General features: G+C 27.6%; 49 protein-coding genes and 1 tRNA gene (1 of these 50 running past the window's edge). 9 read left to right on the top strand and 41 right to left on the bottom strand.

What is annotated here, in order from left to right; translation table 4 throughout:
- Window positions 1-129: 129 nt before the first annotated feature.
- The 7 genes from trmFO to T347_RS0100040 all read right to left on the bottom strand — a co-directional run bounded on the left by trmFO (window position 130) and on the right by T347_RS0100040 (window position 7875).
- Window positions 130-1440 carry a methylenetetrahydrofolate--tRNA-(uracil(54)-C(5))-methyltransferase (FADH(2)-oxidizing) TrmFO gene (trmFO, locus tag T347_RS0100010; protein WP_031541975.1) on the bottom strand — a complete coding sequence of 437 codons (1311 nt, stop codon included), beginning with the start codon at window positions 1438-1440 and terminating at the stop codon, window positions 130-132.
- A 336-nt stretch (window positions 1441-1776) separates the two neighbouring features.
- Window positions 1777-2916, bottom strand: coding sequence for a methionine adenosyltransferase (metK, locus tag T347_RS0100015; RefSeq protein WP_031541978.1), 1140 nt, complete (start codon window positions 2914-2916; stop codon window positions 1777-1779).
- A gap of 130 nt (window positions 2917-3046) precedes the next feature.
- Window positions 3047-3817 (bottom strand): TIGR00282 family metallophosphoesterase, encoded by a 771-nt coding sequence (locus T347_RS0100020; RefSeq protein ID WP_031541979.1) that lies wholly within the window; start codon window positions 3815-3817, stop codon window positions 3047-3049.
- A complete protein-coding gene (gene ylxM / locus T347_RS0100025; RefSeq protein WP_031541982.1) occupies window positions 3817-4140 on the bottom strand; it encodes a YlxM family DNA-binding protein in 324 nt (107 codons plus the stop codon). The genes T347_RS0100020 and ylxM overlap by 1 nt, the downstream gene beginning before the upstream one ends.
- 7 nt (window positions 4141-4147) lie before the next feature.
- Window positions 4148-5200: a signal recognition particle-docking protein FtsY gene (gene ftsY / locus T347_RS0100030; RefSeq protein WP_425411869.1), complete on the bottom strand. Its 1053-nt coding sequence runs from the start codon at window positions 5198-5200 to the stop codon at window positions 4148-4150.
- A 449-nt stretch (window positions 5201-5649) separates the two neighbouring features.
- A complete protein-coding gene (locus T347_RS0100035) occupies window positions 5650-7146 on the bottom strand; it encodes an MFS transporter (RefSeq protein WP_211246834.1) in 1497 nt (498 codons plus the stop codon).
- Between the two features lie 24 nt (window positions 7147-7170).
- Window positions 7171-7875, bottom strand: a complete 705-nt coding sequence (locus tag T347_RS0100040; protein ID WP_031541991.1) for a glycerophosphodiester phosphodiesterase — start codon at window positions 7873-7875, stop codon at window positions 7171-7173.
- 222 nt (window positions 7876-8097) lie between these two features.
- Between T347_RS0100040 and T347_RS0100045 the strand changes: the two genes are divergently transcribed.
- A complete protein-coding gene (locus T347_RS0100045) occupies window positions 8098-8472 on the top strand; it encodes a MerR family transcriptional regulator (protein WP_051635993.1) in 375 nt (124 codons plus the stop codon).
- 52 nt (window positions 8473-8524) lie between these two features.
- Here T347_RS0100045 and T347_RS0100050 read toward each other — a convergent pair whose 3' ends face one another.
- A complete protein-coding gene (locus T347_RS0100050; RefSeq protein WP_031541995.1) occupies window positions 8525-9109 on the bottom strand; it encodes a hypothetical protein in 585 nt (194 codons plus the stop codon).
- A 75-nt stretch (window positions 9110-9184) separates the two neighbouring features.
- Between T347_RS0100050 and T347_RS0100055 the strand changes: the two genes are divergently transcribed.
- Window positions 9185-9553, top strand: coding sequence for a hypothetical protein (locus T347_RS0100055; protein WP_031541997.1), 369 nt, complete (start codon window positions 9185-9187; stop codon window positions 9551-9553).
- Window positions 9554-9629: 76 nt separating this feature from the next.
- Here T347_RS0100055 and arcC read toward each other — a convergent pair whose 3' ends face one another.
- The 11 genes from arcC to T347_RS0100110 form a co-directional block, all read right to left on the bottom strand.
- The gene (gene arcC / locus T347_RS0100060) at window positions 9630-10562 is read right to left on the bottom strand and encodes a carbamate kinase (RefSeq protein WP_031541999.1); all 933 of its coding nucleotides are present in this window, start codon (window positions 10560-10562) and stop codon (window positions 9630-9632) included.
- Window positions 10563-10581: 19 nt separating this feature from the next.
- On the bottom strand, window positions 10582-12351 hold the full coding sequence (locus T347_RS0100065; RefSeq protein WP_051635994.1) for a YfcC family protein: 1770 nt from the start codon (window positions 12349-12351) through the stop codon (window positions 10582-10584).
- A gap of 40 nt (window positions 12352-12391) precedes the next feature.
- The gene (gene argF / locus T347_RS0100070) at window positions 12392-13387 is read right to left on the bottom strand and encodes an ornithine carbamoyltransferase (RefSeq protein WP_031542003.1); all 996 of its coding nucleotides are present in this window, start codon (window positions 13385-13387) and stop codon (window positions 12392-12394) included.
- 26 nt (window positions 13388-13413) lie between these two features.
- Window positions 13414-14598 (bottom strand): arginine deiminase, encoded by a 1185-nt coding sequence (locus T347_RS0100075; RefSeq protein ID WP_031542006.1) that lies wholly within the window; start codon window positions 14596-14598, stop codon window positions 13414-13416.
- 278 nt (window positions 14599-14876) lie between these two features.
- On the bottom strand, window positions 14877-15863 hold the full coding sequence (locus tag T347_RS0100080) for an aldo/keto reductase (protein ID WP_031542008.1): 987 nt from the start codon (window positions 15861-15863) through the stop codon (window positions 14877-14879).
- A gap of 23 nt (window positions 15864-15886) precedes the next feature.
- A complete protein-coding gene (locus tag T347_RS0100085; RefSeq protein WP_031542009.1) occupies window positions 15887-16531 on the bottom strand; it encodes an NAD(P)H-binding protein in 645 nt (214 codons plus the stop codon).
- A gap of 115 nt (window positions 16532-16646) precedes the next feature.
- Window positions 16647-17351, bottom strand: a complete 705-nt coding sequence (gene phoU / locus T347_RS0100090) for a phosphate signaling complex protein PhoU (RefSeq protein WP_031542011.1) — start codon at window positions 17349-17351, stop codon at window positions 16647-16649.
- Between the two features lie 11 nt (window positions 17352-17362).
- Window positions 17363-18202 (bottom strand): phosphate ABC transporter ATP-binding protein PstB, encoded by an 840-nt coding sequence (gene pstB / locus T347_RS0100095; RefSeq protein ID WP_031542013.1) that lies wholly within the window; start codon window positions 18200-18202, stop codon window positions 17363-17365.
- A 1-nt stretch (window position 18203) separates the two neighbouring features.
- Window positions 18204-20333: a phosphate ABC transporter permease PstA gene (pstA, locus tag T347_RS0100100; RefSeq protein ID WP_031542015.1), complete on the bottom strand. Its 2130-nt coding sequence runs from the start codon at window positions 20331-20333 to the stop codon at window positions 18204-18206.
- 20 nt (window positions 20334-20353) lie between these two features.
- Complete coding sequence (gene ptsS / locus T347_RS0100105) at window positions 20354-21529, bottom strand: phosphate ABC transporter substrate-binding protein (protein ID WP_051635995.1); 1176 nt, start codon at window positions 21527-21529, stop codon at window positions 20354-20356.
- A gap of 105 nt (window positions 21530-21634) precedes the next feature.
- Window positions 21635-24613, bottom strand: coding sequence for an AAA family ATPase (locus T347_RS0100110; RefSeq protein ID WP_031542019.1), 2979 nt, complete (start codon window positions 24611-24613; stop codon window positions 21635-21637).
- Window positions 24614-24764: 151 nt separating this feature from the next.
- On the opposite strand from T347_RS0100110, the gene T347_RS0100115 reads away from it, so the two are divergent.
- On the top strand, window positions 24765-27542 hold the full coding sequence (locus T347_RS0100115; RefSeq protein WP_031542021.1) for a P-type ATPase actuator domain-containing protein: 2778 nt from the start codon (window positions 24765-24767) through the stop codon (window positions 27540-27542).
- A gap of 67 nt (window positions 27543-27609) precedes the next feature.
- On the opposite strand, the gene T347_RS0100120 is transcribed toward T347_RS0100115, so the two are convergent.
- The 9 genes from T347_RS0100120 to T347_RS0100160 form a co-directional block, all read right to left on the bottom strand.
- A complete protein-coding gene (locus tag T347_RS0100120; protein ID WP_031542023.1) occupies window positions 27610-28518 on the bottom strand; it encodes an ABC transporter permease in 909 nt (302 codons plus the stop codon).
- Window positions 28518-29222, bottom strand: coding sequence for an ABC transporter ATP-binding protein (locus tag T347_RS0100125; RefSeq protein ID WP_031542025.1), 705 nt, complete (start codon window positions 29220-29222; stop codon window positions 28518-28520). The genes T347_RS0100120 and T347_RS0100125 overlap by 1 nt, the downstream gene beginning before the upstream one ends.
- A gap of 143 nt (window positions 29223-29365) precedes the next feature.
- Window positions 29366-30358: an NAD(P)-dependent oxidoreductase gene (locus T347_RS0100130; RefSeq protein ID WP_031542026.1), complete on the bottom strand. Its 993-nt coding sequence runs from the start codon at window positions 30356-30358 to the stop codon at window positions 29366-29368.
- A gap of 13 nt (window positions 30359-30371) precedes the next feature.
- Window positions 30372-31556: an AEC family transporter gene (locus tag T347_RS0100135; RefSeq protein WP_031542028.1), complete on the bottom strand. Its 1185-nt coding sequence runs from the start codon at window positions 31554-31556 to the stop codon at window positions 30372-30374.
- A 137-nt stretch (window positions 31557-31693) separates the two neighbouring features.
- Entirely contained in the window at window positions 31694-32731 is a 1038-nt protein-coding gene (locus T347_RS0100140) for an aminotransferase class V-fold PLP-dependent enzyme (RefSeq protein WP_156952759.1), read from the bottom strand.
- Window positions 32732-32856: 125 nt separating this feature from the next.
- Window positions 32857-33546: a ribonuclease III gene (rnc, locus tag T347_RS0100145; protein ID WP_031542032.1), complete on the bottom strand. Its 690-nt coding sequence runs from the start codon at window positions 33544-33546 to the stop codon at window positions 32857-32859.
- Window positions 33547-34545: a phosphate acyltransferase PlsX gene (gene plsX / locus T347_RS0100150; RefSeq protein ID WP_031542035.1), complete on the bottom strand. Its 999-nt coding sequence runs from the start codon at window positions 34543-34545 to the stop codon at window positions 33547-33549.
- Window positions 34546-34616: 71 nt separating this feature from the next.
- Window positions 34617-36269, bottom strand: coding sequence for a DAK2 domain-containing protein (locus T347_RS0100155; protein WP_031542038.1), 1653 nt, complete (start codon window positions 36267-36269; stop codon window positions 34617-34619).
- Between the two features lie 48 nt (window positions 36270-36317).
- On the bottom strand, window positions 36318-36629 hold the full coding sequence (locus T347_RS0100160; RefSeq protein WP_031542040.1) for an Asp23/Gls24 family envelope stress response protein: 312 nt from the start codon (window positions 36627-36629) through the stop codon (window positions 36318-36320).
- Window positions 36630-36830: 201 nt separating this feature from the next.
- Here T347_RS0100160 and rpmB point away from each other — a divergent pair, with 201 nt between their 5' ends.
- Window positions 36831-37031, top strand: coding sequence for a 50S ribosomal protein L28 (gene rpmB / locus T347_RS0100165; protein WP_031542042.1), 201 nt, complete (start codon window positions 36831-36833; stop codon window positions 37029-37031).
- Window positions 37032-37112: 81 nt separating this feature from the next.
- Here the strand turns inward: rpmB and T347_RS0100170 are convergent, their stop codons facing one another.
- Window positions 37113-37883 carry a hypothetical protein gene (locus tag T347_RS0100170; RefSeq protein ID WP_031542045.1) on the bottom strand — a complete coding sequence of 257 codons (771 nt, stop codon included), beginning with the start codon at window positions 37881-37883 and terminating at the stop codon, window positions 37113-37115.
- Window positions 37884-37958: 75 nt separating this feature from the next.
- Between T347_RS0100170 and T347_RS0100175 the strand changes: the two genes are divergently transcribed.
- Together T347_RS0100175 and T347_RS0100180 are read left to right on the top strand one after the other, a co-directional pair.
- Window positions 37959-38043 (top strand) — tRNA-Leu (locus T347_RS0100175).
- A gap of 76 nt (window positions 38044-38119) precedes the next feature.
- Window positions 38120-38560, top strand: coding sequence for a hypothetical protein (locus T347_RS0100180; protein WP_031542047.1), 441 nt, complete (start codon window positions 38120-38122; stop codon window positions 38558-38560).
- 23 nt (window positions 38561-38583) lie between these two features.
- Here the strand turns inward: T347_RS0100180 and T347_RS0100185 are convergent, their stop codons facing one another.
- The 10 genes from T347_RS0100185 to T347_RS0100230 all read right to left on the bottom strand — a co-directional run bounded on the left by T347_RS0100185 (window position 38584) and on the right by T347_RS0100230 (window position 47864).
- The gene (locus T347_RS0100185) at window positions 38584-39204 is read right to left on the bottom strand and encodes a thiamine diphosphokinase (RefSeq protein WP_031542050.1); all 621 of its coding nucleotides are present in this window, start codon (window positions 39202-39204) and stop codon (window positions 38584-38586) included.
- Window positions 39197-39868 carry a ribulose-phosphate 3-epimerase gene (locus tag T347_RS0100190; protein WP_031542052.1) on the bottom strand — a complete coding sequence of 224 codons (672 nt, stop codon included), beginning with the start codon at window positions 39866-39868 and terminating at the stop codon, window positions 39197-39199. The genes T347_RS0100185 and T347_RS0100190 overlap by 8 nt, the downstream gene beginning before the upstream one ends.
- Before the next feature lie 2 nt (window positions 39869-39870).
- Window positions 39871-40764, bottom strand: a complete 894-nt coding sequence (rsgA, locus tag T347_RS0100195) for a ribosome small subunit-dependent GTPase A (protein WP_031542054.1) — start codon at window positions 40762-40764, stop codon at window positions 39871-39873.
- 9 nt (window positions 40765-40773) lie between these two features.
- On the bottom strand, window positions 40774-41883 hold the full coding sequence (locus T347_RS0100200; protein WP_031542056.1) for a serine/threonine-protein kinase: 1110 nt from the start codon (window positions 41881-41883) through the stop codon (window positions 40774-40776).
- Window positions 41883-42641: a PP2C family protein-serine/threonine phosphatase gene (locus T347_RS0100205; protein ID WP_031542058.1), complete on the bottom strand. Its 759-nt coding sequence runs from the start codon at window positions 42639-42641 to the stop codon at window positions 41883-41885. Before T347_RS0100205 ends, T347_RS0100200 begins: the two co-directional genes overlap by 1 nt.
- A 43-nt stretch (window positions 42642-42684) precedes the next feature.
- Window positions 42685-43923, bottom strand: coding sequence for a hypothetical protein (locus tag T347_RS0100210; RefSeq protein WP_031542060.1), 1239 nt, complete (start codon window positions 43921-43923; stop codon window positions 42685-42687).
- 62 nt (window positions 43924-43985) lie between these two features.
- Window positions 43986-45041, bottom strand: a complete 1056-nt coding sequence (locus tag T347_RS0100215; RefSeq protein ID WP_031542062.1) for an alanine racemase — start codon at window positions 45039-45041, stop codon at window positions 43986-43988.
- Window positions 45042-45150: 109 nt separating this feature from the next.
- Complete coding sequence (rsmB, locus tag T347_RS0100220; protein WP_031542064.1) at window positions 45151-46413, bottom strand: 16S rRNA (cytosine(967)-C(5))-methyltransferase RsmB; 1263 nt, start codon at window positions 46411-46413, stop codon at window positions 45151-45153.
- Entirely contained in the window at window positions 46406-47302 is an 897-nt protein-coding gene (gene gmk, locus T347_RS0100225; protein WP_031542066.1) for a guanylate kinase, read from the bottom strand. Before gmk ends, rsmB begins: the two co-directional genes overlap by 8 nt.
- A 1-nt stretch (window position 47303) precedes the next feature.
- A complete protein-coding gene (locus T347_RS0100230; protein ID WP_031542069.1) occupies window positions 47304-47864 on the bottom strand; it encodes an RsmD family RNA methyltransferase in 561 nt (186 codons plus the stop codon).
- 107 nt (window positions 47865-47971) lie between these two features.
- Between T347_RS0100230 and T347_RS0100235 the strand changes: the two genes are divergently transcribed.
- Window positions 47972-48577, top strand: a complete 606-nt coding sequence (locus T347_RS0100235; protein WP_245594776.1) for a peptide deformylase — start codon at window positions 47972-47974, stop codon at window positions 48575-48577.
- A 43-nt stretch (window positions 48578-48620) separates the two neighbouring features.
- Here the strand turns inward: T347_RS0100235 and T347_RS0100240 are convergent, their stop codons facing one another.
- Window positions 48621-54101: an ABC transporter permease gene (locus T347_RS0100240; protein WP_084323914.1), complete on the bottom strand. Its 5481-nt coding sequence runs from the start codon at window positions 54099-54101 to the stop codon at window positions 48621-48623.
- A 229-nt stretch (window positions 54102-54330) separates the two neighbouring features.
- Here T347_RS0100240 and T347_RS0100245 point away from each other — a divergent pair, with 229 nt between their 5' ends.
- Together T347_RS0100245 and T347_RS0100250 are read left to right on the top strand one after the other, a co-directional pair.
- Window positions 54331-56112 (top strand): ribonuclease J, encoded by a 1782-nt coding sequence (locus T347_RS0100245; RefSeq protein ID WP_031542077.1) that lies wholly within the window; start codon window positions 54331-54333, stop codon window positions 56110-56112.
- A gap of 158 nt (window positions 56113-56270) precedes the next feature.
- Complete coding sequence (locus tag T347_RS0100250) at window positions 56271-57218, top strand: hypothetical protein (RefSeq protein WP_031542079.1); 948 nt, start codon at window positions 56271-56273, stop codon at window positions 57216-57218.
- Between the two features lie 20 nt (window positions 57219-57238).
- Here the strand turns inward: T347_RS0100250 and T347_RS0100255 are convergent, their stop codons facing one another.
- Window positions 57239-57671, bottom strand: partial view of an AAA family ATPase gene (locus T347_RS0100255; protein WP_031542082.1) — the 3' portion only. The gene runs 104 nt beyond the window's last position; only the last 433 of its 537 coding nucleotides appear in the window; its start codon lies beyond the right edge, outside the window; it ends in the stop codon at window positions 57239-57241.

Here is a 57671-nt window from a genome sequence, read left to right on the forward strand (position 1 = left end):
AAATGCTCATAAATAGTATAGATTACCCCCCCCCCCCCCCCCCCCCGTCAAGTGAAAATGGTTTTTATTAAAAAAACTAATTCAAGTAATTATTCAATAAAAATAAAAAAACACCAATAAATGGTGTTTTTAGATTTTATAAAATTTTGTTATTTCTGTTAAATATTTCTTTAGATCAAGCATGGCTTGATGATAAATTTGAAGTTCGTCTTCAGTTTTTATACCTTTTTCAACAATTCCCATATTAGCTTTCATAGGATTGAAATTTTTTAATTTTTCATTGGTTACATAATTCGTTAGTGCTCCAATAACAGTTGTTGAGGGCGGTTTAGGCAATTTTACATTGTTTAACATACTTGTGATTCCAATTGATGCCATAATACCAAGTGAAGTTGATTCCACATAACCTTCAACTCCAGTTATTTGTCCAGCAAAGAAAACATTTTTCTTTCTCATTACTTGTAGCTTATGATTTAAGATTTTAGGAGAATTAATATAGTAGTTTTTATGCATTACTCCATGTCGAACAATTTTCATATTTTGCATTCCTGGGAGAGTTGCTAAAATACGTTCTTGTTCTGGTCATTTCATATTAGTTTGAAATCCAACGAAATTATATAAAGTATCAATGGCATTATCTTGACGTAATTGTACAACAGCAAATGGAGTTTCTCCATTTGGCATTTCTAAATTATTTGGTGATAAAGGGCCATTTGTTAATACCTTCTTGCCTTGTTTAGCCATTTGTTCTATTGGTTGGCATCCGCGGAAGAAAATTTCTTTTTCAAATTCTTTTGGTTTAATTGTGTCAGCATTAACTAATTGTGAATGAAACTCATTAAATTGAGTTTCATTCAAAGGAATACAAATATAATCTCCGTCACCAGTTTTATGACGACTTGATAAATATACTTGATCAAAATCAATACTTTCTTTTTCAATAATTGGAGCTGATGCATCCATGAAGTAAAGTTTTTGATTTCCAATCAATCTCTTGATTTCATTTTTTAAATTATCTGTGGTTAATGGTCCACTAGTTATTAAAGTTATTTCATTTTCATCATCAATTGTAGTTACATCTTCATCTATTAATTCAATATTAGGATTATTATTAATTTCATTTGTAATATAAGCGCTAAATTGCTCTCTATCAACAGCTAAAGCGTCATCTCCAGGGATTTGTGAGTTGTAAGCAGCTTTTAGAATTAATGAGTCAAATTGTTCCATTTCTGCTTTTAAAATACCAACAGCATTTTTTAGAGATTTAGATCTTAAAGTATTAGAACAAACTAGTTCTGCCAAGTTAGAAGATTTTTGAACAGGGTTAGGATTAATATGTTTAGATTCGTAAAGTTTAACTTTAAATCCTTGTTTCGTTAATTGGTAAGCAGCTTCACTTCCTGCTAATCCTGCTCCAATAATATTAATTGTTTTATTCATATTATCCTCATCTCTTATATAAATTTAATTATAACAATAACTATCTAAATAAAAAATGAACCATAGTTCATTTAAGAGTTTTTAATTATTAAAATTTTAAAAAATCCCTTAATACATTATAGGAATTAAGGGGGACGTGCCGAATCGGCAATGAAAGGAAAAAGAAAAGGAAATTCTTCATATGATCGAAATAAATCGAGCCCTTCATAAATTAATAATAGCACCACTTTTTTTATAAAAACAATACATTTTTATGTCTCATATGCTTTTGTGTAATTAAAAAATATAAAAATAAATAAAAAACCACTTCTAAAATAATAAAATGGTTTTTATTAGTTATAAGTATTTTTTTAGAACATTTACTTTATCTAAATTTTCTCAAGTAAATCCTTCTTTTCCAAAATGACCATATGTGGCAGTTTTTTCAAAAACAGGTTTTCTTAGATCTAAAGTTTTAATCATGTTAGCAACTGAAAAACTAAAGTTTTCTTCAAGTGCTTTTAAGATTACATCCTTAGCCACTTTTTCAGTTCCGAAAGTTTCAACAAAAATTGAAACAGGTTCAGTTATACCGATAGCATAACTTACTTGGATTTCTAATTTATCAGCCATTCCTGCTGCAACTAAATTTTTAGCAGCATATCTAGCCATATAGGCAGCTGTACGGTCCACTTTAGTAGAGTCTTTTCCAGAAAAAGCTCCTCCTCCATGTCTTGCATAACCACCATAAGTATCAACAATAATTTTTCGACCTGTTAAACCAGTGTCCCCTTGTGGTCCACCAATTACAAATCTTCCAGTTGGGTTGATTAATACTTTAAAGTCGGTATTTAAACCAAATTCTTTTGCTACTTTTTGCATAATGTTTGTTTTGATGTAGTTTTTAAATTCAACTTCATTAAAATCTTCATCATGTTGTATAGACATTAAGATTGTATCGATTAACGGATTTTGAGGATCTGTATAATCAATAGTTACTTGTGATTTCATATCAGGACGAGCTGATTTGAAATCACCACTTTTTCTCAATTTAGTAGCTGTATAAACTAATTCGTGAGATAAAGTGATTGCTAATGGTAAAAATGTTTTAGATTCATTTGTTGCATATCCAAACATAATTCCTTGATCACCTGCTCCAATTAATTCATCATTCAAATCAATTCCTAGAGCAATATCATGAGATTGTTCTTCAATTCTTAAATCAATCTTACATGTATCAGCATTAATACCGTAAGCATCATTTATATAACCAATCTTTCTTAAAACATCACGAGCAATGTTTTCATAATCAACAACTGCTGTTGTTGATATTTGTCCACCAATTAATAAATAATTAGTTGTAGCAAAAGTTTCACACGCAACTTTTGCGTTTGGGTCTTGTTTTAAGACCGCATCTAGTATGGCATCTGATACCTGATCACAAACTTTATCAGGATGTCCTTCTGACACACTTTCGCTTGTAAATAAATTTCTCATATTTCTTTTCTTTCCTTTTTACATTTGCGTATTTTTCAATACTTTTTTATTATAGCATTTTCAGTTTTTAAACAGGTATAGCGTTTGCACTTTTATACGTAATTAAATAAAAAAATAACCAAAGGTTATTTTAATTAAATTCTTGAATTCTTTTAATTAATGTTGCTTTGTTATTATCGTTAATTTCGATAATAACACCATTTAGAACACTTGGACCATTTGCTGGTTCAAATCGCGTTGGTAATCCTGTTTTTTCTTTTTTAATAACAGATTTTGGAGATGCTCCAATAACTGAATTAATTGGTCCTGTCATTCCTAAATCAGTAATAAACGCTGTTCCTTTAGGTAAAATACGTTCATCAGCGGTTGGAACATGAGTATGAGTTCCAACAAAACCAGTAATAATTCCATCATAGTTTCATGCAAAAGCAATTTTTTCAGCAGTTGCTTCAGCGTGAAAATCTACAAGTAAAATATCATAATCTAATTCTAAATCTAAAAAATCATCCATTACTTCATACGGATTATTACAGTTATCCATATAAGTTCTTCCCATGAAATTGATTACACAAATTTTTTTATCATTCTTTTCAAAAATATAAAAACCACTTCCTGGTGTATAACTATCCATATTTACTGGTTTTAATAAATCAGGAGTTTCATCGATAAAATTTACAGTTTCTCTATGTTTAAAAATATGATTTCCCGAAGTGATAACATCAACGTTTAGATTTTTATAAAAATCATAATGTTCTTTACTTAAACCTTTTCCGTGAGTTGTATTTTCACCATTAACAATGACAACATCAATTTCATTTGATTTTACAATTGAGTTTATTTTGCTTTCAAAGATCTCACGACCAGCTCTTGCATAAACATCACCTATCATTAATACTTTCATTAAAGTACCTCTTGTAACTTTTCTATAATTTTATTTACATCAGTGTTTTCTGATTTTGCATGATTTTCAATAATTTTTTTGATCATTATATTTTTTTGATTAATTTTCAATTTATCTTCAAAATTAATCAAAATATTAGATGTTTTATTTAATGAATCATGAACTGCAGCTCTCGAAACACCAAGTTCATCTGAAATTTCTTGTAATGATAAATCTTCTTCAAAATAAAGTTCGAAATATTCTCTTTGTTTTTCAGTTAAAAGATCTTTATAAATTTCAAATAACATTGATAATTCAATTGTTTTTTCAATTTGACTTGTCATAAAACCCCTATTCTGATTCTTCTTCCATAAATCCAGCAACAAGACCATATACGTATTGTTCAACATCAAATTCGACAAGATCATCAACTTGCTCACCAACACCCATTAATTTAACTGGGATATCCAATTGATCTTTAATTGCTAAAGCAATTCCACCTTTTGATGTTCCATCCATTTTAGTTAATACAATTCCAGTAACTTTAGTAACTTCTCCAAACGATTCTGCTTGTATTACCCCATTTTGACCTGTTGTAGCGTCAATTACTAATAAAAGCTCATGTGGAGCTGATTTATCAAATTTACGCACGATTTGATGCATTTTTTCTAATTCGGCCATTAAGTTAACTTTATTTTGTAAACGGCCTGCTGTATCAATTAATAATAAATCATAATTTTCATTTTTAGCTTTAGTAATAGCATCAAAAACAACTGAAGCAGGGTCTTGATTAGCTTTAGCACCTTTAATTAGATCAACTTTTTCATCTAATCTTGTACTGATTCATTCTTGAAGTTGTTCAACTGCTCCAGCTCTAAAAGTATCTCCTGCTGCAATTAAAACTTTTTTACCTTGTGAAGCATAGAAGTTAGCAATTTTTGAAAGTGATGTTGTTTTACCAGTTCCATTAACTCCAACAACCATAAAAATATTTAATCTACCTTCTTCAAAATTTAAATGGTAACCTTTTTTATCTCTATCTATATAAAGCTCATGAATTTCATCAACTAAAGCTTCCTTAATGTCTTCAAAATTAGAATTACGTTTTAATTTTTTTTGCATGGCAGTTGAAATTTTAATAACCATCTTCATACCCATGTCAGTTTTAATTAAAATTTCTTCTAACTCCTCAAAAAATTCATCATCTGCTTCTTTATATTTTTTTGATAACTTTTTAATATCTTTTGAAAAATCCAAAGCTGATTTCATCATTACTTTTTCAGCTTTTTGTTTTTTGATAGCTTCTTTTTGTTTTCTTTTTAAATCTTTTTGAGCTTTTTTAATTTCGCTTTTTTTTGGTTTTTCAAAAAAAACTTCCTCATTTGAGGATTCGTTTCTTTCTAATGATTTATGTGAATCATCTGACAAATCAGGAAATTCTTCATTCGTAGGAAGAATAGTTAACCTTGAAGGCACTACATCTTCTATTATTTCTTCTACAGCTTCATCATTTTCTTCAATATCAGATTTTTCTTCATCAATTGTTGAATCTTCTTCAATTGTTGTGTCTTTTTCATTAATTATAATTTCAGTTTTTTCAATTTCTGATCGCTTAGGTTTTTGTTCTCTAATTATGTCTTCAATTTTAGAACCAACTTCATCATCATTTTCTTCAACAATATCATCAACCACGATTTCTTCTATTTCTTTTTTGTTTGATCCAAATTTATCTTTTAGCTTATTTCAAAATCCCATAAAGTACCTCGTTACTATAATTAAATTATATCAAAAATGCATAAATAATTTTAACCAATGAAAAAGAAGACTTTAATCTTCTTTTAAAAAATATTAATTTAAATATTTTGAACAAATTTTTGTTTTTTTCTAAAAATAAATTTGTCTGATTTTCTATATAAAAGTATATATAAAATTATTCCTGAAATTACACCAAATAAAGCAAATCCAATAACAACACCTAAGATAATCTGATTACCTTGTTGACTTGCTACTTTCGTATCTGTTAAAACTCCATTTTCATCTTTTAAATACATTCAGTATTTTGATTCGATCGCAGCTTTAATTTGTTTAAAAAACGCATCTGGTGTAAAGGCAATAACTGAAACAACATTAATGGCAGCAGCATAATTTTGATTTTGAACATTTAACTCAGCCCCTAGTGGTGATCAACGGATTGTTACTAATGCTCAAGTTACCCCACCTAATAATACCAAGTTTAAACATGCCACAACTTGAATAATAGTTCCAGCTGTTTTGTTTTTTGTTGGATCAAAGTCATTATTAAAACCAGGTAATAAAACTCCTAGTAAAATAAACAATAGACCAATAAATAAACCAATACAAATTCACAAAATATATGAATGTGATTTATCTGCTGCTTTTCCAAATCATCCAGAAATTAGAAAACGCATCACATATGTTCTAAATATACCAATTATCATAACAACAACGGCCGGTATTAAGAATATATTTGACATGTAATTTACATATGACCCTAAACCCATTTGTAACATATATACTCCCAACACTAAAAATGATAGTAATCAAATATGAACATTACCAAGAACTTGAATGATATTTTTAACTGAAAAACTAACCTCAGATGGACGATCGTCTTCTGATTTGATGTAGAAAATAGCAAGAATACCCGAAACTGCAGTTAAAGCAACATATGTCACTACAAGAATAAAAAATCCTGTGTTAACACTCTGACCATTAATAGAAATATCTGGAATAGCACCTACATAACCAGCTCCAAGTTGCATCAATAACGTTCCAAACAATGCAAGAGTTAATCCAATCAATCCATTGAACATTCCTTGATAACCATTGTTTCTACCGACTTTTTTCTCCTTATGATCACCTTCTAATTTTTCAGTTCCATGATTTTTAACGGTTTTTCATAATGGTCCTCAAAATAATGCACATGTAGCAAAAGCAAATCCTGCAAATATAATATAAAGTTGAATAGCTGTATATTGAGATTCTCCAGAATATGCAGCTGATATGGGTAAACTAATATATCAAATCCCCAAAAGGGTTGATAAAAAAATACTTATAATAATCAAATTTTTACTTTTAAATTTATCTCCGATATAAGAACCTAAGAAATAGCAAGGTAAAGATACAAAACCATATATTGCTCCCGCTTGAGAATATTCAGATGCATCAAGTCCTAAGTTTTTATAGATATTCGGAATATAATTTTCCATGTAAAAAGGAATTGCCATGATAACTACATCAGCTAATGCCAATATAATTAGTGGGAGATTACTTTTTAAACTTTGGAAAAATATTTTAAAGTTAAATTCTTTTAAATTAAACTTTTTCACAATTTTTCCTTTCTTATCAAGAAATTAAATTTTTAAATCCTCGATATCACTGATAAATGCATTAAGTCATTTATCTTCATATAGTTCTCTCACTTTTAAAACATCAGAATTTTTTTTAAATGTTCAAATATTCATTGGTAAATTAATTTTTTTAAATAATTCGAGATTATTTTTTAATTTAACAGTTCCTAAATAAGGATGAACATAATCAAAATTCTTAATTAAGTCTCAATTTATTTCATTTGGTTTTTCAAATAAATATCCTCTTTTAAAATCATTACGATTTAAAGTTGTAATTCACTCTAATACATTCATACCGAAAGAAGAAACAATTATTTCTGCATTTGTTTGATTTCTTAAAATATATAATGCATTTTTTAATTGATCTAATTCTGTTTTCGAGTATCTATCTGGTTTGATTTCGACATTAATCATTTCATATTCATTACTAATTTTCATTGTAAAATCTTCAATAAAAAGTGGTGGTAAATAATCAGGATTTTTTTTAAAAAAAGCTAATTGTTTAATATCATCATAATTTATTTTTCTGATTGTCACATTTTCTTTTCCGATTCTTCGTAAATGATGATCATGAAATATAATGATTTTTTTATCTTTTGTAAGTCGAATATCAAATTCTACAGCTTTGCAAGTTTTTAAAGCTTTTTTAAAATCTACCATCCGGTTCTCTCCATCAGCACTTCTGAAACCTCTATGTGCTACTAGCATTTATATCCTCCTTTTATTTTCTACATTGAAAAATCAAATGTATATTATTATCTTACAGTAATAATTTCCAAAAAAAACTATGTTTTTTGGAAATTATAGAAATTATACTGGATTTTGATTTTGTTTTAAACTTCTAATAGTATTTTAAAATATAAATAAATTCAAATACTTAATGTTTTTAATAGCATTATAATTAAAATAAGATTTAAGTAAGGAATAAATATGGAAAATAAATTTTATATAAAAGATATTGCAGATAAGTTTAACGTAAAAGAATCACTTTTAAGATATTATGATTCTAAGGGCCTTATTAAAAAATTCAAAAGAGACGAAAATGGTTATAGATATATGATCGAAGAAGACTTAAGTTTAATACATACAATTCTTTGTCTTAAAAAAACAGATATGCCCTTAAAAGAAATAATTAACTATGTTAATTTAGTTGAGATTGGTGATTCAACACTTGAAGAAAGATTACAAATGATTTCAAAACAAGAAAAGATTGTCTTGAAAAAACAAGAAGAAATAAATGAGCAGTTTGATTTTATTAATTTTAAAATGAAATTATATAAAGATTTATTAAATGAAAAAAAATAATAATTAAAAATCGACTAAATAAATTAGCCGATTATTTTTTAAATTATAAATTTTAATTTCAATTATAGGGTGAAGGAGAAACACCAGTAATAGCAACTCCCATTAAAAATCTAAATCTAACACCGTTACCCTTATTATTATTTGATATATCTGTTGTGCTGGCTCATATTATTAATTGAGCAATAGCTCCTATCAAAGGAATTAACAGACCCATTCCCGGTATTCCACCAAGCGCATCATTTAAAACATCAATTATGTCACTTATATTTGCGCCACCTTCAACAAAATCTACACAAAATTCATTATTTGCATCTAATCTTCATATAAAAACTATTCATTCATATCATGTAGCGGGAGCATTGGCTTTAAATTTTCAATTTTTGCTATTGAAAACACTTACCTCAGTTTCATTTTTCATTCATAAATCTATAATTTCCGCTTTGCTCTGATTAATAAAAATTTTATTTTCTATCAATCTTAACATTTCTTTACTCAAATTCTTATTTTTAAAATAAACAACATCAAATTTAACTCCTCGTTCGGTGTCTAATAAGTAACCGCAGGCCTCTTTATTTGAAATTTTATCAAGACTGACTTTATTTTCAACAATTATATCGTTTAATTTAGTAAATAACATTTTGCTCTTTTCTATCTCTCACCAGGTTCTTCATCTTTATTATAGTATACAATTTATTTAATTAAGGGAGTAAATATGCAATTAAGTAAAACTAGTAAAAATATATTGAAAATTTCATTAGCTTCTAATATTTTTTTTATTTTTAGTATGTTTGGTGTTTATTCAATTTGAATTTTCGGATATTCATTAGGAGACTTTGAATTGCCTTTATCAATGCTGATAATTTTTTCTATAGCATTTGTTTTAGATATATTTTCTTTGATAGTAACAATAATAATCATGGTTAATAAATATGAAATAAATGAAAAATATATAAAATATTGAAAGTGATTTTTAATAATAACTTCGATTCCTGTTTTAAATTTTATTTTAAATATTCCATTCAATATTTATTTTTTAGTAATTTTATACAAAGGAAATAAAAATCAAACTGATACATTCTAATAATATTAAAAAATATCTCAATTTTATGAACTAAAGAGTTCAAATTTTGAGATATTTTTAATATACTAAATATTTATTATTTAGTCACTTTTGTTCCTGATTTTCCCTCAAGAACTTCAGATATTTTTTCCAATGATCCAATAAATGCTGTTTTACCATTTGTATGTTCAACAAAGCGCATTGCTGCTTGAACTTTAGGTAACATTGATCCTGGGGCAAAATGTTTTTGCTCAATATATTTTTGAGCTTCATTTAAAGTCATTGATTCAAGTGATTTTTGTTCTGGTTTATTATAATTTATAAATATTCTATCAACTGCAGTTAGAATAATTAAAGCATCAGCTTTAATTATTTCTGCTAACTTGCTTGCTGCAAAATCTTTATCAATTACACCAGCCACACCAACTAAATTTTTATTGTCTTCGATAACAGGTACTCCACCTCCACCACAACAAATAGTAATGTAGTTTTGATCAATTGCGTTAATAATAGATTTCTTTTCAATAATGTCTAAAGGTTCTGGAGAAGCAACAACTCTTCTTCATCCACGACCAGCATCTTCACGAACTTCTCAGTTATTTTCTTTTGCCATAGTTTTAGCAGTTTTTTCATCTAAGAAGGTACCAACTGGTTTAGTTGGATTTTTAAATGCTGGATCATTTTTATCAACCAAAGTTTGAGTAACTATTGATAGACATTCAATATCCATCTTCCTTTTTCTTAACTCATTATTAATAGCTTGTTGTAAATGATAACCAATATATCCTTGACTCATCGCTCCACATTCTGGAAAATCAATTAATGGAAATGTTGCGTCAAATTTATTTGCATCTCCAAATCCATTATTGATCATTCCAACTTGTGGACCATTACCATGAACAATGACAATTTGATTACCCATCGCAACTGAATCAACTAATTTTTTTGCCGTTTCTTTGACAATTTCTTTTTGTTCATTTGGATTATTACCTAAGGCATTTCCTCCAATTGCAATTACAATTTTTGACATTTATTCTCCTTTATATTAATTAAGCAATTTGTCCACCAATTGCTCCACCAATTGCTAACATTACAAATGATGCAGCGGCTAAAATACCTACGATTGGCATCATACTTTTTATGTATTTACCATATTCCATTTTTGAAATAGCTACAGCTCCCATAACAACTCCTGAAGTTGGTGTTATTAAGTTAATTAATCCACTTGCTAGTGAAAAGGCTGTAACTGATCCTGAAGCTGCTGCTTCTTGGAATACGATAGTTCCATCTGGATTAGTTGTAGTAACTGTTGCTGCCAATAATGGGAACACAGCTGCTGCAAATCCAGAACTTGAAGGAATTAAGAATGATAATGGTAAGAAAATTAAGAATAATACCAAGATTTTTCCAACTTCGTTTTGGATTCCTCCAACACTATCTCCTAATCCTTTAACAAATAATTCTTGCATATGTGTTTGTTGTAGAATAACTCCAACTCCGGCTGCAGTTGCAATAACTAAACATACTCCGAAGATATCGTTAACTCCAGACATAAATTCTTTTAAGAATCCATCTTCTCCTAAGTTAAGTACTAGTCCTAAAATTATTGCTGCAATTAAGAAAATTGCTGCAACTACATCTAGTCCACCATTTCCTCAACCAGGAATCATTGATGTTAATCAAGGAATATTTTGATTAATTCATTCTCCATGATCAGCCATAATTGTTGTTCCAAAAACTGAATCTCATCCAACTAAATACACGATCATGATTAAGAAAGTTACACCAAATACTACTAAAGAAGTTTTTCTTCTTCATGTCATTTGGATTTTTTCTGCTGATTCTGATAAAAAGAATTTTTTATCACCTTCTAATGTTGCAAAAGTTACAGATTTAGAAGGATTTTTTTTAACTCTATTTGCATATCACATAACATATCCAATTGAAATAGATGTGATAACTGCTCAAATAACAAATCTTCAAACTAATCCATCACCAGCACTAATTGCTTCATTTGCGTTAGCTGAGTTTAAACCATCAATTGCAATAGAAATTACAAATGGGTTAACTGTTGAAGCAATAACTCCTGATCCAGCACCAATCATAACAATTAATAATCCGGTGAATTTATCAAATCCAGCTGCCATCATTAATGGTATACAAATCATATAGAATCCTAATGATTCTTCTGCCATACCTTCTGCTGTTCCACAGATTGAGAAGAATATCATCAATGGTATGATTGATCAGATTTCTTTACCTTTTAATTTACCAATAATTCCTTGTGAAAACCCTTCAAGAGCTTTTGAAGAAATCATAATTTGGATAAAAGCACCAAGAACTGCAATAAAGATGATTACATCAGCTTTACCCATAAATCCTTTGATTGGTGAGTATAGTACATCAACAATACCAGCAGCACCAATATCAGCTGTTTCTTTAAGTGATATTGTTCATGTATTGTAATCGAATGTAGCACCAGCTGGTAATAAATCTTTAACTATTCGATTAACCTCCGCTATATATTCTGCAGAACCAATCGGATAATTGGGATCAATTCCAGATACTGCATCAAAGAATGGTTTTCCTCATGTGTAATCACTATTAAACATTCATTGATCCATTGCTAATTGATTTGAAACTTCTGTTGTTACTCCTGCTCAATTTAGTATTCATGATAAAAGAGCAAGTACAGCAATAATAATTAATAAAATGGTAAATGCAGAAAACATTTTAAATTTTTTAGATTTTTTTGGTTTCCTATTTTTAATTTTTAATCCCTTGTCACTTTCGTGAGGGGAAATAATTTGATTTTCCATCTTCCCTCCTTCTTAAATATTAATTTTATCAATTTAAAAATTATTTACCAATAGTCGCAACCATTATCGCTTTAATTGAATGCATTCTGTTTTCTGCTTCTTCGAATGCTCAAGAATGTTTAGATAAAAATACTTCATCAGTAACTTCCATAGCGTCAATTTTAAATTTATCGTAAATGTCTTTTCCAACTTCAGTTTCTAAATCATGGAATGCAGGTAAGCAGTGCATGAAAATATAATCTTCTTTAGCAACTGAAACTGCTGCAGCGTTTACTTGGAAAGGTTTTAAATCTTTAATACGTTTTTCTCAAACCTCTTTTGGTTCACCCATTGAAACTCATACATCAGTATAAACAACATCAGCGTTAGTACATGCTTCTTTCATGTTTTCTGAAAATGAAATTGTAGCACCAGTTACAGCTGCTTCTTTTTTAGCAATTTCAATTAATTCTTTACTTGGTCAGTATTCTTTTGGTGCTGCACCAACAAAATGCATTCCAGTTTTAGCACAAGCCATCATTAATGAATTACCCATATTGTTTTTAGCATCTCCTGCAAAAACAAATTTTAATCCTTTCAATTCACCTTTTGCTTCTCTAATTGTCATTAAATCGGCAATCATTTGTGTTGGGTGTCATAAATCAGTTAGTCCATTATAAACTGGAACTCCAGCATTTGCTGCAAGATCTTCAACATCTTTTTGAGCAAATCCTCTAAACTCAATTGCATCATACATTCTTCCTAAAACTTTTGCTGTATCAGCCACTGATTCTTTAACACCAAATTGTGATCCATCAGTTCCAATGTAAGTTACATGAGCACCTTGATCATAAGCAGCTACTTCAAAGGCACACCTTGTACGTGTTGAAGCTTTTTGGAATAGTAAAGCAATATTTTTACCTTCCATCATTTTTTGTTCTGTTCCTGCATATTTAGCGCGTTTTAGATCACGTGCTAAATCTACTAAATAATTTAACTCTCTATTTGTAAAATCAATAATTTTTAAAAAGTTTCTTCCTTTTAAATTTACTCCCATATTTTTGGTCTCTTTTCTATTTTATTTTAAATATCATCTCTATCTAATGGCATTGACATACATCTTGGACCACCGCGTCCTCTAGATAATTCTGCTGAAGGCATTGTTAAAACTTTAATACCTGCTTTTTTCATTAAATCGATTGTTACTCAGTTTCTTTCATATGCAATTACAACACCTGGAGCAATTACTAAATGGTTTGTACCATCATTTCATTGTTCTCTACCAGCAGCAATCGGATCATCTCCACCACATTTAATGATTTGAACTGGTTTTTTAACTAATTCAGATAATAATTCGATTAATGGTTTTTTAATTTCTTTTTTACCATCTGGTGTAATTTCATAAATTTTAAATTTATCAACGTTATCAAAAATTAATGGGTGAGCTATAAATTTATCGTAATCAACATTTGTAAATACAGTGTCTAAATGCATAAATGCTCTTGATTTAGGTAAGTCTAAAACAATAATTCGTTTATAACTTCCTTCTGCAAAAATCTTTTTAGCAGCAATATTAATAGCTTCCATTGATGTTCTTTGTGAAACCCCAATGATTAATACCTCTTTGTTCAAGACCATAACGTCTCCACCTTCAATAGGGTATTTCTCATCGCGTTTGTAAAAGTATGGAACTTGTCCTTTATAGTCTTTATGATTTGAAAACATGAAATCAGGGAATAATGTTTCTCTGTTCCTTGTTTCACTTCACATATGATTCATTGTGATTCCATTACCAACTGATGCAAATGGATCTCTTTGGAATAATACATTTGGTAGTGGGTCAGCTATAAATGGATAATCATCATTATCTTTGATGCCTACTTCACTTTTTTTTGTTCCGGCAATCATTTTATTAACCATATCTAGGTTATTCATTGCCATTAAGAATTTTTTAAATTCATTTTTGTATTTTGGATTGTTAATTCCTTCTTCAATAAACTTATCAACAAATCCTTCTCTTAAATTTGGGTTTTGATCTAAAGCTTCTGCTGTCATTTCTTCAATGTACAGAACTTTAACCCCATTATCTCTTAATATCTTTGTAAAAGCATCGTGTTCTTTTATCGCTTCTCTTTCAAAAGGGATATCATCAAACAACAATCTTTCTAATAGGTCAGGTACTAAATTTTCAATTTCATCCCCTGGTCTATGAACTAATACAGTATTTAACTTACCAATTTCAGAAAATACTTTAATTTTACTCATAATTTACCTCTTTTCAGTTTTCGAAAGTCATATTTTATACGGCTTCCTCAATTTAATTATTTACCTATGAATACAAATTTCAAGATATTTTCTAAAAAATATTAACTTTTTTGGAAAAAATTCCAAAAAAGTTAATATGTGTTGAAATTAAAAATGAGAGTTTTATAATTATAGAAATAAGCAACTGTTTTTTAGTATCAGGGTGAGATATTTAGTATTTTTTTTATATATACGCAATAAAAATGATTAAGTAAACTTTTGCATTTACTTAATCATTTTTACTATTTATCTATTTGCTTTTCATTAACTTCAGAATATCTTTGACCAATTATTTTTATTTTGTCCAATTCAATTTTTATTGCTTTTAGTTCTTCTTGTGTAAACTTAACTTCACTAGCACCTAAATTTTGTTTTAGTCTATCTAATGATTTAGTTCCTGGAATTGGTACAATAAAATCTCCTTGAGCCATAACTCAACTGATTGCAATCGCAGCAGGTGTTGTTGATTTTTTAATAGCTAAGTTGTTAACGAAATCAACAAGTTTCATATTTGCTTCTAAATATTCAGGATTATTGAATCTTGGAATTGTATTTCTAAAATCACCCTCACCAAAAATAGCTCCAGGTTTAACTGTTCCGGTTAAAAAACCTTTTCCTAACGGACTAAATGGTACAAAACCAATTTTCAATTCTTTTAAAGTATCTAGTATTTTAGTTTCTGGTTCTCTTCAAAACATTGAGTATTCACTTTGAACAGCAGTTACTGGACAAATCTTATGAGCACGACGAATTGTTGATGCAGAAGCTTCACTTAATCCTCAATGTTTAATTTTTCCTTGTTCAATTAACTCTTTCATAACTTGAGCAACTTCTTCAATTGGTACATTAGGATCAACACGATGTTGATAGTAAAGATCAATATATGATGTTTGTAATCTCTTCAAACTTCCTTCTAAGGCATTCAAAATATTTTCTCTTGAACTATCTAAACCAACTGATTGTCCGTTTTCATATTTAAAACCAAATTTAGTAGCAATAATTACTTTTGAACGCATATCTTTAAATGCTTTACCTAGTAATATTTCATTTTTATATGGTCCATAAATTTCAGCTGTATCAAAAAATGTTACACCTTGATCATATGCATCTCTTAAAAACTTAATTGATACTTCATCAGGTGGAAAGGGAGGAAATGACATACTTAATCCCATACAACCTAATCCAATTTCAGACACTTCAAGACTATTACCTAAAACTCTATTTTTCATAAATTATTTTCCTTTCGATTTTACTAATAAAAACTTGGTTTATCAAATTCTGTATTTGGTTCTGATATACCAATACTTGTTCTTGAAAATTTATTATCTTTATTTTCAATAACATCTTCAATAAATTTAGCAACAGCTTCTCTAGTAATTTGAGTTCCTATGAAATCTTCACCTTTATTTGTTAAAATATATTCAAAATTATCTGCTTGATTATATAATCACGGTAACCTAATTATCGTATATTCTAATTCAGATTCTTCCACTAATTTAGCAGTTGCTTTATGCTTTAAAGCAAACTTATCTGTAACATGTGCATTGTTTCAAACAGCAAATTGTCCTTTAACTTCATCATGAATATCTAATACCGATGCAACGATAATTTTTTTAGTATTTGTTTTTTCCATTGCTGAAATAATTGATGACATAGATTTAGTTTCATTAGAATCATTTAAATAAATATAATCAATTCCTGTTTCCATAATTTTAATAAGCTTCTCAGTTTCAGTAAAATCCCCACTAATTATTTTTACGCGAGGATTATTAGCATAATCTAATCTTTCATCGGCTTCTCTAGCATATAGCACCAAATCGTGTTGTGTGTTTTTTAATAATCGGTCTATTAGTATTTTTGATACTTGACCTGCTGCTCCTAATATTAATATTTTCATAAATATTACCTCCATAATTTCATTATAAAAGATTAAACCTACTTTAAGGCAAGCACTTATTCAATAAAAATTAAATAAATTGAAAATAAAAAATAGAACCGTAGTTCTATTATGATTAATTTTTTTCTGAAGAAGAAACTGTTTCTTCTAAAATTTCTTGCATTTCAATAATTTCTTCAAATTTACCAGTACGGATGAATGTTACAATTTCTTGTACGTTAATTAAGTGATCACCGGCTTTTTCTAAGTTTTTAGCTTGTTTCATTGCTTCAGCAATTTCAACTGCTTCTTCGTCTGTTTCAGATTTTCTTAAATCTTTTATCAATCCAGCATATAAAGTGTGGAATTGTTTATCTAATTCAGCTTCTAAAGCAAATACATGTTCTCTACCATCTGTTTGATAATTTTCAAATAGGTGAGAAATAATATCTAACATATCGATAACAGTTTGAAACATTTTAACAATCGAGTTAATGTATTTTCTTGTTGGTTTATATTGAACAAAGAATTTTAAAACAATTTTTGAATAATCAGCAATTCTCTCAATCTCTCTTGAGATTAAAATACCACCAACAGCTAATCTTAAGTCTTTAGCAACTAATTGTTGTTTAGCAATTTTTCATAAAGCAGTTGAAGTAAATTCGTTTTGCATATTATTAATAATTTGATCATGTTGAATGATTAATAACGCATCATTTAATTCACCACTTCTAAGTGCGGTAAATGTTTCAGCATATTGAATTTTAGTTTCTTCAATCATTTCTTCAAGATTATTTTTTAACTCTTCTAAATCACGCTCTAATATTTTGTTGTATGACATTTTGAATCCTCCTATCCATATCTTCCTGAAATATAATCTTCTGTTCTTGGATCTTTAGGGCTAGTAAAGATTTTTTTAGTTCTACCATACTCAATTAATGAACCATCTAAGAAGTAACCAGTCATATCACTAATTCTTGTTGCTTGAGTTAGTGAGTGAGTAACCATTACAATTGTATACTCTTTTTTAAGTTCTAAAATCAATTCTTCAACTTTTAAAGTAGCAATTGGATCAAGAGCTGAAGTTGGTTCATCCATTAATAAAATTTTTGGATGCATTGCAACTGCTCGTGCGATACATAATCTTTGTTGTTGACCACCACTTAATCCAAGTGCTGGAGAATTAAGAATATCTTTAACTTCATCTCATAAAGCGGCTTTAGTTAATGAATCTTGTACGATTTGATTTAATACATTAACATTTTTAACACCTTGAGTTTTAGGGCCGTAAGCTACGTTTTCTCAAATTGATAATGGGAATGGGTTAGCTTTTTGGAAAACCATTCCAACTTCAGTTCTTAATTTTGCAACATCAACACCATTATCATAAACGTTTTGATCATAGATGAAAATATCGCCATCAACAACAGCACCATCAACTAAATCATTCATTCTATTAATTGATCTTAACAAAGTTGATTTACCACATCCTGAAGGACCAATGAAAGTTGTGATTGAGTTTTCTTTAATATTCATGTTGATGTTAAACAAAGCTTGTTTTTTACCTTTGTTGTAATAAAAATTTAAATTTTCAATTCTAATAATATCTTCACGTTTAGATAATGCAACAACTTTTTTCTTTTCTTCTTTTGTCGGAGTTTGTTCAGTTAAATCTTTTTCAATATTACTCATACTACTCTTCTCCTTTTTTAAGTTTTTTATACTCATTTTTTCTGATTACTCATAGTCTTCATTTTTCTTTAATTGATGATGGTTTTAATTTAGAAGTATTATGAGTAACTCATCTAATTATTTTTTTTCATCTTTTTGATCAAGATTTTTTAAGATCAAATTCTTTAACGAAAGTTTTTAAATTATTAACTAGTTTAAATTTAACTTTAGCACCACCAGTTGTTACTAATTTAGAAATTGAACCTGATGCAAAGTTTAGTGATAACACTAATACAATTGTCATTAATGACATTAGATAGGCAATTGATTCACCTTTACCAGGACCAGCTTCAGAAGCTAACATATAAATTCCTGTTGTTAATGTAGCCCCACTTGATAAGAATCCTTCACTCGGTAATCTAATCGCGGTTCCTAAAGTTAAGTAGATTGGTGCTGATTCACCAATAATTCTTGCCATCGCTAAAATTGTTCCAGTAATAATACCTTCCATAGCATTTGGTAATACGATTTTGAATAAACGTTTTGGTTTACTCATTCCAAGCGCAGCACCAGCTTCACGATATGATGGCGGTACTGATGTTAATGCATCTTCAAAGTTAGAAATTAACATCGGAAGAATTACAATCGTCATCGTTAAGGCTGCTGCTAGAATACTGAATGGCAGATTTAATAGAACAATGAACACACTCAGTCCGAAGATACCAAACACAATGGATGGTGTTGAAGCTAATAAGTTAATTCCAAATCTTAAAACTTTTCTAAATGGTGAAGATTGTCTTGCATATTCACTTAAATAAATTGCTGCTGCAAGTGCTAATGGTATTGCAAAAACTAATGTTGCAATAATTAATAGAACTGTTGTTGACAGAGCAGCAAATATTCCTGCTTGACCTTCAATTGAGATGAATGCTTCAGCATATTGCAATCCCATTAATCCTCTTACAGAAACAACACCGATAATTCAGAATGTAAATCCAATTACTAATGAAGTCGAAACAGCCATAAAGAATATTAAAGTATTTGAGTACATACTTTTGAAAAATTTATTTTCAGATCTGTTATTTACCATTGAAACCAGTTGATAGGGTTTATAAATTTTATCATTTGCTCCAATTAATGCTTTTTCAGTTCCTTTTTCTTTTCTTTTTTCATCTCTTTTTATAAGTTGAGTACGTTTTCAAGTTGAATAATTTGAAACCAATAAAATTGATAAGTTAATTATAAATACTAAAACGAATAAGATAAGACCAATTGCATATAGAGCAGATTCGTGTGCTGGTCCACCATTTTCCATCATTTCTAAACCGATAGTTGAAGCAAGTGTTCTAATTGATGAAAATAAGAATCCAGTGAATCCACCATCAGTGACAAATCCACCAGTTGCATTTCCAGCAATCATCATAATTGCCATTGTTTCCCCAATAACACGAGCCATACCCATGATTACTGCTGAAATAATTTTTGGTCCAGCAGTTTTTCTAATAATTGAAAAAGTTGTTTTCTCTTTTGAAATTCCTAAACTTAATGAACCTAATCTATATGATTCAGGCACAGCTTGAACAGCATTAAAACTTAAACTGATCATTGTAGGAACAGCCATAAACGCCATTGTAAATGAAGCTACCATTAAGTTGTCGTTTGATGGTGCACCAAATAATTGGAATAAAGCCCCAATTTGTTCTCTAGCAAATAAACCAAATACAACTGATGGAACTCCTGCTAGAAGTTTGATAATTGTAATTGCTATTTTTTGTCATTTTTTATTTAAATATTCACTAATAAATAATGTTGTAAATATTGTTAATGGTACAGCGATCGCCATCGATATTAACAATAACATTACTGTCATTAAAATAATTAAACCAATTCCAAATTGACCATTTTCTGGATCTCATACCGCACCAAACAAGAATTGTTTAATGAAACCACCTTCTATATTGAAAGTTGGTATTGATTTCATGATTACAAAACCAATTAACACTAACAAAATAATACCTATGAAAGCAGTTAATGCATATATAGTATATTTCAATGTTGTTCCAGTTAAAGTTGACTTAGCTCTAGCTTGTTTTAACTTAGTTGGATGAACTTTAAATTCACCAGCATCGTTTGTACTTTTTTTACTAAACATATGCAATATCTCCTTTCATATTATTCATCTCTTTTACGATTTTCCAAATCTGTTGTTAATAAAATTTGTCTAATACCTTCTTCTTTAAATATTTCTTCATAATTTTTTGAAGTTGCTAAATTAAATAAGAAATCAGCAACTTTATCAATATTTTTTTCTTTATATAAAGCCACAAATGGACGTACTAGAGGGTATGTGTTTTTAGTCTCTTCTAAATGTTCTAAGTCATTAATATCTCAGTTTGTATCTCCATCTTTAATAACTACTGCATTTAAATTGTCCATTGTTGCAACATTTTCAGCATATCCCATTGATAAGTAACCAAGTGATCCTGGTGATAAGTTAATTTGTGAAAATATTTGACCATTATTAGCATAAGTATTTACAGCTCTACCAATTTTTTCAATTCCACTAATTTTCATAAATGAACTACGTGTTCCTGAACCTGGAGTTGTAGTATATGGAACAACTTTCATGTTTGAAACTTCACCTAAATGTGATTGTAGCTCTTTTTTAGTTTCTTGATCATCTTCTTGTTCAATAATCATTTCAGCTAAATCATGTCAAGTGATCAGATCTGTTTGATCATCTTTTTCATAAATTGATTCTAAAATTTCTCTTGAATCTTCAACCAAAGATCTAGGTTTTTCATAATTAGGAGCTTGTCCTTCACCGTTTTTTGTAGTTTCCTCAGTTAAACTTTCAAGTTCGAAAGTAAAGTATGGAGCAAATGCTTCAAAACCAGTTCCTTTTAAATTATAGATAAATACGAAAGAGTCTAATCCAAATGTAACTTTATGAATAGCTTCATCTCCACCATACGGTTCAGAATCAAAAGCATTAACTTTTTCAATATACTCTTCAGATGATTTTGCATCATATATAAATTGATTATCATCAATGATGTTGTCTTCTTCTCCAGTAATTGCAACCGAATCAGCTTCTTTAGAGATAAAACCAATGTCATAAACACCATTTTTAACGTTGTTTATTCCTGATCCAGAACCTGTAGAACCGTAAATATAGCTTGTGCCTGTTTCTTTTTTATATTGATTTGTAATTCTTTGCATTAATGGATCAACTGAAGCTGATCCACCGATACTTATTGAATTATTGGGGGAAACAAAAGTTCACATTCATAATCCGATGATAGCAGCCAAAAAGATTGCTATCACTAAGAATATTTTTTTACTCATCGTATTTCTCCTAAAAGTAATTTTTATTAATATTATTATATCAAATATCATTAAAATTGTTCTTTTTTTTATAATTTTATAATGTTTCAAAAAGAAAAACCAAACCTATTGGTTTGGTCCATCTACTAATTCTTTGGCATCTTGTAATTTGACTTTAACTACTTTTGTAATACCTTTTGTTTGCATTGTAACTCCAAATAATACATCACAATTTTCCATTGTTCCCTCACGGTGAGTAACTATAATAAATTGAGAGTTTTGAGTAAAGTCTCTTACGTATCTTGCAAAACGTTCAACATTTGCGATATCTAATGGTGCTTCAACCTCATCAAGAATTACTAAAGGTAATGGTCTTACTTTTAAGATTGAGAATAGTACCGATAAGGCAACAAGTGATTTTTCTCCACCAGATAATAGATTTAAATTCATAATTTTTTTACCTGGAGGGTTAACTTGAATATCAATTCCAGTTTCTAAAATGTTTTCTGGATCTGTATAAATCAGTTTTGCAGTTCCACCACCAAATAATTTGATAAACGCTTCTGGTAACGCTGCATTAACATCATCAACAATTTTTTTGAATTGAGTTTCCATAGCTACATCAATATCAAAAATAATTTTTTCAAGTTGTTCAACTGATTCACGAATGTCACTAATTTGAGCTTCGTAGTAATCGTGTCGTTCTTTTTCTTGTTTATATTCTTCAATTGAATCCATGTTAATTGGACCAATGCTTTTTAATTCTTGAGAAATTTCGATGAATAATTTACGTGTTGCAACTTCATCTTCAATTGGTTTAATGTCTGCTGCTTTTAAATCATCAGCAGACATGTTATAACCTTCAGCTAAACGCATTGTCATAGCAATCAATTTTTGTTGAATAACTGATAATTCAGCTCTAATGTCAGCTGCTGAAGATTTAAATTCATCAAGTTGCGTATATTTTTCTTTATTAGCTTTTGAAATTTCTTGTTGACGATCAACATCACTATTTCTGTTTGCTTGTAAAGTAGCAATTTTGATTTGAATTTCATTACGCTCGTTTTCTAAACGAGCAATTTCTCTAGCTAATTTTAATGATTCACTTTCATTAGAATCATCAACTTGATTATTACCACCAATTAATGATTTACCTGTAACTACTTTGTAGTCATCATTTAATTCATTAATTGAAGCAGTTCAAAGATCAATGTTTGTTTCGCTTGAATTAATTTGTGAAGTTAGATCAGAAATTTGATCACGTGATTTATCTCTTGAATTTTTAAATTCATTTAGTTTTAAGGTTCTTTCTTTTTCTGCTGATTCAGTTGCTGCTATTCTACGATCAAGTTCTTCAATTGAGTTAACTGATTTTGATTGATCAGCAAAAATATTTTGGTTCTTCATATTACCAGCAACAATCGCACCTTTAGGTAAAATTCTTTGACCATCTAAAGTAACGATGTTAAAACGATAGTTAATGTTTCTAGATAATTTAATTGCCGAATCATAATTGTCAACAATAATAATTGTTCCTAAAACGTAATCTAATGCTTTTTGATATTCTGGATTAATTTCCACTACTTCTGAAGCAATACCAACAAAACCGGGTGCTGCTGCAATCGCATCTCTTTGAGCTCCTGTAATTGTTGATGGTTGTAAAGTATCCAATGGTAAAAATGTTGCTTTACCTGAGTTTTGCTGTTTTAAGAAATCAATAACTTTTTTAACATCTGAATTTTGCTTAATTACAACTGAATTAAATCCACCAGCCGCAACTGAAGAGATTGCGATGTGATATTGTGGATCAACTTTTGATAGTTGCATAATAGTTCCAATAACACCTGGTAGTTTACCTTTGTTTTGCACAACTAATTCTGGTGCACGCATGTTTGCATTTGCACCAAATCCTCTATGATTTTCTAACTGTTGTTTATCAAACTCTAATTTTTGTAAGTTTCTAGTAATAGTTGTTAATTCATCATAAGTTGTTTGATACTGATTTGTAATGTAATCATATCTTTCTTTCATTTCAACTAATGTAGTTTTATTAGCGTGAACTTTATCTTTTTCAGCATTAATTAAAATTCTTTTTTCATCGAATTGTTTTTTAATTTGACTTGCTTTAATTTGATCTAAGTTTGAAGTATCAATTTTTGATTCTTCTCTAGCTTCAATTTCAACTTTTTTATTTTTTAAATTAGCAATACGTTGAACAATTTCTTGAAACTTATTATTTAAGTTTGTAATTTCACGTTCACTTATTCTAGCTTCATTTAAAATAGAGTTTGCTTCATCTTGAGTTAAGTTAATTTCACTTGATAAAGATTTAATTTTTTTATCTAATTCAAATTTTTGATCTTCTAAAACTTTTGAACGTTCATCTAGTGTGATTAAATCTGTACGAATAATTGCTAATTCGATTTCTTGTAAAGTTTTAATTTTTGATTCATATGTTTGAGCACGACTAGCTTGTTTTTCTAATCCAGGTAGTCTTCTTGCAATTTCTTGAAAAATATCGTTTGTACGATCTAAATTTTCTTTTGCTTTTGTTAATTTGTTAACTGTTTCTTTTTTACGTTTTTTATATTTAGCAACTCCAGCTGCTTCATCAAAAATTTCTCTTCTAGCTTCAGGTTTAGCACTAGCAAATTCAGATACATTTCCTTGAGAAATAATTGCAATACTTGATTTTGTTAATCCGGTTTCTAAAGCGATATCTTGAATATCTCTTGTTTTAACTTTTTGACCGTTAATAAAGTATTCATTTTCATGTGTTTTTTTAACATATCTTCTACACACTTCAACAGTATCTGTATCATAAGTTGAAAACATATCTTTAACATTGTTGAAAACCAAAGTAACTTCAGCAAATTCAGCTGCTTTTTTTTCAACACTTCCTGAGAAAATCATATCTTCACCATTTGATCCACGTAAAGATTTATTTGATTGCTCAGCAAGTGTTCATCTAATCGCGTCAGTAATATTAGATTTACCTGATCCGTTTGGTCCAACCACTCCTGTCATATCATGATTGAAATCTAAAATTGTTTCATCTGCAAAAGACTTAAATCCCTTTGCTCTAATTTGTTTTAAAAATAACATATGCTTACTCCTGTACTAGTGTGTTTACTATTAAAATTATATCAAAATTAGTACTTATTTATTAATGTGAACATTTATTTTTTTTTATTAAATTAAACACTAAAAATGATAGATAAATTAAGTTATTATAAATAGTAATGGAGGTGGTTCAATGTTCTTAAAAAAAGAAAGAAAAATTAAAGAAAAAATCAAGAAAATTAAGAACAGAAGAACCTCTAAATGATCTGGTCATCAACGCACAATTGCTTATGCTACAAAAAGTAATGAACAAATTAAGAAAAAGTTTAACAATCCATCATTTATTTTAGATTCTAACTTCGTTAAAAAAGAAACTGGTAAATCTTTTTCTTCATCAAAAGACAAATGAAACATTTTTAGTGCTTTAAAACATATTCTAAGCGACTTTTTTACATTACTATTAATTGGAATTATTGTTTACCACTTTGTTATGTTTGGTATTGAAGTTGATATGGAATATTTAGCGGGTGGTTTGTTGGTTACTTTCTTAGTAAGTTTATCAGTTGTTTTTGAATTAATAAACGATCGATCAATTCACGAAAATAATAAAAAAATTAAACTGAGTGCTTCTACTAAAGTAAAAGTAATTCGTGATGAACCTGAAATTACTAATCTTGAAGAGTTTATATTAGCAGCCGAAGAATTAAAATCAGATTTAATTGGTGTTGATACAAATAAAATTGCTAAAGGTGATATTGTTTTCTTTAAAAAAGGTGATATTATTCCTGTTGATTGTAAAATAATATATACAAATTCTCTTATTGTTAGTCAAGAGGTTTTAAGTGGGGATGCTACTTTAATTAACAAAAAAGATGTTCATTCAAATAATTCTAAAAAATTATTAGAATTAGAAAACATTCTTTTTAGAGGAAGCGTTGTGATGGATGGTGAAGCTTGAGCAATGGTTATTCATAAAGAAAAACGTACATTGTTTGAACATAAAAAACAAAAAGAAGTTGATAACAAAAAAGATACTCCTTTCAATGCACAAACTAAAAGGGTTTCAAAAATTCTTGTTATGACAATCTTGTTATTCGTTCCTTTAATGTTTATTATGGCTTTTGTTTTAGAAGGAATGAAGGATAGTACATTTGCAGATCCAAAACTGTATGTTGATGCCTTAATCTTCGCAATGGCAATTGCTGTTGCCTTATCTCCTGATGTATTACCTTTGATATTAAGTTCTTCATTTTCAAGAACACGTAAAAAATTAGCAAAGGACAAAATTGTATCAAGAGATGGAAGTGTTGCCCAAAACATTGGTTCAATGGATATTTTAGCAGTTGATTTTAATAGTATTTTTATTAAATCTGAAGGTAATTTAAAAAATGTAACAAACGTATTAGGTGAACTTGATGAAACCGCTTTAAAACATGCGATCATGTTTGCTGAAAACGATTTAATCGTTGATGATAAATATACTTCGCTCTTTCATCAAATTGCTGAATATGAAAAACTTGATCGAAGTATTAATCGAAAATATAATTTCGTACAAAATTACGAAATTGGTTTTAATCATATGAAATCACATATTATTGAAGATAAAAGTGGACAAAAATATTCAGTTTTAATTGGTAATAAATATGATTTAATTGATAAATGTAATTCTTATAAATTAAATAATCGTTCTATTGATATTACAAAAGAAGATAGAACAGAGATTATGAATATATTTGATGATATGCATTCAAATAAGATTGATTCACTTGCAATTGCTATTAAACCAATCGAAGGAATTCAGCAAAGAAGAATATTGGCGAATAACTATGAATTTGTTGGAATGATTAACTACACTGTTAAACATAAAGCTAAAGCTAAAGATGTTATTAAAGATATTAAAAAAGAAAAAGTAGATATTAAATTCTTCACTCACGATAGTTTATATGATGCTTTAATTATTGCTGATATTCTTAAATATAACGTTAATGGTTCAATGTCAAAATTAGAAATCGATGAGTTAACTGATGAGCAATTAATTAAACGTATTGAAAACGGAAACTTATTTTATAACTTAGATTCAATAGTTGAAACAAGAATTATTAAAGTACTTCAAAAATTTGGTCATACAGTGGGATTTTTAGGTAAAGACGTTAATGATGCTAATCAAATGTTGATTGCTGATATCGGGATTACAACAAATAAATCCGATGCATTCGGAAAACATTGTGCCAACTTATTAATTCAAGATGGTCGTATTGGTGATATCGCTATTGCAATTCAAGAATCAAGAACAAGTTTGATGAACGTGATGAAATTTATTAAATATAAAATTACAACTTCAATATCATTAACAATTAAATTATTAATTGGTTTGATTATTATCAATACTGAACCAATGACACCAATTCAATTATTGATTCAAAATATGTTGATGAGTGCTGTTCAGTTTTCATTAATTTATGATAAGTTAGATTCACGTTATCGTGAAGGTCCAGTAAGATGAGATACGAAATCAATTATTCCATTTGCTATTTATAATATCTTATGAATTCAATTATTAATGGCAGCTAACGTATTATTCTTAAACTTTGTTTCAAACCCTGGTATTATCGAACATATTAGAAGCGGTTTAGATACAACTCTAGACACAGGTACTGGTGAAACTATTATGTTCCAATCAGCATATTGATTAGATGATACTATTGCAAACATTTTATTTGCTTTAGTAATGTGTAACCACTACAAATTCTGATTTAGAGAATTACCAAGTAAAACAACAACAACAGTAATTGGTGTGGCTGCAATAATTGCCTTTGTACTACCAATTATTCCGAAAACAGAAATAGTGTTTGATCTTCATGTGGCAACTCCAATTTGATTCGCATTCATTATTCCTACCTGAATAATTTATATCTTCAGTTTTGATATTTATAAACTTGGATATTTAAAATGAAAAGGTAAATGATTATAGTAAATATAATTTATATACAACATAAAAACACCTATCTTCTTCAGAAAGATAGGTGTTTTTAAATATACTAAATATTAAGATCTTGTTTTTTAAATATTCAATTAGAAGTAAATAAACAACCTGTTATTATTCCGATATTTAATAGTGGACTAATAATAGCTCATGCTATATTTGGTTTGATAAATTCACCAAGTGATGTATATGTTCCTGGAGGAGTACCTGGAGGTAAAACTAAATCCGGAGCAGGTGTGAAATTCAATAACTCTAAGAACAGAGATTGAATTGCAACATATTTTAAATTTTCTGCTCATCCAAAAATATCTGGTAACATGTTACTCATAAGAATCAAGGCATAAGTAACAATCATATAAAATAAAATTCCAGAACAAATAAGAATTGGTAATAAATCTTTATTAATAAATAGTAAAAATATTAAAATAAACACGCTTAATAAAACTGTTAAAAATATTCAAAAATATATCATTTCAGCAAATAAATAACCAATATTTTGTGATGCATCACCAGCAGAAGAGAAATATCCGATTACTGGGATTTCAGAAACAAAATAAACAACAGAAATAACAATTCATATAAATAAAGCTTTATAAATTAAAATATTTGTTCTAGATAAAGATGTTGTCATTCAAAATGAAATTTTACCAGATTTTACTTCTTTTGAAATAACGATGATAATCAGAGATATCATTGCTCCTCCAAAAAATACCATTGCTGGAACTGAATGTAAAATCATTCCTGTAACTTCCTCTAAAGCCATTGCACCAGAGTGTCCTCCACCCATTGTTACATGACTTGAAGGGGCAATATATAATTCTAAATTTCCTAAGTTGATAATCATGGTAGATGCTAGTGCCATAACTGTTCAAAAAAGAGTTAAGAATAAAATATATTTTCAATTACTTTTTAAATGAGTCTTAATGATTTGATTTTTCTTTTCAAATGAATTTATAGTTTTCATTAAATAAATTTCTCCTTCTCAAATAATGATTTGAATTTTTCATTGATCATATTTAGGTTTCCAGATGTGTTTTCCAATTTTTCAATTAATTTACCATCTTTTAAAATTATGACTTTATCAGCTAAAATAGAAACTTCTTCAAAAATATGAGAACAAATAATAATTGTAGATTTATATTCATTTTTCATTTTAATTACTAAATCATTAAATTGATCTTGCATAACTGGATCTAACCCAGAAGTAGGTTCATCCAAAACTAAAATCTTTGGTTTGTTCATAACTGCAGCAATAATAGCAATTTTTTGTTTCATACCTTTAGACATTTTTTTTATTTTTGTTTTACCATCGATATCAAAATGTTTTAATAAGTTTTCTACAAATAGTCAATCAACATTATCTTTTAAATTTTTATTTAACTTCAAATACGCTAGCCCAGTCATATCATCATATAAAGATATTTCTCCAGCCACATATCCAATTGAGTTCATTATTTCTTCTCTGTTTTTTCAAGTATCAATATTATTAATTTTTATTTCACCACTATCTGGTTTAATAAAACCTAATAATTGTCTAATTAAAGTAGTTTTCCCAGCACCATTTGGTCCAACAATTCCATAACATTCACCTTCTTTAATATTTAAATTAATATCGAAATTTCCTGATGTTTCTGAATATTTTTTTGTTATATTATTAATTTTAATCATTTGGATTCACCTCTTTAAATAGATTTTATAGATAATTTATAAATAAAATCTATTTAGTGAATAAAATATGCAAATAGTATTATTATATTTAAATAAAAAAAGGTTAGATTTATCTAACCTTAATTAACTTTCTTATCCAGAATTTAAAATGTATTTTTACATTCTCCAGTTTCGATAAATTCTTTTAAATTTTCTAAACTGATTTCGATCATATTAGTTACAGCTTCATCTGTATATGATCCGATATGTGGAGTGAAAATAATTCTTGGATATAATTCATACATATCTGCATATACACCTTTTGGAAGACTGCTTTCACCAAAAGTTTTATAGAAAATTTCAGTTTCATTTTGTAAAGTATCTAATGCAGCTCCTTTTAAATGATTCGATTTTATCGCATCAAGCAAATCTTTGTGATTGATTAATTCACCACGAGCAGCATTAACTAAAACTGAACCTTTTTTCATTTTTGATAAGAATTCTTTATTAACCATTTCAAAGTTTTGATTTGGAATATAAGGAGTGTGTAAACTTACCATATCTGATTGTTTCAATAATTCATCTAAAGTAACATATTCTAAAATTGATTCGTTAGCTTTATTAGGATATGGATCATATCCCAATACTTTAGCACCCATTCCTTTAAATGCTTGAGCAACAGTCACTCCGATTCTTCCTGTTCCAATGATTCCAACAACTGAATTTCTAATTTCTTGAGCAAACATAAAATCATCAGCTCTAAAATTTTTTTTACGCATCTGTTCAGCCATGTAAAATGTGTTTCTCATCAATCCTGTTCCTAAAGCTACTGCAAGTTCACCAACAGCATTAGGAGAATAAAACGGAACTCTTGCCATTTTAAAACCTAATTCCTTTGCATAATTAATATCAATGTGATTTGTACCAACAGTTCTTGTTAAAACATATTCCACACCATATTCTTTAAATTTATCTAAATTTATTTTATCAGTTACACAGTTAGCACGTAGCATTACTGCTTGGCAACCTTTTGCAGTTTCAATATTTTCGTGAGTTAATAATTCTTTGATCAATACTAATTCATATCCAAATTTAGAATTAATATTTTCAAAAAAAGGTTTTTCTGTGTCACGAACACCATAACATACTATTTTCATATTTATCCTTCTATTAACTGAACATTGGTAAAGTACCAACAACAGTTACAATTACAACTCATATTGGCATTGATACGATAGCAGCAACTGTTGATACAGCTGTTAATTCACTAGCCAATCGTGCTTGTTTATCATAAGCAATAGCATATGATACAACAACACTTGCTGGTGGTGATGCTGTCATAATTACAAGTGCACCTAAACCAACAAATTTAATTTGTGCTTCACCTGTAGCAGCATATGCAATTCCACCAATTGCTAAAGTAATTAATAAAATGATTAATGGAGCAACAACTACTTTAATTCCTGCAGCATATCATGCTGTTTTTGATTTAAAGGCGTCTTTCAAGTTACCTTTAGCTAATTGGATTCCGATTGCAATTCATGCTAACGGTGTACAAATTCCTGATACTACACCAAGAATTTGACCAATTGGAGGAAGTAACAAGTCTATTCTTAAAGGTGAGAACGCTTCGTTGTTATTAACTCCTGCCATTTCAACAACATTAATTCCTGGAATTAATTGTGTAACTCAAATAATAAATCCAACTACAGTTGCAATTAAAATTGGGTTAACAAAAATGTTTTTCATTGCTGCTTTTCTGTTTGTTTTAGCAATTTCTTTTGATTCAGCTAATTCAACTTCAGTTAGATCAGCTTTCATTTTTTTAGTCTTTGTAGTTGATGATAGTATCTTTCTACTCATAACCATAAATCCTAATGAATATAAGAATATTCTATAAGGAATATTGAAGATATTTGCTGAAATAATACCTCCATCATCTCCTCATAAGGCTGTAACTATTGGAGTTCCAAAGAATGTTGTACTTGCCAATGCTATACACATTGTTAAAGTATCTTGTATATCTCTTTCATATTTTATAAAGAAGATACGGGCTCCAAATATCATGATTGTGTAAAATAAAAATCCAATTAATAATACCATTGCTTCACTCTTCAATTGTTCAATTGAAGCTTCAGTCATAAACCCTTTAAAGGCAAGCGCTGGTAAACCAACTATTAATACTAATTTAATTAAAACTTTATCTCATTCTGCTTTTAAAACTTTTCTTTTAGTTAGAATAAATCCTAAAGCAATAACAACTATTGTTGATGCAATTGCGCCTCAGAATCCTCATGAACTAAGTACTCCGACAACCGCATCACCAACATTATTTTTTGTTAATAAATCTGTCATATTTTATTTCCTTTCCATTCTATTGTCTCTCTGTTGTATTTTTTTTCAACACAAACACTCTTATAAAATAAAATACATATAAATTCCATTCCAATAATGGTAATTTATATGTATTTAAATAATGTATAATCATTAATTTATATTTGTTTTAAATGATTTACTAATAAATCTATTTCGTCATTAGTTGTCATTAAGCTTATACATACTCTAATAGAATTATCTTCATTTAAATCTCCACCAACAAAAATATTGTTTTTAGCTAAATAATCAACAACTTGTTTAGATGTTAAATTTGGTTTGGTAATGACTATATGAAAAACATTAGATATATATTTTGAGTTGTTTTCTTGTAATTCAAAACCAGAAATTTTAATAGCTTTTTTGAAGTAATCTATTTTTGAAATATTTTCATTTCTAATATTTTTTTGTTTATTCAACATTTCGATATTTTCATTCATTTGTCAAACACGATTAGGATCATATGTATGAATAAATTCTCCCTTATCATTAAAATATTCAAATTCTTTTAATGATAAATAATTATTTTCAGAAAACATTTCCTCAATATCTTTTACGTTTTTGAATCCTAAATATGAAATACCTGGATTACATGCAAAATTTTTAGCACAAGATAATAAAATAAAATCTGACATTAATAAATTATCATCATTTTCGTTTAAATAAATTGGGTAACTTACCATATCTAAAAATAGTTTTTTGTTCAAGTTTTTTAAAACTTTTGAAATCAAACTAAAATCATAAATTTTTCCAGTCGAAGTTTCATTTAAAACCGAAATAAATAGATTTGATTTATTTTTAGAAAATAGTTCAATTAATTCCTTTTCTTGTAAATCAAAAATGTTTTCATATTCAATTAAGTTTAAATGGTTTTTTAAAATAACTTTTTTTAAATTATCTGATCAGTATCCAGTTTTAATTAAAGTTACTTCTTGATTTTCTTTATTTAAAGAATTAATAAAAACATCAAATGTTTCTGTTGCAGAAAGTGGAAAAGAAATTATTTTTGTATTTTTTGTATATTTCGCTAATGATTGATTCATTAATTTTAAATTATTACATGCTTCTAATGAACGATGATAAATCGTTCTATTTGGTTTTGAAAAATTTTTACATTTTTGAGGACCTGGTGTAAAAATTATTTGATTGTTATTCATAATATATATTCCATATCTTTCTATTTCTTTTTTATAATATCACTTTGATTTTAATAAGGAGAAAATAGTTTTAATATCACTCAATTTTAAACAAATAAACTAAAAAACGAAGCTAATACCTCGTTTTATTTGTTCTTCATTTTAGTTAATGTATCTTTAGCAGCATTTTGCTCAGCTTCTTGTTTTGAAAAACCTTCACCAATTCCAAATTTTTGGTTATCCAAATTGACACTAATTGTGTATAAAGTTTTATTTTCTTTTGGTACATGCGTTTCTTTTTCAACAACATATTTTAAATCACATCTATTTTCAGCTTGTAGCAATTCTTGAAGTTCAGATTTATAGTCTTTTAATTTATCCATAAATCCTGGTGTAGAAATATATTTAAACATCGTTTGTTTTAATCAAGAAATTAAAACTTCTTCACCTTGATCTAAATAAATTGCAGCAGTTATTGCTTCATAAACATCACTTAAAATTGATGGTTTATTATATCCTTTAGAATTAATTTCACCTTGTCCTAATCTGATGATTTGACTCAAATTAATACTACGTGCAATTTCACTTAATGTTTCTTCACGAACAGCATTTGATCTAAATTTAGTTAATTCACCTTCTTTTAATTTAGGAAAGTTCAAGAAAAAGAATTTTGAAACATACATTTGTAAAACAGCATCACCCATGAATTCCATTCTTTGGTAAGTATATTTTAAATGTTTTTCATTTGCGTATGAATTATGAGTTAAAGCTTGATCAAATAAATGACTATTTTTAATTGTTATTCCATATTTTTGTAAAAATTCTTGAACAGTCATTTACTTCATACCTTTTTTCATTTTATTTAATACATCATTTTCAATTGCTTCATATGTCATTCTTAATGTTGCTTTAAATGATTTAACATCACTTGATCCGTGTGATTTAAAAGCAATCCCGTTAACCCCGATTAAAATAGCTCCAGCATGATTTTTATAATCAAATTTAGCACCAACTTCTTTAAAAGCGGGTTTCAAACATAATGCATTAATTTTTCTAAAGAAAGTTTTTGTAATTGATTCTTTAATTGCACCCATAATGTTTTTTGCCATACCTTCGATTGCTTTTAAAGCGATATTACCAGTAAATCCATCAGTTACTAAAACATCAATTTCACCTGAATTCATTTCACGAGCTTCGATATTTCCCACAAAATTGATTGTTTTATCTTCTGATAATAATTTATAAGTTTCCTTATGCATTTCTTTACCCTTATGATCTTCTTTTCCAACATTTAATAAACCAACTTTAGGTTTTTTAATTCCTTTAATTTGTTGAGAGTAAATTGTAGCCATTTTTGCATAACCAACTAAGTCTTCGGGCTTGTTATCAATGTTTGCTCCAGCATCAAGTAATAATGTTATTTTATCTGCTTGAACTGTTGGTAATGTTGGCATAAATCCAGGGCGTGTTACACCTTCGAATTCTCCTAAAATGAAATGTGAGGCAGCGATAAAAGCAGCAGAATTTCCACCAGTTAGCATTCCGTTAACTGATCCATTTTTAACTACTTCTAATGATCTAACTAAAGATGAGTCTTTTTTACGTCTAACATCCATAATTGAACCATGCATATCAATTACTTCTGTTGTTGGCAAAATTTCATATTTAGATTTATCTAATCCACCATTTTTAACAATTGCATCGTTGATTTGTTTTTCATCACCAACAAAAACAATTACTAAGTCTTTTTTATCTTTTAAAAAGTCAATTGCAGCTTCAACTGCAGTTCCAGCACCATTATCAGCACCCATTACATCAAATGCGATTTTATACATATAAGATTCCTCATTTCATATAAATATTATATAAGAAAAACCCCCAAACAAAAGCATGGGGTTTAATTTTATTATTCAATTCCGATAATGAATGAGTAGATTTTTTGTCCACCTTCAACAATTTCGTATTCAACATCAAAGTTTTCATCTAAGAATTTTCTTAATTCACTTAGATTTTTAGCATCAGCTTCTTGACCAACAAAAATTGTAACAATTTCTGTTTTTGAAGTAATACATTTTGATAGTTCTTTTTCAAATAAAGCTTTTAATGATGGGGCTGTTCCAACAATTTTTCCATCAATGATCGCCATTTGTTGATTTTTCTTAACTTTAACACCATCAACAACTGAATCTTTAGCAGCTCTTGAGATACTAAATGAAGTAACGTTTTTGATTGCTTTTGTTAAAGCGGTGTTGTTTTTAACAGCTGTTGTTGAAGCATCAAATGCTAGAGCTGAAACCATTCCTTGTTGGATTGTTTTTGTAGGAATAACAAATACTTTTGATTTGTCTTCTTCTTTTTCTGCTTGTTTAGCTGTCAGATAAACGTTTCCATTATTTGGCATAATGAAGACTGTTTTTGCATCAACTTCTTCAATCGCTTTAATAAAATCGTTTGTTGATGGATTCATTTTTGAACCACCATCAATTGCTAAATCAATTCCTAATTCATTTTCAAAGTATTTTTTCATCTCAGGTGATGAAACAACAGCAATTGTAGCAATTTCATTTTTAAGATTACGTTCAACTTTAATTGAAGTAGATTCTTTTCAACTATTAACATTTGGATTTCCACCCTTAACTTGAGCATCTGCTTGCAAGTTCATGTTTTCAACTTTAATAGTTCTAAAATCACCATATTGTTGCAAGAACATTAAAACTTGACCTGGAGTTAAAGCATGAGTATGTACTTTTAAAATATCTTCATCAATTACAACAACCATTGAAGTATTTCCATAAATTTGCAATTGATCTCTAATAGTTGAAACTTGTAATTTGTTAATTCATTCTGGACTTAACATAACCACACCTTCAGTACAGTAACCGAACTCTCCTTCGATTTCCATATCAATGTTTCCACCTTCATTAACTTCAAGTTTTTCAAGTCTTTGGATGATTCCATCTCCTTGAATTACAGCGTCCATTCCTTCTAGGAATTTAACTAAACCGTAAGCTCCTGAATCAACTACACCAACATCCTTTAGCGCTTGTAATAAATTTGGAGTGTTTTCTAATGAAACGTTTGCAGCCATGATGATTTTTGATCAGAATTCTTTAATTTCTGTATTATCATCAATTAAATCTGCAGCTTCACTAGTTTCTCTAATTACTGTTAAGATTGTTCCTTCAACTGGTTTCATAACTGCTTTATATGCAATTTCTTTAGCTCCAACAAATGCAGCTTTTCATTCTGCAACATTTAATTCACTAGCATCTGTCATTCCTTTTGAAAGACCTTTCATAATTTGAGAAAAGATAACTCCTGAATTACCACGAGCTCCCATAATTAATCCTCTTGAAAATGCTGATAAGAATGCTCCGATTGAGTCATATTCATTATCTTTAATGTCATTTCAACCATTATTGGCTGTTAAGTTCATGTTTGTACCAGTATCTCCATCCGGAACTGGGAAAACATTTAACTTATCTATGTATGGATAGTTATTGTATAGGTTATTTACACCACTCAATATCATATCCTTTAATTGATTTAATTTTTCCATTGTTTTTATTCACCTAAGTTTTATTTTATTTTTATTGATTTAATGTTCTTACATTAAATCTGCTACAGCTACATCAACCATGTATTTAACTGTAAATTTTGAAATTTTTTCTAATTCATATTTAACACGAATTTGAATTTCGTTAATAACATCTTTAATATTAACTCCATTAATTAGAATTACATGAATTCTAAATAAAGTTACGTTGTCTGTGTTTGTGAACTCTATGGCATTATCAATTTCTTTAGTTGGTAATTCTGAGTAATCTTCTGCATTATAATCTGCAAAAGAAGCAACTCCAGGAACTGTAACAACTGCGTCTTTGATAACCTTTATAATTGATTTATCAATTGTATTCACAAAATCACCCGACTTTCATTACTTTATTTTAACATACAAAGAAATATTGTAATCAATATCAGTTGTTAAAAAAGTCAAAAAAACGCATTTTTTATTATTGATTTTGCTATTTTTATTAAATATATTGTTTTTAGTTGCAATTAGAGCAATGTTTTAGTAATATTTTTAAGTATAACGAATAAAGTTGAGAGGTGAAACAACATGGCAAGAAAAGATACATTAACAGGTAAGGGAGCTCTTTCAGGAAACTCAAGATCACACGCCTTAAACGCAACTAAAAGAAAATGAAACTTAAATTTACAAAAAATTAAAGTAATGGACGAAGATGGAAGAGTTTTCACAATCAAAGTTTCAGCTAGAACTTTAAGAACACTTAAAAAACAAGATAAAGTTGTTGCTTAATAATAATCGGTAAGACATTGGTCTTATTTTTTTTATTTAAAAATTTATTAACAATAAAAAAATACGGCTAATGACCGTATTTTATAATCCTAATAGTATTTGAACTTCAATAGTAATATCTACTCTATCTTGTTTATGTGCAATCATTAATTCTTCAGGAGAAATTGATGATAATAAATTAACTACATCAATTTTTATATTAGCTTCTTTTTTGTCAAATTTATTTCATTTATTTAAATTTGCATTGTATTCACTAATAAGTTTTTTTCTAGTTTTTTGATCACTTATTTTTTCTTTAATTAATTCTGTGATTTTAAAAGTATTTGTAATTCCTTCATTTTCAACAAAAACTTCATACATTACAAATTTAATGAAATTTCGAATAATTTTTCTGCTAACAACTGTTTCAATATCAATTTTTGATTCATAAGTCACTTTATTAACTGGCTTAGCCTTCTTTTTAGCTTGTTTAATTGCAATTCGCTCTTTTTCTCATTCAGGAATAAAGACTGATTGGTCAAATTCTTTTTCTGCTTCTAATTTATACTTATTAGATTCTGCCAATTCTGCTCTATATTTTTCGTTTGCAACACTTGTTGCTTTTTTAATTAAAAAATAGGCAGGTATATTTAAAATAATTAAGTTACCAACTTTAGATAATGCATCCATTTTTTTATTTGTATTCATACTCATTACTCATCAAGTTAATAAAATTATTGGATAAATCGCAATAAGGGAAATATATCCTAAAGATGAATTTCCTGTAAAGTGTGCTGTTAAAGTACCGATTAAAGCAAATAAGAAAATTCAAATAAGTTGAAAAAAGATTGCCAAATATTTATATTTTTTCATATTTTCTCCTTTATATATAAATAATACTTTATTTTAATGAAATGTAAACTTTTATGATTATAATTATATTATATTGCCCTCTTGGCGGAATAGGCAGACGCATCAGACTCAAAATCTGACGAGGAAACTCGTATCGGTTCGACCCCGATAGAGGGCACCAGATAAAATTACAATAAAGGTTATCCTTTATTTTTTTTATTTTCTAAAGTAAGATTAATAGGAATGGGGGTGGTAATATGCCATGAACTGTTGAAAAAGACAAAAATGACGTTTACCACGTCAAAAATGATGATTATGGTAATTTTAAAACTCAACATGAAGCAAGGGAAGCTGCACAAAGCATAGCTAAAAATTCAAAAACAATTTTAAAAGTTTATGATGAAGACGAAAATCCTTTTGATACAATAGATTACACAAGTATTTTGTCAACCGATGAAATCGTTATGAAAACTGAATCTGAATTAAAGATAGCTCGTGCAGAGTTAACTGTTGCTAAAGTAGATATGGAAAACACTAAAAGACAGTTGAAATTCGCATATACACGTGAAGAAATAGATTTAAGTAAATATAAGTATGAAATTGCGAAAGATCGCGTAAAAAGAGCTAAATCAAACTTAAAAAATGCTAAAAGATCTAATAAAATTGCTGAAAAAACAATGAAATTAAATATTAACTAAAAAGAACCAAAATTGGTTCTTTTTTATTTAGTCATTATACAAATAATATCTTTATTTGTAGTTATCATTGCATCTTGATATGGGATGAACGCATTTGAAATACATTCATTTCCAAAAATATCAATTTCTAAATTTGTAGCTTCATACTTTAAGCCTTTAATACTTATTATTGTTTTTTCTTTAGCCACAAAAGTTACATAAGTTTTATTTTGATAATTTTCAAAAGGCAATTTTGTTTCCCCTGCTTTAATTTTAAATATGCTTGTTTCATCATTAATAAATTTAATATCATATTTAAAAATTAAGCCAAATATTGACAAGTTTTTATCATATCTTTTTGTCGGATTTGCAATAAATACTATGTTTTGTGCACCAATTTCCCTTGCTTTAATAATCGCTAGTTCACCATCTAAATAATCTTTATCCACTGAAGCAATTTCAAAATTAGTTGCTACACTTTTAATTAATTCTAGTTCTTCAGGCAAAACTTTATCAAAATCTCCTAATGCATAATCTATTTTAAAACCCTTCTCAATTAAATGAAGAGCGCCTCTTTCAATGCCAATAAAAATGTTGTTGTCATTGTTGAACATTTCTAAATTAACATTTGTCGAACTAGAAACTATAACTGCATTTTTAATCATTTATTAACCCATCAACTCTTTCTGAAAAGTTTTTAGAATTAAATAGATAACTACCAGCAACAACCATATCAACATTTTTTTCTTTTACTAGTTTGATTGTTTGATCATCAATTCCTCCATCAATTTCCAATTTGAAATTTAGATTTTGCTCACTTTTGATTTTGTTTAATTCATCAAATTTTGGTAAAACTGATTCAATAAATTTTTGACCACCAAATCCTGGTTCAACAGACATAACCAATACATTTTTAATATTAGGTAAAAAATCAACGATTTTTTTAACTTTGGTTTTTGGAGAAATCGCAATAGAAGGATCAATTTTATTTTTTATACACATGTCTATAAAAAGATTTGTTTGTTTTTTAGACATAGACTCAATGTGCATAGTCATCATTTTTGGTTTACATTTAATGTAATCTACAAAAAAATCTTCGAAATTTTTAGTTTTTACTTTTACCATGAAATGGATATCGATATTAATTTTAGAATTATCAGTAATATCTTTTAAAATTTTTGAACCAAATGTTAAATTTGGAACAAAATCAAAATCCATTACATCATAATGAATTCATTTAATTCCTGCTTCATCGCATCTTTTAATTTCTGATTTTAAATCGAAGAAATTAGCACTAAGCACACTTGGTGCTATAATTGGTTTTTTCATATTTAGTATTTTACCTTTCTTGATTTTACTTCATCAATCATTTTTACATAATCTTCATAGAAAAATTTTGCTATAACATTTTGATCAACAGCATCTTTGATAGCACATTGATTTTCATTGATGTGAATGCAATCAATAAACTTACATTTATTTAAATATGGTTTAAACACTTTTAACCCATATATTAAATCTTCAATTTCAATTTCATTTAGATCAAATGAAGAGAAACCAGGAGTATCAGCTATTAAAATATTATTTTGTATAGCATAAAGCTGTACCAATGTAGTTGTATGTTTTCCTCGATTTAAATTTTTAGAAATTTCTTGAGTTTTAATTTGTTCATTTAAGTGTAAAAAGTTATTTAAAGTAGTGGATTTACCAGCACCAGTTTGACCAACAAATACTGAAATTTTGTTTTGCAAAGTTTTATTTAATTTTTCAACTTCTGTTGCGTCTGGATTTTTATTATCTAAAACAATAACATTGTATAAGCTTTTCTTATATCAATTTATTTTTTCTAAAATTTCTTCTTTATTTGAGTATTGATCTAAAAGATCTGGCTTAGTAAAAATTAAAACTGCTTCAATATTTTTAGTTTCCAATTTAGCAATATATTTATTTAGTATATAAGAAGCGAAAATAGGTTCATAAAGAGCGGTAACTATTAAAACTTGATTAACATTAGCTATTTTAGGTCTGTATAGTTCTGATGTTCTTTTATGAATATCAACTATGTATACAGATTCTTCACCTGATAAAAATTCAAAAGTAACACTATCACCAACCAATGGTTTGATTTTAGTTTTAACATTACCCTTAAGTTTTGCTTGATATATTTTCCCTTCACTAAGTAAATAGCTTAATGAACTATCAATTTTAATAATAATTCCTTGCATTTTTCTCCTTTATAATAAAATAACTATAAATATTCCGACTAGTAGTAAAGACAATAATATAACAGTTGGTAGTATATATCTAACACCAAATTTATTTGTAAATTTTTTAATTTTTATTAATTTATTTTCTTTATCTGATTCAGAAATAACTTTTCTAAGATGCTCAAAGTTTCCTTCTTCTTTTAATTTAATTTCAGCTTTTGGGTTTCTTTTAATTTTTTCTAAATCTTCTAAAATCTCATCAAATGATTGATATCTATTTTTATAATCTTTTATTAAACAATTCATAGCAATAGCTGATAACCCCGGATATATTTTTTGATCAATGTCAATTGGTGCTTTAGATTTATGTCTAATTACTGTTGAAAAATAATTTTTTGAAACTTTTTTTTCATTGGCGATATCTTGAGTATTTTTTTTGTTTGTTTCAATTCAAAAATTAACAACATTAGCACCTGTAATTGCTTCATATAACATTACACCAAATGCATAAATATCTACTTGTTTAAGATTTTCATTATTTTCAACATCCATTAGTTGTTCTGGGGCCGCATATTTGCGTGTCATCATTTTAAACGATAGATCTCCATATGATTCACCTAAGATTTTTGAAGTACCAAAATCACTAATTTTTAACTCATCATTAAAACTAACCAATACATTACCCGGTTTTAAATCTCTATGGTTAATGTCTGCGTTTTGGATGTCTCGCATCCCTTTAGCAATTTGTGTAAAATAATGTATTGCTTCATCATTTGATAAAATTCTGCTATCAACAATACTTTTAAAATCTTTTGCCATATGTTCAATTATTAAATAAAGAAAGTCGCCTGATTCTCTCTTAACAATTCCAAAATCATAAATTGGTGTTACATATTTACTTGAAATAAGTTTTGAAAAAGTTTGAATTTCATTTTCAATTCTTTTTTTATCATTTTCACCAGGATTTGAATATGGTATGGTTTTCATAACTTTTTTATCACCCGAATTTGTAATATCTTCAACGATATAAATATCAGCAAGCCCACCATTACTTAAAAAATCAATAATTTTATAACGATTTTTAATTATCAAACCTTTTTTTATATCAACATATTTTGGTTTTTTGATTTGCGCCATTACTGCACCTCTATCATTAAAATCGTTAAGTTATCAGTTGACATATTACCCTTTGCAAATGAAATTATGTTTGCACATTTTGATTTCATAGAACCTTTATCAGATAAGAAATCTTTAATTGTATCGTGATCGATATAGTCATGAATTCCATCTGTTGTTAAAAAATATGTACCTTTAATATTATTTAATAAAGTCTTATCTATTTTAATTGTTTTAGAAGGTCCTAATGCACTTGTTAGAACTTTTCAATATGTCATTTCATTAAATCTTGTTCCGTATGATTTTGTATTATTAATTTCATCTCTTTTTTCAGGATCAGTATTGTTATATAGGTTTTGATCAACTGTAATTTGACGAATTTTATCATTAGAAAATTTATATGTTCTTGAGTCTCCAATATTTAAAACATATCCTTTTTCATTTGTAAAAAGGATACATGTTAATGTAGTTCCCATATCCAATGTTTCTGGATGAGCTTCAGCAAATGCCTTCATTTTTTTAATAATTAATTTAACACCATTACTTAATCAAGCAAAATTTTCTTCTTCAGTATTTCCAGAAAAATTAGATTCTTTAAAGTATTCAATAAAAGTATCAACAGAAATTTTTGATGCAATTTCTCCAAAAGAATGACCACCCATTCCATCACAAACAATACCAAAAAAATCACCATGGCTATTTTTTGCAAAATCTGTATAGTCTTGATTGTTTTTTCTGTAAATACCTTTATCAGATAATTTTTCTGCTTTAAATTTCACTGAATACCTCGAAACTCTCTAATATAATTTTATCATTTTATGTTTATTTTAGTTTTCTTTTCTTGTAAATCAAAAATATAAAAACTGCAGTAATTAAAATAATTAGAGAAGCTAAAAGTCCAATTATGACATATAAAAAGCTTTTATTATTTTGAATTGAATTTGTTTGTCGACTATTTTCAATCTCTTTTTCTTTACCAAGATTATTTTCAACATTTGTTTTATTTGAATCAATATCTGCAATCTGAGTAACTAAATTAATCTGAGAATCTTCAATTGTGAAGTACAAAGGGATTTTATGTATTTGTTCATCTAAGTTTTTGGCGATTACTTTAATTTTATTATCATCAACTTTATATTCAAATACTTCTTTAAGTCATTTTTTCTTTTCAAAAATATCAATAATATCTTTTTCGCTTTTTATTTCACTATTAGTGAAATAATTTCTAATATCATAACTATATTTAATTTTGAAAGTTAAAATTTTTTCTCCAAAATTATTTTTGTATTTCTTTTTAAGTAATAAATCCGTTTTACCAAATTTTAAAACAAACTCAGGAACTTTTTTATTAGAGTTAATCATTCTAATAAATTTGAAGAATTCTTTTCGATCAATACTATAAAGACTTATGAAATTATCAACTTCATCAGCTGGAAATTTTTCAGCTAAATAGTTTCTAATTGACTTACCTCAATCTGTTAAACCATTCTCATCAAAATGAACATTTCTTTCAATTATTATATTTGAAGAGTATAAATCAATACATTTAGGAATAGCTTGTATAGAAATGTTTTTGAAATGTAAACTTCTATATGAAACTACTACGTTATCTAATTCATATTGATTAGGAAAGTTCTTTCTTTCGATATGAATATTTAATTTATTACTTGTAGGTATACTAAGTCTAATTCCCATTTTAATTTCAGGAATATTATTGTCCAACTTATATTTAAATATTTCACTTTCAGTAATTTTCTTACTTGAATTTAAAATTAAATTTTTAATAGCAAATTTATTAGTTTTAATAACACCTTTTACTGGTTTGACTTGTTCTTCAAGAATAAAATTAATTTTTAAATCAAAACCATCTTTAATCATTTCTTCAATCTTATCATCAAGTAAAATTTCTGTTACTTTATCAAAACCTCCATCAGAATAATTGTTCTTTTGACCACTCTCATATGTGGACATTTTAATTTCGCTAGCACCAATTGTTGGATAATTATCTGATGTTGCTAAAGCATTGCCAACAGAAAGCGCCATAATCATTGTTTTAAACATATTTACCTCCTTATTGGAGTATAAAAAAAATGAGAATTATTTCTCATTTAAGTATTTAAATTTTATTTCTTATAAGTTTTTGCAACATACTCAGAAGTAATCAAACTTAGAACTGCTAAATATGATAATTTAAATTCAATAATAGAACCAATTTTTAATTCTTGTTCATAATCAGTAATGTCTAATATTGTGTGATCACTGCTTTGTCCCAATATTTTCATATGTTCTTTAACTGGAGTAATTTCATCATAAGGACAATCTTGTCTTCCTAAAGCAACAATTGCTTTTTTTCTAATGCCGATATCATCAAAATGTTTTTCTCTTCCAAAAGCATCAAGTCCTTTTTCTCCTCAACTTGCACTAGGTTTATTTTGTATTTCAACAATTTCTGCTTGAAGTGTAAAAATATTTTGTTGTAGAAAATCAATTGGTTCATCATTCAAACCGATCCCCATAAGAATTGCTGCTCCTACTCTAATTTGATTAACTTCTACTGGCAATTTTTTATCATCTCAAATTGTAAAATGTGATGATGATCCAGCGCTAATTTTTGGCATTATAATATCAAATTTTTTTGATATTTCATTTTTTAAAGCAACAAGTTCAATCATTTTATTAACACTAGGAACAGTTGCTCCAAAACATGCAAAATTAGTCCCCAAACCAACAAGTTTTATATTTTTTAATTCTTTAATTTTTTCAACTGTTGAAAAAATAATTTCTTTATCATATAAACCTTCGCGAATGTCTCCAGTTTCAATCATCAAAATAATTTCAATAACTTTTTTTGCCTTTTTATTGATTTCAATGATGGTTTGAATTTCTGAAATTAAGCAAACATCAACAATATCAACTAATTCATCAATTTCACTAAGCATCGGGATTCTTAATAACATTTTCTTCGCTTGTAAATCTTTCAACTTCAAAAGATTTTTAATTCTTGAATCAGCAAGTGTTTTGATTCCTGCATCAATCAAAGTTTTAGCTACTTCAAGATCTCCCGCAACAAGTTTTTCAACACCAATTAACTCATAATTTCTTTTCGCTGATTCTTCAGCAACTATCAATGCATTATTTTTTATTTTTTCTAAATCGATGATTAATTTTGGAAAGCTCATATTATTACCTCTTTATTTTAATAATACTTAAAAAATATTCATGAATAATTAGAAAGTTTATTTTTTTAAAAGATGTTGTGCTTTGTATTGGAATATAAAAAAATGAGAATTATTTTTTTCTCATTTTACAAATATAAAAACCGTCAGTATTATTTTCATAACCAAAAAGTTGTTTTTCAGAAATGATTTCCATATTAGGATATTTTGTAATGAATTTTTTGATTTGAGTTTCATTTTCATCTAAATTAATTGAACAGGTTGAATAAACCATTTCACCACCAATTTTTAAATTGTAATATGCTGTATCTAAAAGTTGACTTTGTAATTCAATAATTTCTTTTAATGATTGATCATCCAAATTATTAAATTTGATTTCTGGTTTACGTTTTAAAACACCAAAACCCGAACATGGTGCATCTAATAATATTGAATCAAAACTTTCTTTTTGATCAATATTTCTAGCATCACCATTTTTTAATTCGATATTAGTTAAACCTAATCTTAAAACATTTTCTTTAATTAATCTAATTTTAGATTCACTAATTTCATATCCTTGTAATTCACCGGTGTTTTTCATGATTGCCCCAAGATGAGTTAACTTACCACCTGGTGCTGAACACATATCTAAAACCTTAGTATTTTCCTTAGGATTTAAAGTTTGAGCCACTAAAATTGAAGCGGGATCTTGAATTGTAATTAAACCTTCAAAATACATTGATGATTTAACGATTGAAGTTGATGCAATCAAACAATCTTTAATATCGCTTTCTTTAAGACCATATTCTGATTGATATTTTTCAATAAATGCTTCTTTAGATATTTTTAAAGTATTAACTCTAAAACTGATTGGAGGTTTTTTAACAGAATCTTCAACCAATTTTAAAGCAATATCTGTTCCATAGTCATTTTCTATTTTTTTAAATAGTAAGAAGGGAAATCCTTTTTCAACACAAGTTCTCTTATTTTCATCTTTAATATCAACTGTGAAAAAAGATTCTTTTTCTTTGATTACACGTTTTAAACAAGCATTAACTAGTCCTGTGAATTTAGGATTCACTTCACTCGCTAACATTACTGCTTCGTTAACGATTGCATAGTGGGGAATTGTTTCTAAAAATTTAATTTGATAAATACTCATTCACAATAAAATTTGAATATCTTGTGGAGTTTTTTTAAAATCAATTAACTTTTTAGTTAAATAATCTAAATAAATTTTGTAAGTAATTGTTCCGTGCACAATTGCAAATGTAAGATTTTTAAATTTTTCATTAGTTTGATTTTTAGATACTTCATTTAATAAAATATTTGAAAATGACTTATTTGAAAAAACATTTTTTAAAATTTCTCAGCTTTGTTTTCTAGAATTATCCATTTAATTTTTGACTTTGTTCAATACTAAAGAAATCGATTTTAAACATCAGTTTTTCAATTTTCTTCATTACGAACTCCTTATCTAATAAATCATTAAAATCACCGTGTGCTAATACTTTTCGATATAAATTATCAGTTAATAATTCGATCAAGTTAAATTCAGCGTCGAAGTCTTTTAATTCTTTAGCAGTCGCTTCTTCATCTGTTGATAATAATTTAACGTTGTTTTCTCAATTTTCTACAAAGAACATATATTTTTCTTTAACAATTTGAGTGATCATTTCATGTAATTTTTGACGCATAGTTTTACCTTTTGGAATTGCTGCGTTTTCAACTTCTAAAATATCAGTAATTTTTGCTGCTGCATTTTCAACGTTATCATTTTCAACCACATATTGATAATTATGTTTTAGAGGAACTTCAAGCATTGCTTTATCTAATCTAGCTTTTATCACTTCTTCAGTTTCTGATTGACGACCACGAATACGATTTGCTAATTCACTTAAACTTGGTGGCATTAAGAAAATAGATAAAACATTTTTTTCATTTCTAATAACTTGAGTTGCACCATCAACTTCAATTTCTAAAATTACATTTTTACCTTCAGCAATTTTTTCTTCAACATATTTTCTTGGTGTTCCATATGAATTACCAACAAATTGTGCATATTCAATTAATTCGTTATTAACAATAGCATGCGCAAATTCATCTTTAGTTACGAAAAAATAGTGTTCTCCATTTTTTTCATCATTGCGGGGAGCTCTTGTTGTCATCGATACTGAATAAACTAAATTTAAATGTTCATCATCTCTTAAAATTGAGTTGACGCTTCCTTTTCCAACTCCTGATGGTCCTGAAATAATAACCATTCTTCCTTGTGCTTTTTTCATCTTATTCTCTTTCTAATCTAAATACATATAGATGTTTATTTTTCAAATCTTTATATTTCAATAAAGTTAAACCTGAAATTTGATCAAGGTTTAATAACTCTGGTGCTTCGGTTAAAATTATTCCTCAATTATTCAAAATATTATATTGTGATATTTTGTTAAAAAAATCATAATAATATTCTATTTTTGGAAAGGGAGGATCTAAATAAATTAAATCAACACTAATATTTTTTAGTTTAAATATTTCCAAAAGATCTGCATAATCTTTTTCATATAAAGTATATGAAGTTTTATCGATTCCTTTTAAATTTTGCTTAATTATTTCCATTGCTGGATGGTAGTGATCATTGATATAAGCGTGTTTAATTCCTCGTGAAATACCTTCAATTGATAAGGCTCCACTTCCCCCAAATAAATCTAAAGAGGTTTTGTTATCTCAAATAAAATAATTATTTAAAATATTAAACATATCTTCTTTAACTCTGGCGCTAGTTGGTCTTGTGTTCATTCCTTCAAGAGCAATTAGTTTTCTTCCGCCATATTTTCCGCTTATGACTTGCATACTACCTCCCTCTTTATTTAATTAATTATATCAAATATAGGCTTAATATATAGGTCTTATTGATATTAACTTTTCAAACTTATATAATAAATAAAAGCGAGGTTGCAATGAAATTAGATATTGAAAAAGATTTATTACAAAGTGAAATACCTACTAATAAGTGATTAGTAAAAGACGATAATAAAAAAATTATTCGTTCAACAAGTGTAAATGTAGCAGATCCCGCTAATTTAAAACCCGAAGAAGAACTTATTATGCAACGTTTGATAGACTTTACACGTTATTCACAAGATCCAATTTTAAATAAAGAAGACGGTAAAGATTATTTAAGACCAGCAGTTGGTTTGGCAGCTCCACAAATCGGAGCAAACTTAAATATGTTTTTTGCTAGATTTGAATATACTGAAGAAGGTGAAGAATATGCAATGATTAATGCTAAAATTATTGCTAAGTCCGAACAAATTGTGGCTCTTGAAGATGGTGAAGGATGTTTATCTGTTGAAGTTGATCGTGAAGGAATTGTTCCACGTGCTTATAAAATAATTGTTGAAGGATATGATTATTTAACTAAGAAAAACGTTCAATTAACTTTAAGACAGTATCGCTCAATTGTTTTTCAACATGAATTAGAACACAACATTGGAAAACTTTACTATGATCATATTAATAATGATGATCCTTGATTTATTCAAAAAGATTGAATATTAATTTAGACTTGGTAGTCTTTTTTTATGAAAAAAATCACACGAAGTGTGATTAATTTACATTTGTAATATTAGTAATTTTTTCTTTAGAAACTACTCTATTTGATATGTATCAAGATACAGCTAAAATACTTCCTAATATAGCGATAATGGTTAATAGAGAATAGAATCCAAATTGAACTGACAAGAAAATGTTAGCTTCTTTCATCACAATGTAGGACGCTATTTTTAAAATACCAAATACAAATAAGTATGAAACAAAAATTGAAATGATTACACCAATTATGTGTGAACCCATAACTATTCAGTTGATGTCTCTATTTTTATATCCTATCGCTTTTAGTGTTAAAATAATTTTCTTAGATTCTTCAACAATAATGTTAATTAATATTCCGACAATCAATAGAACAATGAATGAGAAGTAAATAACAAAGTTTAAGAATATACTATCTAATATTTCAATTGTTTTATCTGCAGCCGCAATCATCATGTCAAATGGAATAATAGACTCATTGTATGATGTTTGACCAAGTGCTCCAGAATTTACAAGTCCAACTCGACCATCAACATCAAATAAATCATATTCTTCAGGAATAAACAATGATTCAAAAATATTTAATATTCCAGAAAAAGCATGATAATTAACTGAAGTAGATTCTTCTAATTGCATTGAAAGATTTTTACCAACATATTCCATAGTTTTAATAGACTCAAAAGCTGCTTTTGGCGTTGATAAATCATATTCACCTTTTAAAAGTTCTTGACCACTATATATTGAATTTACAAGTCTTCTATAACTTCTACTATGATCATTATTTTCTGCTTCAGCATGAGTATTATCATTTTCAATTATGTTTCTATCCATAATTAATGGCATGATGGTTTCATAATCAACATAGAAGTGTTCATAATTGATTGGTTTTACATTAACGTTTTTATTTATTCCAACAACTTTTAGTTTATAGTTTAAACCTAATTCTGATGGTGTATTTTCAGTATCAGTTACAATTTCAAAAACATCACCAATTTCATAATCCATTGACATTGCAACGTTATTTTGAATAATGGTATTAAAAGTATATACTCCATTTTCATCAACAGAATATTCTCTTAATTTTTCTCATTGAGATTGATCAACTCCTTGGAATTTTAAGTGATTTCTAACATCTCCAAGATTACCTAAATTATTATATTTGATTTCTTGATCACCATTTATAAATTCAGTAACTTGAGCATCTTCTATTCTATCAACATTTTTTGTATCAACAAAAGAAAGCGCTGCATCATCTAATGATTTATTATCTTTTAATTTAATTCTTAAATTATATTCAAGAGCATCAGTATTAGAGTCATAAACAAGAATACCTGGTGTGAAAACTGATTCTTCAGCTATTGATTCTGGTTCTTTTAATATTCCCGACATCGTCATAAACGCACCATTAATGTTGTTATTAATGAAATTTGATGCATCAAATGGATTATTATCTCTTTCTAATGTTTTTATAACAGGTTCGTTTTCAACTAGATATTTTTCTATATCTGTTAATGGATTACCAATTAATTTTCAATTTTGAGAATCGTTTATATCGTAAGTTTTTAACAAATTATTTGAATTTTTGAAATCATCAATAGCTTCAATAATTCCATATTGTGGAATATTTAAATTTTCAGATAATTTTAATTGAACTTCATTTAAAGAATATAAAAATGCATAAATCATAGAATAAGTTCTTGAAATATCACTCATGAAAATGTTATTTGCATATTGTCCTGATTCATTTAAATCTTCTTGTTGGTTATCATATGTAGTCATTCCAAAGAATGTCTTACCACTTTCATTTTTAAATTCTTTTTTAGGTAGATCTTGCTTATTGTGTAACCAGTTTTCATTACCATCAAGTTCTGAAGTTTCAACAATTTTATCAATAGTTAACTCATCTGACGCATGGCCTGTTTCTCTTATATTTTTAATTTCTTTTTTAAACAAATCAGCCTGCTTAGGTGATTGATCAAATGCATCACCTAAAAATTGATAATCAATTAAGAAAGTTAAAAATCAACTAGAGGAAAGTTTTTCTAATATGTTTCCTTTATCAAGATTTAAGTTTCCGATATTAGGTAATATAAAATTAAATCTCTTATCATAAGTATCTTGTTGACCATTTAAAGTATTACCAATTGCTTCCATAACCACTCTGATTCTATATCTAGAATCAGAAATCATAATATCTTTATTAGAAGGTTCTCATCCATCATAGTCAAACTTAGTTCTTTCATCAAGAGTTTGATTTACTGTTTTACCATTTTGATCTATTAATAATAAGTTACTATTTCCCATATTTGATGAACTTTGTATTAATTTTTTTTGAAGATCATTTTCTAATCTTGGATTATCAACTTCAGAAAAACTGTTCATATGATCACTATTTTTTGCAAAAATATCAAAAGTTTGTGTAGCTGTATTATGCATTAAATTTTGTGCTGATATCATCAACGAAAAGGTGATTGCTGTTATGGCAAAAATTGATTGAATAATAATAAACTTACCTTTGCTTGTTTTTAAGAAAGCTTTCCTTAATCTGTAGTTAAAGAATATTCCTCTATTTGCTAATTGTTTATCTATGAAACCAATTTTTTTATTTTGATTTCTTGATTTAATTCTATGTTCGTTATTTATTAAATCCAATATAGGCTCATTTAAATACTTGATCGTAATTAGATACGCAGCAATTGTAAATATTATTGGAATTGCAACAAATAAACCAATTATGAATAATGGTGCCATATAAATTTCTTGAATACTAAACGTAAAAGAACTTGCAAAAAATTTATACAACATTTTTTGCGATGGCATCGACATGAAAAGACCAATAGTCATACCCAATAATAATAAAATAGATGTTTTTATAGCGAAAGGATAAGCTAATCTTCTTCCCGAATATCCTAAAGCTTTAAAAATTCCAATTTGTTTTCTAGTGTAATTTATTTCTTTTTTAATAATAAATGATATAAATACTACTCCAAGCATCATAACTACACTACCAATTGATATAAAGATAACTAAATTAATTTTTTGATTAGCTAATTTCTTAATATATCCTATGTCATCACTAGAGCTAGAACTTATGTAATCAAAAATTCTCTCCTTGGATTTTTCATCATCTAAAACATTATCATTGAAAGTTTTAGCATTTGTTTTTGAATTAAAGTTTATTTGAATTTTTGATCGATAGTTTGCACTTTCTGTCAAAAAACCTTCATTATAAGTTCTAGCTTTATAAAATTCATCAAAAAGATTTTGATCAATATATGCATATCCAGCATATAATTCATCTTTTCTATTATCTTCAAAAGGAATTACATCATCAATGCTTGAACCAAAACCAACAACTGTAAAGGACAATTCATTTAATAAAAATAAATCTTTATTAGAAAATCCATTTGCATCAAAATCATCATTAATAACTCCGGGCAATTTAATTTTTGAACCTATTTTATAAACATCTTTTAAACTTTCATTTAAAACGATTTCAAGATTACTACGTTTGTTTTTATAATCATTTCAATTTCATGGATTTGCATTTCTACCTTCTGTTATAACTAAATCATTAAAACCTGATTGTTCATTCGATTTAATTCTCGTAATTGTTTTAATATTATCTTTATCTTTATTTTGATATTGAATATAGTTTGTATCTCTAACTTCATTCCCGTTTGTAGTATTTTTATATATATTTTCAATTAAATATTTATAAACATTATTATCATAATCTCTTCTTAAAATATAATTAAGTTCAGGATCAATCATGAAATCATTTGAAACTTGGATAACGTTTGCAAGAGGATTTAAATTAATTTGATCGTATGTAAAAACTTCATGATTTGTAAGTTCACTTATTGGAATATCTAGTGGTATATAGAAATTGAATTTTTTTTCTTCTATTGCATTTGTATAAACAAGGTCGCTACTATTTTGGTTAGGGTCTTCTAAATTATTTTCAAAATCTGAACTGTGATGGTATGAAAATATAAATTCTAAACCAACGTTATCATAAACATCATTATAATCATTAATATTTTCATTTGATATTATCTCAGCTTTTAACTCCTTGCTTGTATTATCGTCGATAAATATTCTCTTATCATTAGAAAAATCATATCTAAGCTCTAAATTATATTTTGCAGCTTCCGCATAATATTTATCAAAATCTAAATCTGTAATTTTTGTGTTTTTTAATTCTAGATATAATTCATTTATAAATTTTTTAGCATCATAATATTCTTTGTCTGTTATTATTTTTCCTTGATCATATTTAAGTAAAGAATTATTTTCATTAGTTTCATAACCAAATTTTAAAATGTCGCGTAAATTTTTTAAAAAATCTTCATTGAAAATTTTGTATAAATAGTCTTTCAATAATTCATTACTATTAATTACATCTTTTTTAAAATTTTCCGAAAATTCTTTCATGTTATATCTGAAATTTGATTCATTATAATTATCTTGACTTATGTACATATTGTAATAAACAGCTCTATTTACCGAGTGATTCAAATTTGCTTGATAAGACACGAAATCTTCTATTTTCATCATTTCTTCAACATTTAATTCGTTTAAACGTTTATTTTCTAAATTTTCATATTCTAAAAAGACATTTAAATTGTCTGTTTTGATTCTATCGAAAATTAAATTGGCGTTTCTTACTTCAAGATTGTTGTTAATTTGACGATCACCAACAAAGTTTGTTTCTTCTAAAGGTATTTCAGCAACTTTTTTTATTAATTGATTATAAGAAGCTATATCTTCAAAAGGAAATTGATTTTTTAAATATGAAATTGTTTCATCTCTTAAAAAAACAAATGCATCGTTAGCATAATCTTTTTTCTGATTAGTTGAAAAATTTCTATTACCTAAAACTCCTCTTATTCCATCAGAAAGAATTTGTTTGAGACTTATTTCATATAAAGGGGTTGAAGATGTATTTGGTTCATTAGTAAAATTTATTATTTTAGTAGTAATGTAACTTGTGAAATCATCTTTATCTGTATTATATTTAGAAAATAAATAGTAATAATTATAAAGTCTATCATTTTTACTTATTTTACTATCGAATGTTTCATAAAATTCATCAATTCATTGAATAGATAATTTGTAAAAATCAGGACTTTTTCTCATTAAAACTTCCAAAGAATATTGTACAAATAAATTAAATGTCTGTTCTTCAATTAAGGGTTTGTTTGGTTTAGATTTATCAAATGAAGAAATTACTTTTTCACCATTCTTATAAACATCTTTATTTTGTAAAACAAAGTCATAAATGGTATTTAGACTCATCTGACCATTTGCATCAGAACTAAAATCAAATCCACCAGATTTTTTTTCTACATTATTTATTTTTGTAATTACTTGAACGGGTCCAGCCAACATACCAATCACTATTGAACTTATGATTGACAAAAAAATCACCAAAGCAACTGATGAGAATCATTTTCTTGTAAAAAGTTTCATATACGATTTGATAATTTGCTTCATATATATTATTTTAAAGAAAAAAATAATAAATACACATAATGTTGGTAAAAGAAATCATTGAGATATTTAAATTACACTAAGTTATTTGATAATTTTATGTTATATTTAAATTATATTAAAAAGCATTTTTATAAATAACTCATAGTTATTCATTTTATAATAATTAAAACTTAAAAAATTAAATAACTTAGGGAATTCTATATAAAAATAAGTAAAGGATAATAATATTATGGAAAAAGAATTGTTAAAGCAAACAGTTTCAACAGTTGAAACTGAAGAAGAAATTAAACCATTTGTTTTTAAACAAGCTGAAGTTAAAAGACAATATGCTGGTGGAGATGTTCCTACTAAAGTTTTCGCTTTAGGTGGTTTAGAAGAAATCGGTAAAAATACTTATGTTATTGAATACCAAGATGAAATTATAATTATTGATGCTGGGGTTAAATTTCCAGATGCAACAATGTTAGGGGTTAACGCAGTTATTCCTGATTATTCATATTTGGTTGAAAATCAAACTAAAATTAAAGCAATGTTCATTACTCATGGTCACGAAGACCACATTGGTGGAATTCACTACTTATTAAAACAAGTTGATGTGCCAATTATTTACGCACCAGAATTAGCAGCAGCATTAATTCGCGATAGATTAAAAGAACACAAATTAAAAGATAAAACAGTTGTTAAAGAATATAAATCTGATGATATTTGAAAATCAGCAAACTTACGTGTAAGTTTTGCTGCTTTAAACCACTCAATTCCTGATGCTTTTGGTATTTTAGTTGAAACACCGAATGGAAACATCTTTTCAACAGGAGATTACAAATTCGATTGATCACCTTTAGGACACTACACTGAATTAAATAAATTAGCAGCTATGGGTGACAAAGGAATTGAATTATTAATGGCAGATTCAACTAATGCTGAAGTTGAAGGTTACACTCCTTCTGAAAAAGGAATTATCGAAAATATTGATAAATTATTTTTAAAAGCAAAAGGGCGTATTATGATTACTACTTTTGCTTCTAATGTACACCGTATTCAACACATTATTGAAACAGCAAGTAAATATAATCGTAAAATAGTTATTTTAGGTAGATCAGTTGAAAGAATTATTAAAATAATTCGTCAAATTGGTCACTTAAAAATATCTGAAAAGCAATTTATTAAACCGGTTGATGTTGATAAGTATCCAAAAAATGAAATTATGATCATCACAACAGGTTCACAAGGTGAACCAATGGCAGCTCTTTCAAGAATTGCTAATAATAAACATCAATCAATAAACATTATTCCTGGTGATACAGTTATATTTTCTTCATCACCAATTCCTGGTAATAGAGCTGATGTTGAAAGATTGACAAACAAACTTACAAGAGTTGGTGCAATTGTAATTGAAAATACAGGAAGTAATAAAATTCACTCTTCAGGACACGCTTCACAAGAAGAACAGAAATTATTATTCTCTTTATTGAGACCAAATTACTTTATGCCAATGCATGGTGAGTTTAGAATGTTAAAGAAACATATTGAAACAGCTGAATCTGTTAACTTAGAACCTGGACATGGTTTTGTAATGGCTAATGGTGATCAACTAGAATTGTTAAATGGTAATGCCGAAATTAACAACAGAGTTGCTGCTGATGCTATTTATGTTGATGGTAAAGATATGACTGGTCAAGCATCAAACGTTATTCGTGAACGTGATGTTTTATCAAGAGATGGTTTAATATCTGTAGTTATTTCAATCGATTCACAAAATAATAAATTACTATGTCAACCAAAAATTATTTCTCGTGGTTCTTTCTATGTTAGAGAATCTGGACACATTATTGGAGAATCAATTAATATTGTTACAAATGCTGTGAATGAAGTTTTAAATGGACCCAAACCTACTTTTGGTGCTATTAAACAAGCTGTGAAACAATCACTTTCACCTTACATTTTTAAAACAAAACGTAGAAACCCTTTAATTATCCCGGTTATCTTAAATAAGAAACCAAGTGATAAATAAAATAAGTAGTCATAAGACTACTTATTTTTTATTTAAAAAATCTTATTTTGATCATTACAAAAAAATTATTTATTGTTATTTTAATTATTAAAAATAATTGTAAAACAGCAAAATTTTCTTTAAATATGTATAATAATTGTAATACATAGGAGGTATATATGTACGGAAATAGCAGAATACCAAGAGGTTTGATCAACTTTGCTCAAATACTTGGTACAACAATAGCCGCAATCGGTTTATTATCGACTATTTTATTGGCTGGTCAAATTGTAGACTTATTCGGATCAAACGAGATAGCTGGTAAAATGTCATATGCAACATTAGTAAGTTTTGAAGTATTCATCTTATTTAAAACAATTGCATCAGGAGTTGCCATCTACAAATTTATGAAAGATAACAGTGATGACGATATTCTTAATAATAAATTCGTTCTTGCTGCTTTAAGTTTAAATGTAGGAGGTTTCTTTACTCCCTTCATTCTTTCTTCATTACCAAATGTTGATACAAGATCAAATATTAATCCTCGTTATTATTTAACTAGAGTTTTAGGAATAATAAGCTTGGGTGGTGGAATTTCAATGCTAGCTGCATTATTCTTAGTTACACTGACAGGAGCAGAAAGTATTACAGTTTCACAAATGATGGATACAAATAATTCTGTTGCAGGAGTAATCACTGTTGCTTTTGCTGGATTAATGATTTTCATTGGAACTTTATCAGCTTCAATGTTCTTTACTAAAAATTCAAATAATATTTTTGAAGGAAATACTTTCTTAAGTAAAATTATGAATGCAGTATCAATTATTTTCTTAGTTATGGCAACAATCGAATTAATTTGATTAATCTTTATAGCAGTAATAAGATTGCTAGGTGCTATTGGAAATATGATTAGAGCTATCACAACTGATGGAAATGCGTTTGTTAAATTATTCGCTATGATGTTTGCATTATTCAATTTAACTATCACAATATACTATGTTACATACATTATGAGAATGGCAGTTCAATGTATCTCAGGTATTTGAACAAAAAACAAAGAAGTTGTATTTACAAAATATAGCGGACTTGAAGATGCTAAAATTAAAAAACAAAATAGACAATATTAAAAGGCTTTTAAAAGCCTTTTTTATTTTTGTAATTCTTTTTTAATAATTAAATAAAGTTCTTCGGGTGATAATTCTCCGCTCAATTTAATTGTTTTTGATTTTGATTCACGAAGTTGCTTCATATGTTCAGCATAAACACCTGGAGAAGTTTCATCATTGATTTTATTATACAATTTAGTTCATTCAATAAACTCATTTGTATACTGACCATTTTCATCAATTTTAAGACCGCTTAATCCATTTCTAGCGATTTCTCTATCAATTATTCTATTTATACGTTTTTGATCATCTAAGAAAAGAAAAACTAAAATATCTCTATTATTAAAACCATCTTTTTTTCACGAATATACAGAACCAGCAACAACATAACTGCAGTTATCTATTGTGTCTTGATTATATAAAGAAATTCTTTCACTTATTTCCCTGTTAAATTTAAAGGTTTCATCTGTTCAA

Origin of the sequence: Mesoplasma photuris ATCC 49581 (genome assembly GCF_000702725.1) — a bacterium.
Taxonomy (GTDB): domain Bacteria; phylum Bacillota_I; class Bacilli_A; order Mycoplasmatales; family Mycoplasmataceae; genus Tullyiplasma; species Tullyiplasma photuris.